Source organism: Nitrospirota bacterium (genome assembly GCA_016178585.1).
Taxonomy (GTDB): Bacteria; Nitrospirota; Nitrospiria; order JACQBW01; family JACQBW01; genus JACOTA01.
The window spans coordinates 1-41,098 of sequence record JACOTA010000025.1; the positions used below are offsets into that span (position 1 = coordinate 1).

Consider the following 41,098-nt stretch of genomic DNA (forward strand, 5'->3'; position numbering starts at 1 on the left):
AAAAGGGATGAAATGGAGGAATGAAGAAACTGGCATCGGCAATCCTCCTCCTGAGTGGGATCCCGTCAAGCAATTGGAAGGGATTGGAGTCTACCTTAAAAAACCGCCCAACAGTTGACGGATTAGAAAGCTGGTCTTTCAGATTACCTATCCCACACTAGACCCGTAATAGGAATCTTCCTTTGGAAAGGGCAAAGGAATCGTCTATGCGTAATGTTTTTATTGTTCTTATTATGGTTGTTCTTTCGGCGGTTGCCGGTTGGGCATATGAGGACAAGGTGGCAAACTTCTTCAGGAATTGCTTCCTGAGGCGTACAAAGAAGTTTTTGGAAATGAAAAAGTCAACGCAGGTCCCGCTATTAAAGAAAATGATAGGTGAGTTGATGAATATATTTGACTATATAAATTTTAAATTGAGTTTGACGTTTTTTACAGTTTTTGTGGCATACGGGTTATTTACAGGTTTAAAAGTTGCAGAAGCTACTAAGAATGATTTGGCAGATTTTTCAGAGCCAGATTTTGGTTTTTCGATAACTCCTCCTCATGGATGGGTTATTGATAAAGATGGGTCCGAAACGCTTACTTCTCAGACTCATCAAAACAATAAAAATAATTACGGTGTTGTTTTTATTTCTGATAAACGAAATATTGAGCCAATGCACCTTAATTTAATGCTTATGTTTGATAAGTCCAACGTGCAAGTTCCTGATTTGGAAGGTCTTACAAAAGACTTAAGCCAATTGGAGATGGAGTATGGTGGAGGTTCGAAGGATGATAGAAATGTCTATAAATCACAGACATTGTCGATTGGTCGGTGGAAAGGAATCCAGACCGTAATGTGTACTTCTTATCCAAGCGGACCCACATGCAACCTGGTACAACACGTGACAAGACTGTATTCATCTCAGGGGATGATTACAATTTTATTTAATATCAGTAAAGAAGAGTACCCGTCCTATGAAAAAGAAGTGGATCAGGTTTTGACTAGTATTAAGGAGATTCCCATGGTTAGCAAACCACTTTTGCCAATATGTCAGAAAAATGCAATAAGAATTACGGAAGTGAACTGGGAAAAAAGAATGGATTACCTTTCTTCCATAGAGATTTTGATAAAGGCTAATTTAACTAATTTAAACGACACGATTTGCATGGTGAAAGTCGTTTTTCAAATGATTGATAAAAATGGAGAAATTATAGTTAAGACCCAGTCCTTGGGTTATAAAGAACTAAAGAAAAAAGAGAGCAAATCAGTTTCGGATACTGAAGATGTTAAAAAAGCATTGTTAGAAAGAGTCGTTGAAATTCGAGCTCTCGTTAGTCAAATTCAATAAATCGTTTTTATTTAAGTCGGTTTTTAAAATATGAGGTTTTATGTTGAAAAGATTCGTTTCATTTAATACGTGATTGCAAGACTTTCACGCATGTAAGGACGATAGGTGAAGAGATGAATCTATTCGACCCTAAAAAGATTAATTTAAATGTGATGTTTTTTACAGTTTCCATTTTTATGGTGACTGGCTTATTTATGGGGTTAAAAACTGTGGACGCCACTCCCAAGTATAATTTGGAAACATTTTCAGAACCAGATTTTGGTTTTTCCGTTATCCCCCCAACCGGGTGGAGGATGGATGAAAACTGAAAATGAAATTGTTCAAGGCCCATCTGTTTTAGACCATTTTGGGAGTTTAGTAACCGGTGCCACAATAGGATTTGCCGGGGCCTCGGCATTTGTAAAAGAAGGAATACAAGCGGGGGGTAAAGGCAAGAGTTGGAGAAATTATTCAAGCAGAATCTCCTGTTCCTATTGGTTCAAACAGTCTCGCCAAGGGCACAAAAGATCTAGCAAGTAAGTTTGAAACATGGGGAAATCCAGCGACCCTTGAGATTCATTTCAAGGATCACGCGGCTGATTTTGGTGCCAAAAGCGAAGCGGAATATGCTCAAAAAGCATCAGATTTCTTTAAACAAGGTCAAAAACAAGGCTTGCCAACCAAGATAGATCCTGAAACCGGGGTCATTCGAATGTATGATTCGGAGACTAATTCGTTTGGTGCCTTTAACCCCGATGGAACAACGAGGACGTTTTTTAAACCTCCCAGTCAAGCTATTTTGACCGACAACCAGGGGTTGAACCCTTTAATTTTCAGGGAAATAGTCCATGATTTACACATGTCCGGTCTGTGGATTTCCAAGTCTTGATGAACTTCCTCGAAGTGAATCAGGCGGGGGTTCTTACGAGATATGCCCTTCTTGTGGTTTTGAGTTCGGGTATACCGACGATGATCAAGGCTATTCATATGAGCAATGGCGGAAAGTATGGATAAAAAAAGGGATGAAATGGAGGAATGAAGAAACTGGCATCGGCAATCCTCCTCCTGAGTGGGATCCCGTCAAGCAATTGGAAGGGATTGGAGTCTAAAGAGTGGGGAAAGATATGACAAAGTAATAGTTCTTCAGTCAGCATGTATAACGGGCATTAAAGGAATGAAAGATATACCATTCACAGAAGAGGATATCAGCCAAATCATTGTAACTCATGATAAATGGAAATTTAACGAAGAAAATACCTAAGAACTTTCGATGGGATAAACTTGGAAATCCAGCACGTTGGTGGGCATAATAATTCATTTTTATTTTAAAAGTAATTCCAAAGATGAGGAATCATGACGGGGAAAGAAGGTATGTATAGGATTATGGAAAGTCTTTTATATTTTATTAACAGGCAATCTATAAAAAGAAAATTATCCAAATTATTCTTCCTCCTTGGATTCTTGGCTATATCATTATTTAGCATAATGGATAGTTATGCTGATGATGATTTTTTCACGAATATTCAATCTTCTTCATCCATATTTCCCGATGGAATTGATAATCGCGGGAAGACGAGTATTGCGGGAATATTTACCGGAACCTTAGAACACAATATTCCTATTGAAACTCCTCCAGGGAGAAACGGGATGGCACCAAACTTAAATCTGACCTATCGTAGCAACAATGGCGATGGATGGGTTGGATTCGGTTGGGAACTGGAAGTCGGCTCAATAGAGCGTAATACCAGGTTAGGGCTTGATTATGCTTCAACCTCTACCGATTTTGTGTTACGGATGCCAGGAATGAGTGGAGAAATTGTGCCGGTTTCTAATGGGGAGTATCATGCGTTGATTGAGGACGGTCAGTTTTACAGAATAAGACCCCTTACTCAAGAATGGAGCGGTTTCCGAATATCTGGCCTATTACCCGTATGGAGAGATAAGAGCGAAGCCCATTGCTTCCATAGACGTTCATCATAAATTTACCGGGCAGGAATATGATGATGAAACGGGGTTATATTTTTATGGCGCGAGGTATTACGATCCGATTTTGGCTAGGTTTATTAGCCCGGATACGATTGATCCACGTCTAGAAAACCCTCAAACACTCAACCGCTACAGTCATGCATTAGATAATCCGGTTAAATTTGTTGATCCGAACGGTCATTTTGCATTTATTCCTTTCCTTGTCGCAGGTGCGGCTGCATTTGCCTGGGATGCCTTTCACACCCCGGATATCGCTAATGGCCCTAAAACTGAAAATGAAATTGTTCAAAGCCCATCTGTTTTAGACCATTTTGGGAGTTTAGTAACCGGTGCCACAATAGGATTTGCCGGGGCCTCGGCATTTGTAAAAGAAGGAATACAAGCGGGGGTAAAGGCAACAGTTGGAGAAATTATTCAAGCAGAATCTCCTGTTCCTATTGGTTCAAACAGTCTCGCCAAGGGCACAAAATAGCTAGCAAGTAAGTTTGAAACATGGGGAAATCCAGCGACCCTTGAGATTCATTTCAAGGATCACGCGGCTGATTTTGGTGCCAAAAGCGAAGCGGAATATGCTCAAAAAGCATCAGATTTCTTTAAACAAGGTCAAATACAAGGCTTGCCAACCAAGATAGATCCTAAAACCGGGGTCATTCGAATGTATGATTCGGAGACTAATTCGTTTGCCTTTAACCCCGATGGAACCACGGCGACGTTTTTTAAACCTCCCAGTCCAAGCTATTTTGATCGACAACCAGGGGTTGAACCCTTTAATTTTCAGGGAAAGAGTCCATGATTTACACATGTCCGGTCTGTGGATTTCCAAATCTTAATGAACTTCCTCGAAGTGAATCAGGCGGGGGTTCTTACGAGATATGCCCTTCTTGTGATTTTGAGTTCGGGTATACAGACGATGCTCAAGGTTATTCATATGAGCAATGGCGGAAAGTATGGATAAAAAAAGGGATGAAATGGAGGAATGAAGAAACTGGAATTAGTCATCCCCCTCCTGAGTGGGATCCCGTCAAGCAATTGGAAGGGATTGGAGTCTACCTTAAAAAGCCGCCCAACAGTTGACGGATTAGAAAGCTGGTCTTTCAGATTACCTATCCCACACTAGACCAGTAATAGGAATCTTCCTTTGGAAAGGGCAAAGGAATCGTCTATGCGTAATGTTTTTATTGTTCTTATTATGGTTGTTCTTTCGGCGGTTTCCGGTTGGGCATACGAGGACAAGGTGGCAAACTTCTTCAGGAATTGCTTCCTGAGGCGTACAAAGAAGTGTTTGGACACGAAAAAGTAAACGCGGGTTCCGCCAATAAACCTAAAGACGATAGGTGAATTAATGAATCTATTCGACCCTAAAAAGATTAATTTGAACGTGATGTTTTTTCCAGTTTTCATTTTTATGGTGACTGGCTTATTTATGAGGTTAAAAACTGTGGACGCCACTCCCAAGTATGATTTGGAAACCTTTTCAGAACCAGACTTTGGTTTTTCGATTACCCCTCCGGGTGGATGGAGGATGGATGAAGCGGGCTCCGATGAACTTACAAAGGAGTCCCATCAGAAAAATAAAGATAACCGTGTAGTGGTTTTTGTTCCTGAGAAACTGAATGTTGATCCAACTTTGCTGAGTCTATTCATAGAATTTGATAAGTCTTTTACTGAAATTCCAAATTCAGAAGACCTTACAAAGAAACTAAAAACATTAGAGCAACAGGTTAAAGGCGGATCAAAAGCAAAGGTCCATCAATCAAGAACTGTGTCGATTAGCGATTGGAAAGGGATCCAAACCGTAGTCTGTACCCCTTTTGGTTCAGGATCTGATTGTAATTTGGTCCTTCATGTAACCCAGTTGTATTCTCCGCAGGGGTTGATCACGATTCAGTTTAGTATCATTAAAGAAAAGTATTCCCTTTATGAGAAGGAAATTGACCGGGTTTTGGCAAGTATTAAAAAGATACCGATTGTCAGTCAACCCTCATCACCAAAATGCCAAAAAGATTTAATAAAGATAAATGAAGTTAAATGGGAAAAAGGGTTTGATTATGGCGAATCAATACAAATATTGTGGTATGTCTCCGTGACAAATTTAAATAACGCAACCTGTCTAGTGGAAGTCGAGTTTCAAATGATTGATAAAAATGGAGAAGTTGTGCTTAAAGACCGGATTCCTGTATTTGAGGAGTTAAGTAAAATGGAAAGTAAATCCATTTTTGGCCCTAAAATTGAAAAAAATAAAGTGATAGACCAAGTCGTTGAGACTAGGGCTTTTATAAGTCAAATTCAATAAATTGTTTTTATTCAAATTGGCTTTTAAATTATGAGGATTTATGTTGAAACAATTCGGTTCATTTAAGATTAATTCAAACTCATTCATAAGAAAAAAAGCTCTGTTATTTACCTTTTTTTGTTTCTTTATTCCCTCTTTCCTTTTCATAACCAATAGTCATGCTGAACTGACCGATAATGCAATTCAACTGACTTTGTCCATCCCTCCCGGGGATTATATCCAAAGAGGAGACACCAGTACGCAAGATCAATTTACAGGCACATTGTCATATAACCTGCCAATAGAGGTTCCTCCGGGCCGAAAAGGGATGGCTCCTGACTTAAACCTGACCTATCGCAGTGGAAATGGAAATGGCTGGATAGGTTTGGGCTGGGAACTGGAAGTGGGATCGATTGAGCGCAAGACCAGATTAGGGCTTGACTATGCTTCAGCAGACTTTGTTTTACGGTTACCGGGTTATAACGTCGAACTTGTGCCTATTTCCAATGGAGAGTATCGGGCCCAGATCGAAGGGAAGTTTTATAGAATAACCCCTCTAACTCAAGGATGGGAAGTTCAAGATAAAAACGGAGTGATATATCTTTTTGGAGAAAGCTCAGCTTCGCGCCAGGATAATCCCTCTAATTCAGCGCAGATTTTCAAATGGTGTCTGGATAAGGTAATCGATACGAACGGAAACTTTATGAATTTTGTCTACAACAAAGATATAACCAATGGCCAAATTTACTTAGACCGAATTGAATATTCTGGAAATGGCTCTAGTCTTCCTACCAACTATATCAAATTTAATTCTTAAGGGTAATCCATGCGTAAATTAACGGTTTTGTTTTTTAAGATATGCTTTTGTTTTGGTGTTTTCTATCTGGTTTTTCCTCCGATGGGATGGGGTGCCCCTCCCGTGGCGGATGAAACCCTCGCATTAGGAACCGCCTTGAATACGTTTCAGGGGGGGGACTTTGATAACGCGATCATTCAATTAACCGATTTTATTGGTAAATTTCCGGATTCTTTGAAAAGAGATCAAGCCTGCTTTTTTCTGGGAGAAGCTCATTTTAAACGGAGTCATCTTTTGGAGGCAAAAGAGTCTTATCAACAAATTGTAGACCATTTCCAGGGCTCATCTTATTATCCGCAGGCTTTTTCCCAGGTGGCCTATATTTCTTTTGATTTGGGTCAGTGGGACCAGGCTCAATCCCTGTTTAAAGAACTTTCCGAAGAGACCACGGACCCACAGAAACAAAATGAAATTTATGACAAACTTTACGAGATCAGCGTCAGGAAAGAGGAATGGGTTAAGGGCATCGGGATCCTTCTTGAAAAATTAAGAATTCTTGCGAACTCTGCCGAACAACAAGGGGTGCGTAATAAGATTCTTAGCGTGATTCAGGAAAAATTGGGAAAAAAAGATCTCGAAATCCTTATTGACCAGTATCCCAGGGGTTTTCCGGGAGATGATGCTTACTTACAGCTCATTTCGATCTATGACGCTGAGAAGGATACCTTTCATTTAGAGAGAACGATTAAACACTTCCTCGAAATATTTCCAAAACGTGAAAACATTGACCTGCTGAAGCAGAAACTCAACGCCATATCTGAAAAAGCAAAAAAACATAAGACGATTATCGGAGTTTTGGTTCCTTCTTTGAAAAAAGCGGAAGAAATCACCGATCAGGTGATCAATGGCGTCAATCTGGCATTATGGGAATACCAAAAAACAACCAATGACGATTCTATTGGTTTGGTTTTTAAGGAGTTAGGAAATCAACCCGGTAAAAACGCGGCTGATATCGAAGCCTGGATTAAAGAGTACTCCCCTAAAGCGGCCATTGGCCCCCTTTTGAGCAAAGAATTCGAAAGTCTGTCGGGCCTTGCGGATACCTTCTCCCTTCCATTTATTACGCCAACGGCGACCCATTCAGGGATTACGATGCGGTCGAAATTTTTGTTTAGAAACGCTCTAACAAACGCCGTTCAGGCAAAAGAAATTGCTGATTATGCCATTACCCAGGGCGGGCTAAAAAGGTTTGTTATTTTTTATCCTAACAATTCGTATGGAGAAGAGTTATCCAGGGTGTTTTCGGCGGAGGCGACCCGTTTGGGAGGAGAGATCATCGCCGTGGAGACTTATTCGCCGGACACTTCCGATTTTTCTTTGCAGATTAAACACCTTATTAAAACGGATCTGTCAAAATACGGGATTGAGGGGGATAAAACAGACGGGAAAGAATTTAAAAACCAAATCAAACGGGAATATACCCCTGGTTTTGACGCAGTTTTTTTGCCGGGAGAAGGGACTAAAGCAGGACTCATTCCTTCTCAAATGGCCTTCTTCGATGTGACGGGAGTAACTTTTTTAGGCGCCAACGGGTGGAATTCTTCTGATTTCCTCAAGGCGGGCGGGAAATACCTTGAGGGAGGGATTTTTGTGGACGGTTTCTTTAACGAATCTCCTTCACCTGTTGTTTCCCGGTTTGTCCAGAAATATCAAAAATATTTTCAGAGCGAACCGACCATTTTTTCGGCTCAGAGTTACGACGCAATGGAACTGATTCTTCAAGCGTTGAAAAATGGCGCGACGACGGGCAATCAGGTCAGAAATTCGCTCCTGGGAATCACCGGCTTTGAGGGCGTTTCCGGAATAAACCGTTTCAGTCCGGATGGAGAGGGCGAAAAAAAGCCCTTTATTCTACAGATTAAAAATGGTAGGTTACAACAAATAAACTAAACCCAAGAACAGCGATAGGATTTGTAACTCTTTGTTTTGCCTGTCATCGCGAGCGCCCGCAGGGTGCGTGGCGATCTCGGTTCACGATGGCGAGATTGCTTCGCTTCGCTCGCAATGACAACTTTCTATCGCTGTTCTTGGGCTAAAGTGAAGCAACGTGACACAGGCCCCTGAATAAAATGACGAAAAAATCCTTATTTAATAAAATTTTGATCGCGAACCGGGGAGAAATCGCCCTGAGGATCATTCGGGCCTGCAAAGAGCTGAAAATTTCTACCGTCGCGATTCATTCCGAGGTTGACGCGACGACCCTCTATGTCAAAAAGGCGGACGAAGCCTGTTTGGTGGGCCCCGGCCCGATTGCCGGTTACCTTAATATCTATAAAATTATTGAATTGGCCAAACAAAAGGGAGCCGATGCGATTCATCCGGGTTATGGTTTTCTGGCTGAAAATCCCGATTTTGCCCGGGCCTGTGAAGAAAATGGCATCACATTTATAGGACCCGGCGCTGAAACCATCCGAAAGATGGGAAATAAAATTCAGGCCCGGCAAACCATGAAAAAGGCGGGAATTCCAATTGTTCCGGGAATTCTTGAATCTCTGGATTCGGCGGAAGATGCCGTTAAGGCGGCGAGTCAAATCGGATTCCCGGTCATTCTAAAAGCTTCCAACGGCGGGGGGGGGAGAGGTCTTCGAGTCTGTTTCAACGAAGAAGATTTAAAAAAACATTATCCCATCATCCAGATGGAATCTCAGACAGCTTTCGGAAGCGCGGAAGTCTATCTGGAAAAATATTTTGAGGCGCCCCATCATATTGAATTCCAGATCCTGGCCGATTGTTTTGGAAACGTTATTCACCTCGGAGAGCGGGATTGTTCGATTCAAAGGCGTCATCAAAAATTGATTGAAATCGCTCCCTCCCTTCTCCTGACCGAAGCGTTACGGAAAAAAATGGGTAAAACCGCCGTTGCGGCCGCAAAAGCGTCAAATTATGTAACTGCCGGAACCGTGGAGTTTTTGGTCGACGCTCACTCGAATTTTTACTTCCTGGAAATGAATACGAGGATTCAGGTGGAACATACCGTGACCGAAGAAGTGACCGGCGTCGATATTGTCAAGGAGATGATAAAACTGGCGGCCGGGGAGCCAATATCCTGCCAACAGAAAGATATCAAATTTCAAGGATATGCGATGGAATGCCGGATCAATGCTGAAGATCCTTTAAAAAACTTTATGGCGACACCGGGAAAAATTACGGCCTATTATTCTCCTGGAGGGTTCGGGGTTCGCATTGATGGCAACGTCTACAGTGGGTATACGGTTCCTCCTTATTATGACTCTTTGCTGGCCAAGTTGACCGTCAAAGGGTGGACCTGGGAAGAAACGGTTGACCGGATGTACCGGTGCCTCGATGAATATGTCATCCGGGGGGTCAAAACGACCATTCCCCTTTATAAAAAAATCATGCGCGATGAAATGTTTAGGAATAAATCGTTCGATACCAACTACATTCAAAATAATTTTGACCGGCTGGTGTATGGCAAAGAAGAAGACCGGAGAGATCTTGTTTTGGCTATTTCCGCCGCAATTGTGGCCCATTCCAGAATGAATGTCCATGTCATCAATTCATAAAACATGATGAACAAGGGAACCCCGTTGAATCCGAAAACGCCTAAAAAACCGATAAAAATTACAGACACGACGCTTCGGGACGCGCATCAGTCCCTGATCGCAACCCGGTTGAGAACTGAAGACATGCTCCCCATTGCTCCCAAAATAGACCAGGTCGGCTACTGGTCGGTTGAAATGTGGGGGGGAGCCACGTTTGACGCGGCTCTTCGTTATTTAAATGAAGACCCCTGGGAAAGAATTCGGAAATTAAAAATCGTCATGCCGAAAACGCCTTTCCAGATGTTATTGAGAGGCCAGAATATCGTCGGATATCGTAATTATGCCGACGATGTTGTTGAAAAATTTGTCGAGACGGCCATCGGAAACGGCATTCAAATCCTTCGTATTTTTGACGCTTTAAATGATTTCAGGAATATCAAAACGGCCATTAAAGCGGTGACGAAATATGGTGGAAAAGTAGAAGGAACATTGTGTTATACGGTTAGCCCGGTGCATCAAATCGACACGTTTGTGGATCTGGCGAAAAGGCTGGAAGATATGGGGTCTGACACGATTTGCATAAAGGATATGGCAGGAATCTTATCGCCCTATATCGCCTCCCATCTGGTTGAAAAAATTAAAAAATCAACGTCAGTGCCGCTTCATCTGCATAGCCATGATACCAGCGGGATGGCCGTTGCCACAAATATTAAAGCCATTGAAGGCGGGATTGATATTATCGATGGCGCGATTTCTTCCCTGGCGAACGGAACTTCTCAGCCGCCAACGGAAGTTTTCGTGAATATTTTAAAGGGAAGCCCGTATGATCCGGGTTTGGATTTAAACCTTTTGGCGGAAATCGCGGAGTACTTCAGGGAGATCCGGAAAAAATATAAGATTTATGAGTCTGAATTTACAGGGGTGGATCCCAATGTTTTGATTTACCAGATTCCCGGGGGAATGACCTCAAATCTGGCTTCCCAACTCAACGAACAGAAAGCTCTCGGGAGAATGAAAGAGGTCCTCGATGAAGTTCCGAAGGTCAGAAAAGATCTTGGATATCCTCCTCTGGTCACACCGGCCAGCCAGATCGTCGGGACGCAGGCCACCTTGAACGTCTTGACCGGGGAGCGTTATAAGGTGATCACGACCGAAACACGGAATTTTCTCAAGGGGTTGTATGGGAAACCCCCGGCCCCCATGAATGAAGAGGTGAGAAAGAGGGCCGTTTCGGACGAAGAGATCATTGAAGGAAGGCCGGCGGATTATCTTGAACCCGAGCTCGAAAAAAATCAGCAAGAACTAAAGGGTAAAATAAAAAATATCGAAGACTTGATCAGCTATACCTTATTCCCGAAAATAGCCCTCGAATTTTTTTCTTTGAGAGAAAAAGGCCAGATCAATAAACCGATTAACGAGCCGGTTAAAAATGATCAGGCCGCGCCTCCTGTTCCGGTACTCGCTCCGAGTGAGTTCAATATTAAGGTTCATGGCGAAACGTACCATGTAAAAGTGGGCGGAATGGGGCATCAGGGAGAAGGAGGCAGACCCTATTTCATTTATCTCGATAATCAGCTTGAAGAGGTGATGGTTGAGTCTCTAGTCGAAATTGTTCCAAGCGAAGAAGGGCGAATCGATAAAAAAGTAGGCGGAAGATCGACCCGGCCGAGAGCCGCCCAGCAGGGTGATATCACCGCGGCCATGCCGGGAACGGTGATGAAAATTAATATCCAGGTGGGGGATAAAGTCCGCGCAGGGGATACCGTTTTGATCGTTGAGGCCATGAAAATGGAAAATGAAGTCCACACCCCGATTGCAGGAGAGGTAAAGGCAATCTATGTCACCGAAGGCGATAAGATTAATCCGGATGAGGTTCTCGTCATGGTTCGGGCTGGTTAATGGAGGCATTTTATCCGATTTTCGCCCAGATTGCGGTTTCGGCAATACCGATTTTATTTGCCATTACCCTGCATGAAACGGCCCATGGGTGGGTGGCTAATAAGTTAGGAGACCCCACAGCCCGGCTTCAGGGCAGACTGACGTTAAATCCGGTTCCTCATATTGATCCGATGATGACCGTCATTTTTCCGATCATGACCCTCATTCTTTCACGGGGGGCGTTTATTTTCGGAGGCGCCAAACCGGTGCCTGTTAATTTTGGAAATTTAAGAAATCCGAAAAGAGACATGATTTTGGTTGCCGCGGCAGGCCCCGGCATAAACCTGGGGATTGCTTTGATCGCGGGGCTGCTTTTTCGTTTTCTGACCGGAATTTATCCGGGCATCTTTGCCTATATTCACTCCTCAAATCATTTTTCCACCTGGTCGCAACTGGATATGGCGATTACGGTTCCGCTTGGTTTAATGCTCCTTGCAGCGGTCAAATGGAATGTGCTTCTGGCGGTTTTTAATATGATTCCGATCCCCCCGTTGGATGGAGGACGGGTCATGGTGGGCCTTCTCCCGGTTAGGTTTTCAAATCTGCTGAGCCAACTGGAACCGTTCGGAATTTTTATTGTTATTTTATTGATTTTTATCGATCCCCTGGGACTGACATCCCATCTGATTTTCAGAACCATGCATTTGATTTCGTGGTTTTTTGTAGGGGTCGACCCTTTCATGGTATAAGAGAGACTATGAACAAAAAAAGAGTATTAAGCGGAATGCAGCCGAGCGGAAGACTTCACCTTGGTAATTTGCTGGGCGCCCTTGAAAATTGGAAAAAACTTCAAAATGAGTATGCCTGTTATTTTTTTGTCGCGGATTGGCATGCTTTATCGACCAATTACCAGGATACCCGCTCCATTCGGAAATATACGAAAGAAATGGTCATCGACTGGATTTCCGCGGGTATCGATCCGGAGAAAGCAACCCTGTTTGTCCAGTCCCGGGTGAAAGATCATGCGGTTTTGCACCTTCTTCTTTCGATGATCACACCCCTTTCATGGCTTGAGCGTGTTCCAACTTATAAAGAACAGCAATCCCAACTATCTCATAAAGACCTGTCGACTTACGGTTTTTTAGGCTATCCTGTTTTGCAAGCGGCTGACATCCTGATCTACCGGGCTGATTTTGTGCCGGTGGGAATCGATCAGCTTCCGCATCTGGAACTTACCCGGGAAATTGCCAGAAGGTTTAACGCGTTGTACAAGACTGATTTTTTCCCTGATCCGATGCATTTGTTGACGAAATTTCCGAAACTGACAGGCCTCGACGGAAGAAAAATGAGCAAGAGTTATGATAACGCGATTTTTCTTTCTGACTCGGAAAAGGAGGTCTGGGAAAAAATCCGAACGATGATGACTGACCCGGCGCGAAAAAGGAGGACCGACAGGGGAAACCCTGACGTTTGCCCTGTTTTTGACCTTCACAAAATTCTTACGGATAAAGAAAAATTGCCGGAACTCGACCAGGGATGCCGAACGGCGGGCATCGGGTGTATCGACTGCAAACAGGTTCTCAACGGGTCGCTCAAGCCTGTTCTTAACCCGATTCGGGAAAATCGGGAAAAGTTGATGGAACACCCCGAAAAGATTGACGAAATAATTGTCAACGGATCGAAAGCTGCCTCGATAGAAGCGGAAAAGACGTTGGAAAAAGTTAGAGAAAGTATGCAGATTTGAAATGCCTCATAATACATCATATAGACCCGATTTTTCCTCAAAATACCATAGGTAGATAGTTTGTCTTGATTATTTAAAAAATTCTTGATATAAAAGCATAAGGTTTTCTAAACGGCCCCCTGAGTATCATAATACTCGAAAGGATATTGTTTTTGGATTTTAAAGACGAAAAAGAAGAATCCGGTTATTCAATTAAGCTCGATATGTTTGAGGGCCCGCTGGATCTTCTCCTTCATTTGATTAAAAAACACCAGATCGATATTTATGATATCCCGATTGCCTTAATTACCCGCCAATACCTTGAATATCTTGAAATCATGGAAACGTTGAACTTAAGCATTGCGGGAGAGTTTTTAGTCATGGCGGCGACTTTAATTCATATCAAATCTAAAACGCTCCTCCCGCCCGACGAAAAAATCAATGAAACGGAGGAAGAAGATCCCAGAGAGGAACTCCTTTCGAGGCTTCTTGAATATAAAAAATTCAAAGAAGCCTCCGCTCAACTTGAGGAACGGGAATCTCTTTGGGTGGAAATTTTCCGGAGAAAAATCCCTGAAGGCGTAGAACCGGTGAACGAAGAGTTTTGTTTTACCGACCTGAACCTGTTCGATCTGGTTGACGCACTGCAGAAAGTTATTGAACGGTTACCTGAAAAGGACGTTTTCGAGGTCACACAGGAAGTCCTTTCTGTTACCGACAAAATTCATTACTTGCTCGAATTCCTTGAAAACCGGGAAAGTGCCACTTTTTCAGAGCTTTTTGAAAAGGATTCGACACGGAATATGGTTGTCGTGACTTTTTTAGCTTTGTTGGAGATCTGCCGCTTAAGGTTGGTTCAGATCCAGCAGGTGGAGGAGTTTGGCGTAATTCGATTCCGAAAACTGAACGTTTCTCATGAAATAAATGAAGCAACTGGCTCTGCCAGTGCGTAACGCGGGGTTCGGGGGCATGAAAAACATAGCTTCGCTGCGGAATCGCTCGCGAGCAAGCTTTGTGGCACAGGCCCCTGAATCAGATAGAGGAGATGCCTAATGGAAATGAATGAACTCGTTCAAATTATTGAGTCTCTCCTGTTTGTTTCGTCCGAACCTCTTTCGATGGATAAAATTAAAGAGGTAACGGGTGGAGAAAAAAAGGAAATTCGCGAGGCCCTCGAAAACCTGAAGGGCCATTTTATGTCGGAAGACCATGGAATTAAAGTCGTGGAAATTGCCGGCGGGATTCAAATGGTAACCCGTCCCGAAAACGCTCCCTGGGTCAAAAAACTGTTGACCATTAAAACCACCGGAAAATTGTCCAAACCCGGGCTCGAGACGCTTGCCATCATCGCTTATAAACAACCGATTATTCGGCCCGAAATTGAATCGATTCGGGGAGTGGATTGCGGAGGCGTGATTAAAACCCTTCTTGAAAGACGGATGATTAAAATCGTGGGAAGAAAAGAGATGCCGGGAAAACCGATGTTATACGGGACGACCAAAGAGTTTCTCGAGTACTTTGGGCTAAACGCGATTTCCGAATTACCCACATTAAAAGAATTTAAAGACGATTCTTTACCGCTCTCTGAGCCGAGGTTTATTCAGGAAGAAATTCCCCAGGAACCGCAAGAAATCGCTTCAACCCCCTCCCCTGGCCTTGGTCCCGGTTCTTTCGGATAAAATCGGGGGGTGGGCAAGCGTCAAACTTCCTTGACATATTTTTTGTTTTTCGATAAGATAAAAGCAGGATTTAGCCGGTATACTTAAATTGATACTTTAACCTGGAGACGTTAAAAACGTCTCTTTATATTTTTTGAGGATGTTGATGTGTGAAGCGAATGCTTATATGGTCAAAGAGGGAAATGAGGAGCTTTTTCTTGAAAGCGTAAATGTTTTGGAGCCAAAAGATGGCGGAAAAATCTACCTGGAAAATGTTTTAGGGGAACAAAAAATATTTTCAGGAAGAATTAAAGAAATTCGTTTGGTTGAACATAAGATCATTCTTGAAAAAAATAATTAGGTTGAAAATCTGAATTATTGTAGAGCATGAATGCTTTACGAAGAAAGACCATGGAGGTCGATTGACTTTGTTTGTATTTACAAAGCCCCTTCATGGTTTTTTTTTAGGCGCCAGGATCTTCGTTTGGGGTGACCGCTGAGGTTGCCCGGGGAAGGCTCAAAGGCCTGCCTGTTACAAAGAAAGGGAAATTTCATGCGGTTGACAGCATTTCTTCTTTTTCTATTTATTTTGACTTTTAAGGTTCTTCCTTCTGACGCCGCGAACGAAAAACTCCTTGTCGTTTCAACTGTCGCGCCAATCACAAACCTGATCCAAAACATCGCCGGATCGTCCATCGAACTTCACGGGATTGTTCCGGAGGGGACCGATTCCCATACGTTTGAGCCCGCGCCGTCGGATATTAAATGGATTGCCGCCGGAGATCTTTTTATTTTAAATGGGCTAAATTTGGAAACCCCGACGGAAAAACTGATTTCATCCCAAAAGAAAAAGGGGGCGCCTGTGGTAAAACTGGGTGAACGGGTGATTTCACAAAAAGATTGGATTTATGACTTTAGTTTTCCCAAAGAAAAGGGAGACCCGAATCCCCATCTCTGGTTAAATGTGGCTTATGCGATGAAATACAGCGAAGTCATACGGGATGAGCTTATTAAGATTGATCCTGCCCATCGGACGATTTATCTCGAAAATACCGAGGCTTTTTTAAAGAAACTTAAACAATTAGATCAAGTTATTTTAGAAACGGTTCAGACGATTCCCCCCCCCAATCGAAGATTGGTGACCTACCATGATTCCTGGCCATATTTTGCCTCGCGTTATGGATTTACAGTTGTAGGTGCCGTTCAGCCTTCGAGCTTTTCGGAACCCTCGGCCCGGGACGTTGCGTCTTTAATCGATCAACTCAGGTTATTGCGTATTCCTGCGATTTTTGGTTCGGAGGTTTTTCCAAGCAAGGTTTTAAATCAGATTGCCCGGGAAGCGGGAGTTAAATACGTAAGCACTTTACGGGATGATGATCTTCCCGGAGAACTTTCAAGTCCTGAACATACCTATATCGGGATGATGGTGGAAAATCTAAAAAATATTGCGGTGCCTTTAGGAGGCAAGCCCGATTTGCTTAAGAAAGTCGATCCCTCTAACATTCAATTCCAGGAAAAATAACCGGTGGACGCGTTTATTGAGCTTAAAGAGGCGGTCGGAGGGTATGATAAAACTCAGGTTTTCTTCCCCGTTAATCTTAAACTTTCCCAGGGTGAGTTTGTCGGCATTGTCGGACCGACAGGCTCAGGGAAAACGACTTTATTAAAAATCATTCTTGGACTCATTCCGCCGCTGTCCGGGGAGGTTAAAATTTCAGGAACATCTGTTTATGGAAACAAGACCGTTCGAATCGGTTATGTTCCCCAGGTGGAAACGGTCGATTGGGATTTTCCGGTGACAGTGGAAGAAGTTGTTTTGATGGGACGCTGCAGGCACATGAACTTTCTCCCCTGGCCCAGTAAAAAGGACCGGCAGGATGCCCGAACCCTTCTGGATCGTTTGGGGCTGGGAGATCTTTCAACGCGCCATATCCGGGCGCTTTCCGGAGGACAACAGCAGAGAGTTTTTTTAGCGAGGGCTCTGGTCAGCAATCCTTCTTTATTGATTTTGGACGAGCCGACAGCCGGCGTGGATATTAAAACCCAGCATAATGTTCTCCATCTGTTAGGAGAATTAAACCACGAGGGGATGACGATTTTATTGACAACCCATGACCTGAATGCGGTAGCGGCTCACCTTCCCTCTGTCATCTGCTTTAATAAAGGGGTTGTCGCCCATGGAGATCCTGAAATTGTTTTCACGCCGGCTGTTTTAAAGAAAACCTACCAGGCGGATATGAACGTCATCCGGCATGGTGACTTCGTTTTGATGGCGCACAGCACCCCTCTTTCTATCCGAAACCCGAAAAAGCGAACTTAAATGGAAATTTTATTAGCTCCTTTGCATTATGAATTTTTCCGGACCGGCCTGATCGCGGCTCCTTTAATCGGAGCCTTGTGCGGGTTACTGGGGGTCTATATTGTATTACGCGGAATGAGTTATATCGGTCATGGTCTGTCCCATGCCGCTTTTGGGGGTGCTGTTATTGGTTATGTTTTGAATTTAAATTTTTATGTCGGCGCCGGCCTTTGGGGTTTTCTTGCCGCTATTTTAATTAATCAGGTCGTTCGAAGAAATAAAATAGGGGCGGATGCCGCGATCGGGGTCATTACGACGGCCAGTTTTGCAATTGGCGTTGCTTTAATCAGCCGGGTCCGCCATTTCACAAAGAACTTTGAGGCCGCCCTTTTTGGAAACATTCTCGGCGTGACCTGGGGGGACGTCTGGATTATTCTTTCAGTATTTATTCTTGCTTCAGGTGTTATTTTTATACTCTATAAACAGTTGTTATTTACCACCTTTGATGAAGAAACTGCGCGTGTTTATGGTGTTTCGACCGCCTGGGTGGACACTTTTTTTTCACTAATTCTCGCCGCGTCCATTATTGCTTCCATGCAAACCCTGGGGGTAACGCTCATTGCCGCGGCAATTGTTATTCCCGCGATTACGGCCCGGCAATTAACGGATAGTTTTCATAAAATGCTCCTTTTGTCAATGATCATCGGCGCGCTGACTTCTGTTTTTGGAATGTACGCCAGCTATTATCTTGATGTGGCGTCCGGAGCTTCGATCGTTCTTTTCGCGGCGGCCACCTTTTCGGCGGTGTTAGTCTTTAAAAGTTTGAAAAATACAGGAAAAGCTCCGCAAATGCTGGTTCAGGAAAGGATCTCCGAAGATTTTCCTCATGAACATCCCCATCGACATGAAGGCGTCCTCCACCTTCATGAGCATCAGGGGACGGAAGATACCCGGCACGACCACCACAGCGCGGAACATGGAGACGTCAAAGGGGAGGAACATCCTCATCCTCATCCCCATTCCCACGGACAGGGCAGGCATCAACACGACCACACCCATCCCCATCAAGAACACAAGTAAATATAAGATTAGTCGTTAGGTTTTTGGATTTTTTCCAGCAGATTTAAGTCCAATCCTTTTGCCTCGAAATACTCCCTTTCCAGTTCTTCAACGTAATAACGGTCAAGACCGCTTTCCTTTAAAAACTTTTCACGGGAGTTGCTTTCGTTTAAGGAGAGGACAATCGGAAGAATTTCAAAAATGTAAGTTGCTTCTTTCCGGATATCGGCAATAATTTTGTCAAAAAGGAGTGGCGTCATTTCCGCTTTAATGAGGCCCTTGTTTAAAAGCTCTTTTGAAAGGTCGATTCTGATGTTTTCCAGTTCGTTTTTTGATTTTATTTCGATGTAAAATGTTTTCATCATCTTTTTTAAATGAAAATGAGCCGTCTTGTACAACAACGCATCCTGGTTAATTTCATCGATCTGCTTTACGATATCATTCAGGCCTAAATTTCCGTTTTCCACTTCTTTGATGCCGTTGAATACCAGGTAGATTTTCTTTTTCCCGTAGCTGGTCAGGTACTTATCCTGTAAAATCGAATCAATAAAGATTTCCTTGAAAATTTTGGGATCCAGAGAATCAAACACTTTTTTATTTCCGTAAATGGTCCGGAGCATTTTTTCGGTGACGGGGTTTCCCTCCATGAAAACAAGTTGATTTAAAAAGTTATAGGTCGAATCATACCGGTCAAAAAAAGTAATGATATAACCAAACCGCTCCATGATATTAGGATTGTTTCCGTTTTGAGCATGTTCATCGCAAAGACGTCCCATATCGAGAAGGAGGCCGTCAAAACTATAGTCTCTTTTTTCGAGAGATTGTTGTTTTGCCTTGATCAGGAGGATTAAATCTTCATTGGAAATTAAAGTTTTAACATTTTGATCCTTCAGGAACAATCCTTCAAGAATTTCCCGGGTTGTCGCCAGATAGGAGGGTTCGCGGGATGTTTCAATTGATTTTCCTTTCAGGAACAACTCATCCAGTGCAATAAACAATTCAAGCGGAATGTTGTTTCTGACACTTAAGGTGCGGAGACGATTCAATTTTGCGAGTTTGCTTTGAGAAAGATCGAGAGAGGAAGAAAGATCGACGAGGATATCTTTATATTCATCGATAAGTCTTTTATTATCCGGGTGCTTGTAAATCACGTCTATTTTGGTCCGTTCTTGCTGATATTTTTCAATCTGGTTGATTTTTGCCAGTTCATCGAGCGTTGCCTGGTCGTGAACCGTCAGAAGCTTTTTCTCCGCGTAAAGGTCTTTGTAGAACTGGTAATACTCCTGGTTTTTCCGGTGAATAAACTTAATCAGGTAAATGGTTGAATCGGGGGCGTTCAAATAGGAGAAAAATTCGCTAATCAGGGCCAGATCATTTTGTTCAATGACATGCGGGGTTCTTTTGATCATTTTACCCAGCACCTTTAAAAGATGTTCCTGCTGATCTTTTGGGGTCGACGGGTGGTTCATCTGGATAAAAAAGTAATAATTGCAAATGGCGTTCCCGTTACGGAACATTTCTACCAACCGTTCACTGCCGCCCGTCCTATCTGAAAACACTAAAGAATCGGTTTCTTTTCGGTAGTGTGTGCCATTAAGGACCAGGCGGTTGACCACTTCCTTCCGGATCATGTCCTTTAAAGGGAGATTAACTCCGAACATATATTCACAAAAACTTCCGCCGTTCCCTTTATAATTTAGCCGTTGTTGATCGATCAAAAGTTCGTTAGAAGGAGAAAATAAACGGAGGCCTGAAAACGCATTCCCTTTTTGCTGTTCAAAAAAGTAAAGGTTTTTTATCTCTTTTCCGGCAATCGTGGCATAATACTCAATATCGGAATCCACCTGCCCGTGCAATCTGATATCCTGAATCATATGTAATAGTATATCCTAAAATTAAAAAAATGTAGTAATATTACCCAAGAACAGCGATAGACTTCGCACCCACTTATTAATCATGTCATTGCGAGCACCGAAGGGTGCGTGGCAATCTTATCGTAAAGTCTTGAGATTGCTTCACTTTGTTCGCAATGACAGCTTTCTAACTCTGTTCTTGGCCGATCTGGTTGGGAAGAGCTGTCTCTTTCGGAGCAGCATTGGAACGGAGCCTCCAACCCTTGATCCGTCTCTCGCGACGGATGGCACATCCATTTTAATCATCGAAAATCTTATGGAAGGGTTGACGCAGTTTAACCGGGACCTCATTCCCCGGCCTGCTATTGCCCGTCGATGGGAGATCTCGCCGGATGGAAAACGAGTCCGGTTTTATTTAAGAACGGATGTTTTATGGTCTGATGGAAAGCCTCTAACGGCTGATGATTTTGAATATGCGTGGAAAAGGCTTTTAAACCCCTCGACCGCTTCCGAATATGCCTATTTCCTTTACGATGTTGAAAACGCCGAAGCGTACAATCAGGGAAAACTTAAAAATGCCCGGCTTGTAGGCGTTCGGGCAATTGAGCCCTTTATTCTGGAAGTCCGCTTAAAAAAGCCAGTGCCCTATTTTACAAGTATTTCCACTTTTTCTGTGACCTACCCCTTGAGGAAAGATTTAATTGAAAAATACGGAAACCATTGGACAGATCCTGGAAAGATGGTCGTGAACGGGCCTTATCGTCTAAAAGAGTGGCGGCACGAATACAAATTAAAACTCGAGGCGAATTCATCCTATTATGGGGAGGGACCCTTCTGCGAAAAGATAGAGGTCTTTATCATTAACAATACAACGACCGCGCTTACTTTATATGAAACGGGGAGTTTGGACATGGTTCCCCTGCCTCCGGAAGCCATTGATTATTATAAAAAAAATCCCGAATATGTTACCCAGCCTTTATTAAGAGGGTATTACTACGGTTTTAACGCCTCGATTCCGCCGTTTAACGATGTTCGGGTGAGAAAGGCTTTTTTCATGGCCATTGATCGGGAGGAACTGCCCCGCATTTTAAAGGGGGGTGAGCGCCCGGCTTACTCCTGGATCCCTCCAGGAATGTTTGGATATGAAGAGGCCGCGGGGCTCCGGTTTAAACCAGAAACCGCGGAAAAATTGCTGGCGGAGGCAGGATATCCGGGAGGAAAAAACTTTCCGAAAGTGACCCTTGCTTTTAATACCGACATGGTCAACGCGCTAATTGCGGAAAACATTCAGGCCCAGTTAAAGAGGAATCTCCGGGTGGCGATTCATCTGGAGAATATGGAGTGGAAAGTTTACCTCACAAAAATTCAGGCGGACACGCCTCAGGTGTTCAGGCTCGGCTGGGGAGCGGATTATCCCGATCCTGATAACTTTATGAATTTGTTTGTGACGGGAGGGGGGAATAATCATACGCATTGGGGAAGCCCGGTCTATGATCAGCTGATTCTAAAAGCCTCTTCAGAACGGGATCCCGAAATCAGACGCGCGCTCTATCATGAGGCCCAGAAGATTCTCACCGAAGAAGAGGTTCCGATCATACCGCTTTTTGTGAGTGTTCAAAATTTTTTAGTGAAGCCTTATATCAAGGGTCTCGAAACCAATCCAATGGAATTGTTGGCGTTTAAAAAAATTAAGGTCAGCAGGTAATAGATGCGCTTCCATCAGGCTTTGCCTGTGGGAGCGACGGGGTTCGGGGGCATTGAGAAGGCATTTCTCGAAGGCCCCTGAATAAAATGACATGATTCAGTTTATTCTTAAACGCCTTTTATCCTCCCTGGTTGTTTTATTCATTGTTTCGACTTTGACTTTTTTTATCCTTTATATTGTTCCCGGCGGTCCGTTTGATCAGGAAAAAAAACTGCCTCCTGAAATTCAGGCGAATGTCGAGGCCAAATACCGGCTAAATTTACCGGTGTGGCAACAGTATTATTTTTATTTAAAAGGTTTGGCCCATGGAGACCTGGGCCCGTCTTATAAATATCCGGGAAGATCGATCAACGAAATTATTGCGGAGGCCTTCCCCGTGTCTGTGAAACTGGGTTTGGTTTCGTTCGGTGTCGCAGTGGGATTTGGGCTTTTTTTTGGAATGCTTGCCGCTGTTTATAAAGACCGGTGGATCGACAGATTATGTATGTTGAGTGCGTCGGGAGGGCTGTCAATTCCGACTTTTGTCTTGGGGTCCTTTCTAATCTTCGGTTTTTCAATTCAATTGCGTTGGTTTCCGCCCGCCTTGTGGGAAGGGTGGTCGTATATGTTTCTACCGTCTCTCACGCTGGGCCTTGGCGCCGCCTCTTATATTGCCCGCCTGGTACGGTCAAGCATCCTCGATGTTTCGTCGAAGGAATTTGTAAGAACCGCCAGAGCAAAAGGGCTTTCTGAAGAAGTCATTATGGTGAAACATATCCTTCGAAATGCCATCTCTCCCGTCGTGACGGTCTCCGGCCCTTTACTTGCCGGTTTGGTGACGGGCTCCTTTATTGTCGAGTACCTTTTTTCCATTCCGGGCATGGGAAGGTATTTTATTACGGCGGCGACCAATCGTGATTATCCCTTAATTATGGGGGTTACCCTGGTTTATGCCGTCATCCTCGTTGCCGCGAATATCGGGGTCGATGTGATGTATTCCATCATCGACCCGCGGATTAGAAGTAAATGATGCGCCCATCAGGCTTTGCCTGTGGGGGCGATGGGGTTCGGGGGCCATCGGAGCATCCGCTGAAAGCGGGGCGCACGGGCCCCTGAATAAAATGATGAAAAATAAAAATTTAGGGGTGTCTCTTTTATTTCTGGGAGCTTTGCTCATGTTAACGATCATCGGTCCGTGGGTCTCACCGTTTACCTACGATCAGCAGGACCCCCGCGCGCTTCTCCAAAGCCCTTCGGCGGCTCACTGGATGGGAACCGATAAATTAGGACGGGATCTGTTCACGCGGTTGATGGTTGGCGGACGCCTTTCTTTAGCGATCGGGGTAACTTCCGCTCTGGTTGCCGTAATCATAGGAACCCTTTATGGCGGGATATCAGGTTATCACGGGAAGACCCTGGATCACCTCATGATGCGCTTTGTCGACGTTGTCTTCGCGCTTCCGGATCTTCTGCTCATCATTCTGATGATGGTTATTTTAGGCAGGGGTTTCCTTGCGATTTTCCTTTCTCTCACTTTTGTCAGCTGGGTGACGGTCGCCAGGCTGATTCGAGGCGAGGTGATGAGGCTAAAAGAACAGGATTTTGTAGACGCGGCCATTGCGCTGGGGGCCAAACAAAATCGTGTTCTCCTTTTTCATATTTTTCCCGGCACACTGGGCCCATTGATTGTGACGTTAAGCTATCGGATACCCGCGGCTATCCTGGCGGAATCCACGCTGAGTTTTATCGGTTTGGGACTGGCGCCTCCGTCTGCCAGCTGGGGAATTCTGGCAAATGAGGGGTGGAGCAGCATGAAATTCTACCCTCATTTGATTCTCTACCCCTCAATCGCCATTTTTCTCACCATTCTCTCCTTAAATACCCTTGGGGATTATTTAAGGGACTATCTTGACCCCAATCGCCCGTAACCTTTTCCTTCAGCCTGTGTTTAAAAAAGGGAGCTGGAAAAGTTTTGGATAAAAAACCTGAAATTTGCGGCGGAGATAGGGTTGACAATCCTTTCTTTTGCCTGTCGTCGCGAGCACCCGCAGGGCGCGTGGCGATCTCGGTGCAGGATGGCGAGATGGCTTCGCCTTTGGCGGGCAATGTCACATTTTATCGCTGTTTTCCCAAGAACAGCGATAGGATTTGTAACTCCTTGTTTTGCCTGTCATCGCGAGCGCCCGCAGGGTGCGTGGCGATCTCGGTTCACGATGGCGAGATTGCTTCGCTTCGCTCGCAATGACAACTTTCTATCGCTGTTCTTGGGGATCAAAAAAAACGATTTCAACAAGTTTTTCTTCATTTTCTAAAGTAAATAAATTTTAATTTGAATTTTAACGAGGAGAGTAATTCAATGAACTTAGCAAAAACCATTTTAGGTGGAATCCTGGTTGTCGGATTAATGGCTCCGTTGGCAATGGGCGCGGAAAAAGATATCACGAAGCCCCGTGTTCCAGCCGGAGATATTGAAAAAGCCAAAGCAATGAAATCTCCGGTTGATTTAACGTCGGCGGCCGTCATCGCAAAAGGAAAAGAGATTTTTAACACGAAAGGCATATGCTTTACCTGCCATGGTCCTGAAGGAAAAGGCGATGGCATCGCCGCAGCCGGAATGGAACCTTCACCCCGGAATTTCACCAACCCTCAGTTTCATAAACTCAGATCTCCCGGTGAAATGATGTGGGTATTGAAAAACGGAAGCCCCAATACACCGATGATCGCTGTTATCCCTGCCCAGATTAATGAAGAAGAGGGCTGGGAAGCGATTGCTTACGAAAGAAGCCTTGGCGGTAAATAGTTTCTGGATTTAATAGGATTTTTTAGAGAAGCCCTGTAAAGGGCTTCTTTTTTTTAGTGCGCCCGGCAGGGCGCACCTACCTGGGAATAAAATGGAAAAACCGATCGGTCGAAAACGTGTGTATGAGGGGAAGATTTTGAACATTGAGTTGGATCAGGTGACGCTTCCAAACGGGCATCAAACTGAGTTGGAAATGATTCACCATCCGGGCGCGGCCGCGGTTGTCCCTCTCCTCGCGGATGGAAATATCGTTTTAATCTATCAATATCGATATGCGGCAGGCGGTTTTATCTATGAAATCCCGGCAGGAAAGCTCAATCCTGGTGAAAACCCCCTGGTCTGTGCAAAACGGGAACTCGAAGAAGAGACCGGATATACGGCGGAAAAATATCATCCGCTTGTCTCTTTTTTAACCACCCCCGGTTTTTGTGATGAGATCATCCACATCTATCTTGCCCAATCCCTTACCCCGGGCGCCCAAAACCTGGAGCCGAGCGAAGTATTAGAGGTTCGTCAAGTCAGCCTGAAAAAGGCGCTGCAGATGATCGAAGAGGGGTTGATTAAAGATGGAAAAACGATCATCGGCCTCCAATCGGCACACCTTCATCTCAACCGTTAAAAATTATTTTGGGGTGCGGTTGACCGTCAGACTTACAATCTTCCATTCTTCACCTTTCTTCTTTAAAATCCACTGATCTCCCCTGGACAGTTCGACCTCTTGAAGCCCCTCTTTTGTCTGGATAACGGCAGAAAGATCATTGACGATCGTCGCAATATTTTCCTCGATTCGGATGAAAATATTATGGTGAACAAGGTTTAAGTATTTGCGCTGGCGGTATTCTTCAATATACCGTTTTTGAATGGCGTCAAAACCATTCCAAACCCTGTCATCACTTTGATCGTTGGGGGTGAAGTTTTCATCACGTATGATGCCTTCATGAGACCAGAGGGACAAAGCGTAGGGCACATTGCTGTTGAGCGCCGCCTCTTCTTCCATCAAAATTTGCGTCTTTATCTGGATGATTGCCGGAGTATAAATTAAACCATACCCGGGTTCTTTGAGGAAGGCCTGTTTTGCGCGATAAATCAATTCTTTTTCGGGGACGTTATTGACGGCGGTGGCAAGTAGCAGAATAAACCCGATCGATAAAACGGCAATCATGAACTGGCCTGACCGGTCAGTGACCATATTCCCGAATCGCAATCCGGTTGATTTTGAGGTCAAAGCGGCATAGGGGAGGTGGTACCCCGATTCGCTTTGATAACTCCAGACGCTGGTGAAAACAGCAGAGCCATAAATGAAAGCCTGCCAGAGGAGGAGGCCCATAATCAGCAGGCCGCTTGGTCCAAAAAGGAGTTTTTCCATTAATCCCACACTTGCGATAACGCAGAGTGAGGCGAGAAAAAACTCCTGCGAGCTGATTTGAAGGCTTCTTAAAAGAAGGGCATTCCCCCGTTTTTTGGGAGTGCGCAAAAAAGTTCCCTCTTTCCGGGTTAACCCCATCAGGCAGGCCATTGAAACCACCCAGGTCATTCCGAGTAAAATCATCATCGCGGCGGCTGATTGCCGGAAAGTAATGTCGAGCCGGACCCTTAAGGCCCAGAGAAACCGGATCACTCCAAATAAAATAAAAACAAAAGGGGTATAAAGGGTCGCTCCCACCACCGGCTGTAAAAAAATGGTTTGAAAAAAAATCAAAGTCCCCGCGCTGATCAATAAGATCATTGAAAAACAAAGCGTGATGGGATCATTGAGCCATTGCAGGCCTCCCACCAGATAATCGTATTTCTGGCCCGGCGTGAGTCCGGTTTGTCGACCGGTTTTTAAATCTTTAAACCGCGGGAGCAATAATTTCCAGTGTCTCCTCAGAATCTGCATCCCTCCAAACGCCCATCTGAATCTCTGTTTTTTCAACCCTTCAATATTCAGGGGCATGATCCCATGTCCATAAGACTGATCGATATAGATAGACTCATACCCTTCATTTAAAATGCGGAGCGAAATTTCGGCATCTTCGGTAATGCACCATTCATCCCATCCCCCCATCTCTTTTAAAACGGAGGCCCGGATCAACCCCATGGTTCCGGCGAAAATAATGGAGTTCCTTTCGTTCCGGGCCGCCATCGATATTTTAAAAAAGTATTGGTAAGCGTCATAACAGGCCTTTGCGTATAAATCTTTTACATCAAACCCCCGGTAATCCTGGGGCGTTTGAACAAAGGCCATTTTCGGGTTTTTAAAAAATCCGGCAAGGTCTTTTAAATAATGGGATTTAACCACATAATCCGAATCCACGATGCCGACCAGTTCGGTGTCCGGCGCCATTTGTGTCAGCGCGTAATTCAATGCGCCCGACTTATACCCGGGCCAGTTATCCAGATGAAAAAACTTAAACCCGAGTTTCCGGCAATGGGCTTCGACCGGTTTCCATATCGCAGGGTCACGGGTGTTGTTATCAATGACGAGGACTTCATAATTGGGGTAATCGAGATTTGCCAGCGCATTGAGGCTTTCAATGACCATCTCGGGGGGTTCATTATAAGCGGGGAGATGGAGAGAAACTTTAGGAAAATAATCGGTTGCCGGAACAGGCACGACAGTCCGGGGCCACCTGATCCGGCAGAGGACGTCCAGAATTTCAAAGGAATGGGTGAACATGAGAAGGATAGCCAGTATTTCCAGAGCCAGCAATACCGTTGAAAATATCAAGCTCCATATTCCGAGGTGGGTAAAATAGGTCGATTCCGCGGCGTAGGCCAGAAAAGTTATTCCGCTCAATAAAGTAAAGGTCATCGAGAGCTGTCCGAAAGCATTCCATCTTTTTTCGGTTATGACAATGACCAGAATTCCCGTGATAGCGGCAGGGAGCCATTCCCATGACAGGTTCCTCTCCGGAAAAAGATAATGGATGAGGGCCCAGTGGCTTAACCCGGTGACGGCAGACAAGAGGATCAGGGAAAGAAGCCAGTGTTCTTTTTTGAGACGATGGCCCAGAAAAACCAGAAGAAGGGTGCTGGCCAGCAACCCGGTGATATTAAAATAAAGTAAAGAAATCAACATATTTTTTAATTATACCAGATCATTTCAATATTGCTTTTAATCCCAAGAACAGCGATAGAAAGTTGTCATTGCGAGCGAAGCGAAGCAATCTCGCCATCGTGAACCGAGATCGCCACGCACCCTGCGGGCGCTCGCGATGACAGGCAAAACAAGGAGTTACAAATCCTATCGCTGTTCTTGAGACGTCTTACGACGGGATCAATGATAAATAAAGAGCAGGTTTGCTAAACTGCTTGATCGGGATTTTCCGGTCAGGCAGTTTTTTTTGGGGAAATATGTGAAAATATATATCTCCATCAGGACAAATTTTTCTGATCAATAAATCCTAAAAAGAGGGATCGTCCGTCAGGATGGTTTATTTTAAAAGTGTATTAAAATACTCTAATAGTTTCAAATAGTTATAAATGGATACCCCGATACTTTAAACCTTATTTTATTGCTTCTATGGCATAAATAGTGCATTAATCTCCGTTGGTTTTGTTTGCCAGGCCGTCAAACGACATAAAAATCATCGGTTTTAATGAAAAAAAGCAAAATAAAAACTCTACTGCATGGACAGTGGAGATGGGGGGCACGAAGCCTTCTCATTTTTTGGCTTAGTTTAACCGGCGTCTCTCTCTCCGCCCATGCCTCCCTGATCGGGAGCGGTGTCCAGATCGATAACCTGACTGGAGCTGATGATAACGCTTCGATCAGTTTTGATGGCGCCAATTATCTGGCCGTCTGGCAAACTTCTACCGGCGCCTCCTTTTCCAGCGATATTTACGCCGGAGTCTTCACTCCCGGCGGAACAACGGTCATTCCTCCATTTCCTGTCAATGCGGGTACGAATGACCAAAACTACCCTGCAGTTTCAAGCTATGCTTCAAACCAGTTTTTAATCGTCTATCAAACGTTTAACGGAACCGATTTTGATATTTCCGGGGCCTTTGTCTCCTACAGTACCACCTCAACGCCCAATACGACCGTCGGCACTCCATTTCTGATTGCCGGGGGAGCGGGGAACCAGCAATACCCTTCCGTGGCCTATGACGGCTCTACCGGCTTTTATGTGACCTATGTCGATATTGGGACGGCGGTCAAAGCGGTCTCCGTTTCAAAATCGGGCGTGGCGGGAGCCCCGGTTACGTTAGGCACGGTGACTTCATCCACTCCTCCTTCTGTTCTTCCGCAAATCAGCTTTAGCAACTCAACGATAGCCCAATATCTGGTCGCCTGGGAAGATTTTGGGGCAGACCCGTCGGGAAACATTTACGCCAATACGATTACCACTACCGGGACGGCCGGGGCTGGGTTAGGGATGGCCGTGACCGCGTCAACGCCTGAACGGCATCCTTCCGTTGCCTTTGACGGAACCAATTTTCTGGTGGTCTATGACAAAGGGAGTCCGGGAAGCAGAGATGTTTTCGGTCAACTGGTGACTCCTGCTCTTGCCCTGTCCGGAGCCTCTTTCCCTGTTTCATCCGCTGTCAACGATCAATTGACCCCAAAACTGACGTTCAGCGCGGGGGCCAATCTTTATTTCGCATCCTGGCAGGATTACCGCAACAGCACGACCAACGCAGATATCTACGGAGCGAGAATTTCAAAAGCGGGAGCCGTCAATGAAACGGGCGGTCTTGCCATCATGACCAACACCACCTTTCAAAAACAAAACCCTGTGACAGGGAATGACGGATCGAATTTTTTTACCGTCTGGACTGATTTTAGAAACCCTCCGACGGGCAGTGATATCTGGGGACAAAATGCGGACGGCCCTCCACCGGCCATAAGCACGGTCGCGCCGACCACTAATTTAACGGCCGGAACTTTAATGACCGTTTCCGGAAACTATTTTGGAGATCTTCCCGCCGGGTCAAGATCCACGTCAACCGATTATCTCTCCATCAGCGGAGTCAAAGTTCCCGATTCCAACGTTTCCCAGTGGGCTAATACCTCGGTTTTCTTTACGCTCCCCGTAAACAGCACTTCAGGACCTCTCCAGGTCGTCTCCGGAACCCTGGGAAGCAATACGGTGAGTCTTGCTGTCCAGGATTTCACCCTTGCCTCGACTCCCGCGTCTCAAACGGCCGGGGTGGGAAGCAACGCCAGCTTTACCCTGACCTTAACCAGTGTCAATAGTTTTGCTTCTCCCATAACGCTCAGTGTCACCGGTTTGCCCTCGGGGGCAGGGGGGGCCTTTAGCGCCAATCCGGTGACTCCGACAACATCGGGGGCCTCTTCAATCCTGACCGTATCGGTTTCGCTCTCCGCGGCGCCGGGGACTTACGCCCTGCAGGTCACAGGAATCGGAGGAGGGGAGACCCATGCCATTCCGGTAACCCTGAACATCGCTTCTCTCCCGGTGGTGCAGACTTCTCCAACAACGGGAATCACCCAAACCGGCGCCACGTTAAATGGAACCGTGAACCCCAATGGACAGGCCACAACAGCCTGGTTTGATTACGGGATTACCACGGCATATGGAAGTTCCACCCCGGCTTTTTCCCTGACTTCGGGTTCGCCCCAGACCTCTTTATCCACGACAATCTCAGGGCTGACTTTGGGAACAACCTATCATTTTCGCCTGACCGCGAAAAACAGTCTGGGAACCGTTTATGGAGGGGATTATTCATTCATCACTCTGGCTAATCCACCTGTGGTCGTAACCGGAATCCCTTCAAACAGAACAACGACAAGTGTGACCCTGAATGGAACCGCAAATCCCAATGGAGTCCCCGGCAGCGCCTGGTTTGAGTATGGCCTTACCCTGACTTATGGGAATGCAACGAACATTATTCCCATTTCAGGGAATTTTGATAACTTTGTGTCAGTTAACCTTATGGGTCTCTCTTCCTATTCGATATACCATTTCAGGATTGTCGCTTCCAACAATGGCGGAACTTCGCAAGGTTTGGATCAGACCTTTAACACGTATACGATTCCTTTTTACGGCCAGCCCGATATTGAGCTCTTAACAAGTCCTGTCACGATGTTCAACGGAGTCAACTCTTCCGATTTTGCCGGAACCGCCGTTGCCAACGGAGGGGATATCAGTGGGGATGGCATTAAAGATTTAATCATCTGTGCCGATCATGTCACGGCGCCGGCGAATTCTGCCTATCCCTCCGGGAGAACCAACGCGGGGGCCTGCTATATTTTCTTCGGAAGGCTGGCCGGTTGGCCTTCTCCGACAACATTAGATCAGGCAGACCTGACAATTTATGGAGCCAATGCGAATGATTTGATGGGTCATTCCGTTTCAATATCTGGAGATCTGAATGGAGATGGTTTTGCCGATATTGTGATTGGGGCGCCGAGCGCAAGCCCTGTTTTAAAAACGACAACACGAATTCAGGCGGGCCAGGTTTATGTGATTAATGGAAGGGCTAATTTTTATAAAGATTATCCGGCCGGGATTATTGACCTCTATTCCGAGGCCCCGAATGTGACCATCAGCGGGGCCAATCCGTATGATAACATCGGAGATGCGGTAACCACGGCAGGGGATATCAATGGAGATTTCTTCCCCGATCTGGTGATCAGCGCGCCCAAGATTGGCTCAACAGGTGTCAATCAGAGCGGGCAGATTTACATCATTTTCGGCAAAGGGACTCTCCCCGGTTTAATTGATTTAAGCACGACTACCGGAGGAGCTGATGTGATTATTGGCGGGTTTCAGACCAGCGGATTATCGAGCGCGATATCGATCAGCGGAGATGTGAACGGCGATGGAATGAACGATCTGATCGCAGGAGTCCAGGGGTATACTCCGTTCAGCAAAACAGGATCGGCACGGGTTCAGGCCGGGGGAGCGTTTCTCTTTTATGGCCGAAAAATTTGGCCTTCCGCCGCGACCCCGATGAACATCCAGAATGCTGATCTGACCTTTAACGGAATCAATACAGGCGATCAGGCCGGGTCCTCGGTCACTCTTGGAGATCTGAATAAGGATGGGAAAGCGGATATCATCATCGGCGCCAGGATGGCCAGTCCTTACGCCAAAGCCAACTCGGGTTCGACTTATATCGTATTGGGTCAGGCCGCCTACACCAATCCGGTAATCGAACTTAACAGCGCCAACGCGACCATTAACGGCGCAGGGAGCAACGATCAATCCGGAAGAGTATTAAGCAGCAGTGATCTGAACGGCGACGGCTATATCGATCTTTTGATAGGAGCTCCAAGCGCCAGCCCTGGCGGCCGGACCAATGCCGGGTCTGTCTATGTTATCCTTGGGAAGGCGGTATTCCCTTCGGTGATCAACCTGGCGACGACTTTTGATACGGTGATAAATGGCGCCTATTCCGGAGATTTTTCAGGCGTGGCGATTGACGCGAGCGGAGATATCAACGGGGATCTGTTAACCGATATCGTCATTGGCGCCAATAACGCCAGTCCGGCGTTAAAGGCCTATCCTTTTGTGAATAAATTCGCCGGTCAGGCCTATCTGATTTTTGGAAATAATCAATATGATGTGACGCCTCCTTCTGTTCCAGCAGGATTATCGGTGGCATTGACGTCGGACAGCCAGATTGGGTTAACCTGGACCGCCTCAACTGACAATGTCGCGGTGGCGGGATATGAGATATACCGGAATGGAGCAAAAGTCGCTACGGTAGGCGGCGTTATTTTTACGGATAGCGGTTTACAGCCTGATACGAAATATACCTATCAGGTTCTCGCGTTTGATCTGGCTGGAAACAAATCAGCGCTCTCTTCGCCCCTTATGGCATCGACGCTTGCTGATACGGTGCCGCCGACCTCTCCGACGAATCTGACGGCGGTTTCGGTGAGCCCTTCTCAAATTAACTTGTCCTGGTCTCCGGGGAGTGATGACATTGGCGTCGCGGGGTATCAGGTCTGGAGGTCTATCAACGGAACGACCTACATTCAAATTGCCAATGTCTCCGGAACCACATTTTTCAGCACCGGTTTAAGCCCGTCTACGATTAATTACTATTATATCAAGACGTATGACGCCGCGGGGAATGTCTCTTTGCCGTCCAATGTGGCAAGCGCTGTCACTCTGGCAGATACGATCCCTCCGACTACTCCCACCGGGCTCCATGCGGTAACGATATCCGCCAGCGAAATTGACTTATGGTGGTATCCTTCAGCGGATGACGTTGGCGTGGCTGGCTATCAGATATGGAGATCAACAGACAATGTTACTTTTACGCAGATATCAGCCGTAACATCGACCATCTTCGCTGATTTGGGTCTGACGACCGTTCAGAAATATTTTTATTATGTCAAAGCCTATGATATCAGCGGTAATATTTCGACCGCTTCGAATACCGCTTATGCCGTCAATGACATTACTCCTCCTACGGCTCCAGCGACGGTAACCGGGTCGGTGATCAGCCCGGGAGAGATCAATCTTTCCTGGGCCGCGGCGACGGATAATACCGGCTCTATTTTCCAGTATTACATTTATAGTTCAACGAATAATGTGACCTTTACACTGGCGGGGGTCGTAGGGGGTAATATACTGACCTTTTCTCATACGGGCCTTTTGGCGAATACCTCATATTACTATGAAGTGAAAGCGACCGATCTCGCTGAAAATGTTTCACCTGCTTCTCCGACCGCCGGTCCGTATACCACTTTTACGGATATCGCGCCGCCCACTAATCCGGCTGGCCTGACCGGGGTGGATGGTGTCACTTCGGTTAGTTTAACCTGGACCGCATCCACCGATAATTCGGGAACCGTTGCGAGTTATCAGATATGGAGGGCGGTCGGAGCCAGTACCTGCGCCAATCCCCCGGTAGCGCCATTTGCTCAGGCGGGGAGTTCAACGGTAAATAGTTATGTTGACAACGCTCTTTCTCCAGCCACAACTTATAGTTACTGTGTTCTTGCCGTCGATCTTTCAAATAACAGGTCGGGGCCGTCTAACAGCCTGACAACGGCAACGCTGGCGGATACCGTAGCTCCCTCCATCCCGTCCAACCTCAAGGCGACCGCTGTCAGTGAAACACAGGTTAACCTCTCTTGGGCCCCTTCCATAGACAATGTGGCGGTCACAGGCTATCAGATCACCCGGACTCCCGGACCAGTCGTGCTAACCTCATTGACAACCAGTTATTCAGATTCAGGACTCTTTCCCTGGACAGCCTATACCTATACGATCAAAGCGTATGATAGTTCCGGTAATTTTTCTTTGCCTTCAGCTTCGGTATTGGCGACCACTCTGGATATGACCAAACCGGTCTGGCCAACGACCACCGGATTTCTGGCGACAACCGTTTCAGGGGCAAATGGAGCAAGCCAGATCGGCTTAAGCTGGCCTCAGGCTGCAGATAACGCGGTTGTCGCGGGGTATACGATCTGGCAGTCGACCAATAATATCAGTTTTGCCCAGGTCGGTTCTCAACTGGGGGCCGCGAATACCTCTTTCTTAAACACAGGTCTCCAGCCGAATATAACCTATTATTTTTATATTATTGCGTTTGACGGGGCGGGAAACAATTCCCTCCCTTCACCGGCCTTCAGCGCGACAACCACTCCCGATACGGCCACTCCTACGATTCCAACCACCCTGGTCGTCACGTCAATCAGCGACTCAAAACTGGGACTCTCCTGGACCGCTTCAACGGACAATGTCTCTGTGGCCGGATACCAGATTTTTAGAACCACCTTGTCAACCTGTGTGATCGGAACCTCCTGCTGGATCAATATCGGTACGACCCCGGTAAATTCCTGGATCGATAGCTTTAATCTCGTTGCCTCCACCCCTTACTACTATTATCTGGTGGCCTATGATCCCTCGGGAAACCTTTCCGGCCCAAGTGTGATCGCAAGCGGAACGACCCTGGCCGATACGACGCCGCCCACAGTCCCAAGAGGGATTGTGGCGATCGTGGCTTCCAATCAAACCCAGGTCAATCTGATCTGGATTCCATCAATAGACAACTCCGGGACCGTCGCCTCCTATAGTGTGTATCGGAATGGAATACCGGCAGGCACGGCGCTTTCCAATAGTTTTTCTGATATCGGATTACAGGCAAATCAAACCTATATCTATACCCTCTCCGCCAAAGATTCCAGCGGGATTGTCTCCGCATTGTCCGCTCCGGTCACAGCGGTGACGGATGTTTATCCACCGACAATCCCCTGTTCGGACCTGGCCGCGCCCTGTTCCCCGGTGGGGGCCCCTTTTGCTATCGCGGTTACGGTGTCTGAAATAGATGTCAGCTGGGCCGCGTCTAAAGATTTGGATCTTTCCAGCGGAGGCGGGGCGGGGAGCGGGATCGCCGGATACAAAGTCTACCGGAGTGACCTGATTAATCCCATCGGGATCACCACCGCCAGTTCAACTATTTTCGCTGATAAAGGGCTGGTTCCGAAGACCACTTATAATTACCGGGTGAGCGCGTTTGACCGGGCGGGAAATGAGTCGGCTCAATCCGCTGTCATCGTGATCTCCACTCCTCCCGATACCACGCCTCCATCCGTTCCGGCAGGTCTGATTGCGGCATTGGCCGCTCCGTACCAGATCAGTCTGAACTGGGTTCCGTCAAGCGATAACGACCGGGTGGCCGGGTATAAGATTTACCGTAACGGCGCTCTTTATATGTTTACGACCGCGACCAGTTTTGCCGACGCGGGGTTGAGTCCGGGTACGACCTTTACCTATACGATTTCGGCTTATGACCGGTCCGGGAATGAATCCGCGCAATCCAGCTCCGTTTCGGCGACCACCGGGCCTTGAAATGAATATGCAGGAAATGGGATTTTCCAGAATAGTTTTAATCTGTTTTTTGTGGGTCGAGGCTTGTGGAGGCGGAGGGGGGGAGAGCTCCTCTCCTGCGGTTTCAAAATTAGTGATTTCTTCCAGGCCTTTAGCGGTTCAGAAAGGAACCTCGGTTCAATTGACAGCGATTGCCACAGATTCATCAGGAAATCCCGTTTCTCAACCCGGGTTGACCTGGAGCGTTGACGGAGGGTTTGGAACAATTACTTCCGGAGGGCTCTACTCCGCCCCTGCGAATATTCCCGCTCAAAATCCGGTGACGGTTCGTGCGACGTCGGTCGCGGACTCAACAAAAAATGATGCGGTTTCTTTTTATATCTTAACCGGGGTGCCCATTGCTTTTCCTTTTCAACCCACCGATACTCTGTTTCCCCAGCAGGGGAGCCCGGCCTCCTTTCATATTGCGGTGTTTAATCAAAACACCTACGTGGTGTGGGCCATGACCTCTGGAATTTATGGAACTCATTTGTGGTATTCAAAAAAAGGAGATTTGAACGGTAATTTTTCAACGCCACATGACATTTTAGGGGACTTATTGAATTATACGATTACAAACTACACTGTGAAAAATCCTGTTATTGCGCTCGACAATAAGGTTGACGCTTCCGGTATCGACCCGGGTGTTTATATTGCCTGGGATGATAATTCTAACGGGGCATATCAAGTGAATCTAGTGAAAGGTCCAAACTCAAGCTCGACAGGTTGCACTCATCCCCCCACCTGTTTTACCCCTGTTGCTTTAACGGGACCTGGTAACGCAATTTCTCTTCAAGTGGATCCCTCACCCTCGGATCAAGAGAACCCTTCGTTAGCCATCAGTCCACTGGGAAAGCTTGAATTTGCCTGGACGCAGGTCTATTCAAGTTCATCAGCAACGAGCAACCTGATCACGTATAAGGAGCTAAACGGAGATGGATCTGTGCCAAAACCTCCCAGTCAGGTTTCACCTTCACAGACTCAAACAAGTCAAATAACCCCTCAGATTGCTGTAGATCATTCAGGGAACGTTTCGGTTTCATGGTTGGATTTTAATAGTGGAACTTCCCCTCCAAACATTCTTTATTCGAGAATGGCCGTAGGGCAGTCCTTTGGTTCGGCCCTACCGGTTGAGACCGAATCCCTTGCCCCGTCAGACACTTTTTCAATGGCGCTTGATGATAAGGGTCAACCGCACCTTGCCTGGTCAAAAACGTCTTCAGGTACTCCAACTGTGGTTTATTATTCTACCACTTCCGATTTTTCAAAATTCACGATTCCTGTTAACCTCACGCCAGGTGGATATCATCCAGTAGTAAAAGTTGACCTTCTCAATTACCTTTACTTTACCTGGGAGGATGGAATATCATCCCTCTATTTTAAAAAAATAGCCCCCTTGCCAAATTCCGGAGCATTAACTAATTCTCCACTGACCAAGACAGGGGTTAATCCGGCAATGAATATTGATGATGAAGGGAGGGTTTATCTTCTCTACTCGACCACGGGTTCAATTAACCTCTCAACCTATTTTATGAGAGGGGACTAAGGAACTGGTTTTCCATTTTATTACTATAAAAAAGAGAAAAAGGGATTAAGGGAAAATATTTTCCACCTTCTAACTTTAAACGAGATAAAAACCATACAAAATATTTAGTAAATCATTATATTTCAATTGGTTAAGTTTAGAAAAAAAGCAATATTTTTACGTTTAGATGGCATGTATCTTGCTTTTTATAGAACAGATTTTTCCTTTATAACGATTCCAGGAAGGAATATTTGTTCTGAACGAATCAGAACTTTTGTAGGGAGAAAATGTACGATACATATCGATTGAAGCATTCTGCGCTGACGCTGGATAGGAGCGCCAATGACCAGTTCTTTTTTACCACGCTTATCTTTTCAGTTTTCCTCTATTTTTTCTCTTTCTATTTTATTTATCAGACCGTCGAAATTTTAAAGCATATCCGCTCCGGCTCAACCAGCCAAACGATTTCCGCGTCTTCCCGAACTGAGCCGCTCTCTCCAGTCACATCGGGACAAACGATTTTCCCCAAAGCGCAAACGGTTCCGCTTGGGCCTCAAACGATACCGCAATCAACGGTTCAATCTAAACCTTCAACAGTGATGAACCCCTCCAATGCTCTCCCCTTTGATCTCTCCAAAGCGATCGATAAGGCGATTCATCAGGTCAAGCCGGGAGAGTCGATCACGATCGACATTGCCCCTTTCAGTCATATCGTAAATGATAAAAATTACGAGGCCAATTTTGGAGAGTCGAAAATTGTTTTTCGCCAGAAAGCCGATTCTTCTGTCAAAACAGACCTGGAGCTGGAATTAGTCCGGATCCAATCAGGGGGCCAGATTCTCTATTCGTCCGAAAGAGAAAAAGTAAAACCTGAAGTGAAAGAAAATCATGTTTCTTATCGAAAAGCTCAGAATATTCAGGAGATTTATGAATCGAGTTCTAAAGGTCTGGAACAGAGCTGGGTATTTCAGAAGCCCCTTTCCCTTGAAGAAGGAAAAGATCTGGTGCTATTGGAAAGAGTATCCACTCTCTTGGTTCCACGATACGGCCTTGGGGGTGTCATCGATTTTCATGATACCAAAGGAAATTATATTACGACCTATGGAAAAGGAACTCTCAAAGACGCGTCCGGAAAAATGGCTGAGGTCTTCCCCCAAATTGTTCCCGGATCAACCGAAGGAACCTATGACTTATCGTTGACCCTCCCTGCCGGGTGGATGGCCGATGCCTCTTATCCGGTAACGCTCGATCCTCTCATCGGAAATAAACTGATTGTTGCCGCCCTGGCGACTGGAGATCCTCCCCGCGCTTCTATTGCCTTTGATGGAACGAATTATATGGTTGTCTGGATGGCTGGAGCTCCTACAAATACAAGCGGGGGAGCTGGAGCATCAGATCTTTATGGCGCAGTCGTCAGTCCGAATGGAACGATTGTTGTTCCAGCGGCCAGGCTTACTGCCATTGCTGCCAGCGCTGCAAATGATCAGATGTATCCTTCGGTTGCCTATAACCTGGGGCTTAATAAATTCTTGATCGTTTACCAGAATTACATCAGCACGACTGCGACGAATGATATCTACGGCATACTCGTTTCGTATACTACGGCTTTTACCATTAACGCAGGGCCGACAGCTATCCAGGCGTCAAATAACAACGAACAGTTTCCTGATGTTGCTACGGACGGAACCGCAGGAACCAATAATTTTTATGTAGTCTATGCCCGAGGCGGCACAAGCGTCAGAGGCAATCCTGTATCGGTAACGAATACCGCAATTACGGGGGGGGGCCAGTTGACATTGGGAACGGTAACCAGTAACGCAACAGCCCCTTCCGTTCTTCCGAAGATCCGCTTTGCAACAGGGAAAAATATTTATTTGGCCGTTTGGGAGGATTTTTCCACTGCAGACACCAACGGAAATATTTACGGAAACACCATTACAACTCCAACGACAACTCCCACAGTGGGGACTTCCTTCGGAATCGCTGTCACTTCAACTCTGGCGGAACGATATCCTTCATTGGCGTTTGACGGGACAAACTTTTTAGTGGCCTATCAAAGGGGGGCGACAGGAGGAAGTGCGGATGTTTACGGGGAATTTGTCACCTCTCCAGCTTATAACACGATATCCGCCAGTTTTGCTATTTCTGCTGTGGCGGCATCAGACCAGACTAATCCGGCGATTGCCTTTAATACCACAACCGGCATTTATCTGGTGGACTGGCAGGACGCCAGAACGAGCGCGACCCTTCCCGATATTTATGGCGCCCGAGTCTCCACGACAGTCCCTCCAACGGCCTCAAATGTTTTGGATGGGACGACAGGTGTTCTCATTTCAAACCAGGGAACCTTGGCCAAATCGCTGCCTGCCATTGCCAGCGGGGGCCCCAATTTTTATACAGTCTGGAGAGATGGCACTACGACTTCAGGAAACATCAATGGCCAGTTGATCGGTCCACCGCAAATCAACTCGGTTACGCCATTTAGTTCAAACACCGTAGAGGCCCGTAATCCGGTCACGATTAATTCCACATTATATGGAACCTATGGAACGTTTGGACCCGATCCGGGATCGGCAGTCCGGAGTACAACCACAAACAATGTGGTTATTGGCGGCTTTCAGATAGGGAATGCCGATGTCACCTCCTGGAGTTTGACCTCCGGCGTAAATAGTTCGATTGGAATTGTGGCCCCCTATGCTACCGCTGTTTCAGGCGGCACCGGTGTCGGAACGGCTACGGTAACGAGCGCCGGATGGGCGAGTACGCCGAGTTCCAATTTAACGATTCAGGACTATAGCCTTGGCGTTTCACCTCCTTCCGCAAGCGTGAATCAAGGTTCCAGTACGACCTATACGGTCACCTTGACCACGATTAACGCCTTTGCTTCCAGCGTGACGTTAAGCGTGCCGACCGGTTGTCCACCGAATGCCACCTGCACTTTTTCTCCCAATCCCATCTCAGGGAATGGCGCCACTTCGACCTTAACGGTGGCCACCGCCGCTTCGACCACCGCCAATCCCTATACTTTGACAATTCAGGGGACGGGTGGGACGAATAACCAGTTGACCCATACCACGCCAGCTTCGTTAACGGTCACTTCTGCCAATAAGCTGGTGATTACCAGTTTGGCCCAAACAGTTTCAGCCGGCGCTTCATCTACAGCAGTTACCATTCAGGCTCAGACTTCAGGCGGAGCGCTGATCAGTACCGCTACGGATCTTGTGAATCTCTCATCTTCTTCCGGGACCATGCTTTTCAGCGCATCTTCGGCTTTTACAACGACGATTAAAAGTATTTCATTAGCCAGCGGTCAGGCGACCATTTATTTCCAAGATACCAAAGCCGCTTCTCCCATCATCACGATTTCGAATGTTAACTATACTTCCGGAAGCCAGACCGAAACCATTACGGCCGCGGCGGCAAGTCAATTGGTGATGACCTCAACCGCTCAAACGGTGACGGCGGGCTCAGCCTCCGGCGCGGTGACGGTGCAGGCCCAGGATAGCTATAACAACCTGACGAGTTCGACCGCGACGGTGAATTTGAGCGCCAATTCGGGAACAATGACCTTCAGTACGACATCAGCCTTTACAACAACAACGGCGTCAATCTCCCTGACCGCGGGATCGGGGTCCTTTTATTTCAAAGACCCTGCGACGGGGACCCCAACGATTACAGCGGCCTCAACCGGGCTGACTTCAGCGACTCAAACAGAGACGATTGCCGTGGGAGCGGCAAGCCAATTGATGATCACGACCACCGCGCAGACGGTGACGGCGGGAGTCGCGTCGGGGGGAGTGACGGTTCAGGCGCAAGATTCCGCAGGAAACCTGACCAGTTCGACAGCAACCGTCAATTTGACTTCGACCTCCGGGACAATGACCTTCAGCACGACCTCGGCTTTTACAACCACG

Annotated in this window: 29 protein-coding genes; 27 read left to right on the top strand and 2 right to left on the bottom strand. The window is 46.2% G+C overall.

From position 1 onward, the window contains the following. Positions 1–206 precede the first annotated feature (206 nt). The 19 genes from HYR79_04440 to HYR79_04530 all read left to right on the top strand — a co-directional run bounded on the left by HYR79_04440 (position 207) and on the right by HYR79_04530 (position 18,565). The gene (locus tag HYR79_04440; protein ID MBI1820938.1) at positions 207–1,331 is read left to right on the top strand and encodes a hypothetical protein; all 1,125 of its coding nucleotides are present in this window, start codon (positions 207–209) and stop codon (positions 1,329–1,331) included. Between the two features lie 113 nt (positions 1,332–1,444). Further along, a complete protein-coding gene (locus HYR79_04445) occupies positions 1,445–1,639 on the top strand; it encodes a hypothetical protein (GenBank protein ID MBI1820939.1) in 195 nt (64 codons plus the stop codon). Beyond that, positions 1,629–1,850 carry a hypothetical protein gene (locus tag HYR79_04450; GenBank protein ID MBI1820940.1) on the top strand — a complete coding sequence of 74 codons (222 nt, stop codon included), beginning with the start codon at positions 1,629–1,631 and terminating at the stop codon, positions 1,848–1,850. Before HYR79_04445 ends, HYR79_04450 begins: the two co-directional genes overlap by 11 nt. A gap of 308 nt (positions 1,851–2,158) precedes the next feature. Further along, a complete protein-coding gene (locus HYR79_04455; protein ID MBI1820941.1) occupies positions 2,159–2,419 on the top strand; it encodes a hypothetical protein in 261 nt (86 codons plus the stop codon). Positions 2,420–2,663: 244 nt separating this feature from the next. Beyond that, entirely contained in the window at positions 2,664–3,290 is a 627-nt protein-coding gene (locus HYR79_04460; protein MBI1820942.1) for a hypothetical protein, read from the top strand. Further along, the gene (locus tag HYR79_04465) at positions 3,226–3,768 is read left to right on the top strand and encodes an RHS repeat-associated core domain-containing protein (GenBank protein ID MBI1820943.1); all 543 of its coding nucleotides are present in this window, start codon (positions 3,226–3,228) and stop codon (positions 3,766–3,768) included. Before HYR79_04460 ends, HYR79_04465 begins: the two co-directional genes overlap by 65 nt. A gap of 870 nt (positions 3,769–4,638) precedes the next feature. Next, the gene (locus tag HYR79_04470; GenBank protein MBI1820944.1) at positions 4,639–5,589 is read left to right on the top strand and encodes a hypothetical protein; all 951 of its coding nucleotides are present in this window, start codon (positions 4,639–4,641) and stop codon (positions 5,587–5,589) included. A gap of 40 nt (positions 5,590–5,629) precedes the next feature. Continuing rightward, positions 5,630–6,385 carry a hypothetical protein gene (locus HYR79_04475; protein MBI1820945.1) on the top strand — a complete coding sequence of 252 codons (756 nt, stop codon included), beginning with the start codon at positions 5,630–5,632 and terminating at the stop codon, positions 6,383–6,385. 9 nt (positions 6,386–6,394) lie between these two features. Next, on the top strand, positions 6,395–8,314 hold the full coding sequence (locus tag HYR79_04480) for a penicillin-binding protein activator (GenBank protein ID MBI1820946.1): 1,920 nt from the start codon (positions 6,395–6,397) through the stop codon (positions 8,312–8,314). A 179-nt stretch (positions 8,315–8,493) separates the two neighbouring features. Further along, positions 8,494–9,948, top strand: coding sequence for an acetyl-CoA carboxylase biotin carboxylase subunit (gene accC, locus HYR79_04485; protein ID MBI1820947.1), 1,455 nt, complete (start codon positions 8,494–8,496; stop codon positions 9,946–9,948). 6 nt (positions 9,949–9,954) lie between these two features. Continuing rightward, the gene (gene oadA, locus HYR79_04490; protein ID MBI1820948.1) at positions 9,955–11,826 is read left to right on the top strand and encodes a sodium-extruding oxaloacetate decarboxylase subunit alpha; all 1,872 of its coding nucleotides are present in this window, start codon (positions 9,955–9,957) and stop codon (positions 11,824–11,826) included. Continuing rightward, positions 11,826–12,554 (top strand): site-2 protease family protein, encoded by a 729-nt coding sequence (locus HYR79_04495; protein ID MBI1820949.1) that lies wholly within the window; start codon positions 11,826–11,828, stop codon positions 12,552–12,554. The genes oadA and HYR79_04495 overlap by 1 nt, the downstream gene beginning before the upstream one ends. 8 nt (positions 12,555–12,562) lie before the next feature. Beyond that, positions 12,563–13,549: a tryptophan--tRNA ligase gene (trpS, locus tag HYR79_04500; GenBank protein MBI1820950.1), complete on the top strand. Its 987-nt coding sequence runs from the start codon at positions 12,563–12,565 to the stop codon at positions 13,547–13,549. Between the two features lie 152 nt (positions 13,550–13,701). Continuing rightward, a complete protein-coding gene (locus tag HYR79_04505; GenBank protein MBI1820951.1) occupies positions 13,702–14,481 on the top strand; it encodes a segregation/condensation protein A in 780 nt (259 codons plus the stop codon). A gap of 99 nt (positions 14,482–14,580) precedes the next feature. After that, entirely contained in the window at positions 14,581–15,207 is a 627-nt protein-coding gene (gene scpB, locus HYR79_04510) for an SMC-Scp complex subunit ScpB (GenBank protein MBI1820952.1), read from the top strand. 145 nt (positions 15,208–15,352) lie between these two features. After that, positions 15,353–15,547: a CooT family nickel-binding protein gene (locus HYR79_04515; GenBank protein MBI1820953.1), complete on the top strand. Its 195-nt coding sequence runs from the start codon at positions 15,353–15,355 to the stop codon at positions 15,545–15,547. Between the two features lie 192 nt (positions 15,548–15,739). Further along, positions 15,740–16,708 (top strand): zinc ABC transporter substrate-binding protein, encoded by a 969-nt coding sequence (locus HYR79_04520; GenBank protein ID MBI1820954.1) that lies wholly within the window; start codon positions 15,740–15,742, stop codon positions 16,706–16,708. Positions 16,709–16,711: 3 nt separating this feature from the next. Then, a complete protein-coding gene (locus HYR79_04525; protein MBI1820955.1) occupies positions 16,712–17,506 on the top strand; it encodes a metal ABC transporter ATP-binding protein in 795 nt (264 codons plus the stop codon). Further along, positions 17,507–18,565 carry a metal ABC transporter permease gene (locus tag HYR79_04530; GenBank protein MBI1820956.1) on the top strand — a complete coding sequence of 353 codons (1,059 nt, stop codon included), beginning with the start codon at positions 17,507–17,509 and terminating at the stop codon, positions 18,563–18,565. It abuts the gene before it with no gap. Positions 18,566–18,573: 8 nt separating this feature from the next. Here HYR79_04530 and HYR79_04535 read toward each other — a convergent pair whose 3' ends face one another. Further along, entirely contained in the window at positions 18,574–20,418 is a 1,845-nt protein-coding gene (locus tag HYR79_04535) for a TIGR04442 family protein (GenBank protein ID MBI1820957.1), read from the bottom strand. Positions 20,419–20,596: 178 nt separating this feature from the next. On the opposite strand from HYR79_04535, the gene HYR79_04540 reads away from it, so the two are divergent. The 5 genes from HYR79_04540 to HYR79_04560 all read left to right on the top strand — a co-directional run bounded on the left by HYR79_04540 (position 20,597) and on the right by HYR79_04560 (position 25,500). Further along, the gene (locus tag HYR79_04540; protein MBI1820958.1) at positions 20,597–22,102 is read left to right on the top strand and encodes a peptide ABC transporter substrate-binding protein; all 1,506 of its coding nucleotides are present in this window, start codon (positions 20,597–20,599) and stop codon (positions 22,100–22,102) included. Positions 22,103–22,193: 91 nt separating this feature from the next. Then, the gene (locus HYR79_04545) at positions 22,194–23,111 is read left to right on the top strand and encodes an ABC transporter permease (protein ID MBI1820959.1); all 918 of its coding nucleotides are present in this window, start codon (positions 22,194–22,196) and stop codon (positions 23,109–23,111) included. Positions 23,112–23,205: 94 nt separating this feature from the next. After that, a complete protein-coding gene (locus tag HYR79_04550; GenBank protein MBI1820960.1) occupies positions 23,206–24,009 on the top strand; it encodes an ABC transporter permease in 804 nt (267 codons plus the stop codon). A 428-nt stretch (positions 24,010–24,437) separates the two neighbouring features. After that, complete coding sequence (locus HYR79_04555) at positions 24,438–24,881, top strand: cytochrome c (protein ID MBI1820961.1); 444 nt, start codon at positions 24,438–24,440, stop codon at positions 24,879–24,881. A 91-nt stretch (positions 24,882–24,972) separates the two neighbouring features. Beyond that, positions 24,973–25,500, top strand: coding sequence for an NUDIX hydrolase (locus tag HYR79_04560; protein ID MBI1820962.1), 528 nt, complete (start codon positions 24,973–24,975; stop codon positions 25,498–25,500). Positions 25,501–25,503: 3 nt separating this feature from the next. On the opposite strand, the gene HYR79_04565 is transcribed toward HYR79_04560, so the two are convergent. Continuing rightward, the gene (locus HYR79_04565; GenBank protein MBI1820963.1) at positions 25,504–27,942 is read right to left on the bottom strand and encodes a glycosyltransferase; all 2,439 of its coding nucleotides are present in this window, start codon (positions 27,940–27,942) and stop codon (positions 25,504–25,506) included. A gap of 520 nt (positions 27,943–28,462) precedes the next feature. Between HYR79_04565 and HYR79_04570 the strand changes: the two genes are divergently transcribed. The 3 genes from HYR79_04570 to HYR79_04580 all read left to right on the top strand — a co-directional run. After that, positions 28,463–35,641 (top strand): FG-GAP repeat protein, encoded by a 7,179-nt coding sequence (locus HYR79_04570; GenBank protein ID MBI1820964.1) that lies wholly within the window; start codon positions 28,463–28,465, stop codon positions 35,639–35,641. 1 nt (position 35,642) lies between these two features. Continuing rightward, on the top strand, positions 35,643–37,205 hold the full coding sequence (locus HYR79_04575) for a hypothetical protein (GenBank protein MBI1820965.1): 1,563 nt from the start codon (positions 35,643–35,645) through the stop codon (positions 37,203–37,205). Between the two features lie 266 nt (positions 37,206–37,471). After that, positions 37,472–41,098, top strand: a 3,627-nt coding sequence (locus tag HYR79_04580; protein MBI1820966.1) for a hypothetical protein, incomplete at its 3' end; no start/stop codon positions are given.

Bases quoted from the DNA above. Each gene is read 5' to 3' on its own strand.
- trpS (MBI1820950.1), top strand. From the start codon at position 12,563: ATGAACAAAAAAAGAGTATTAAGCGGAATGCAGCCGAGCGGAAGACTT.
- HYR79_04520 (MBI1820954.1), top strand. From the start codon at position 15,740: ATGCGGTTGACAGCATTTCTTCTTTTTCTATTTATTTTGACTTTTAAG.
- HYR79_04545 (MBI1820959.1), top strand. From the start codon at position 22,194: ATGATTCAGTTTATTCTTAAACGCCTTTTATCCTCCCTGGTTGTTTTA.
- HYR79_04575 (MBI1820965.1), top strand. From the start codon at position 35,643: ATGAATATGCAGGAAATGGGATTTTCCAGAATAGTTTTAATCTGTTTT.
- accC (MBI1820947.1), top strand. From the start codon at position 8,494: ATGACGAAAAAATCCTTATTTAATAAAATTTTGATCGCGAACCGGGGA.
- HYR79_04555 (MBI1820961.1), top strand. From the start codon at position 24,438: ATGAACTTAGCAAAAACCATTTTAGGTGGAATCCTGGTTGTCGGATTA.
- HYR79_04455 (MBI1820941.1), top strand. From the start codon at position 2,159: ATGATTTACACATGTCCGGTCTGTGGATTTCCAAGTCTTGATGAACTT.
- HYR79_04470 (MBI1820944.1), top strand. From the start codon at position 4,639: ATGAATCTATTCGACCCTAAAAAGATTAATTTGAACGTGATGTTTTTT.
- HYR79_04450 (MBI1820940.1), top strand. From the start codon at position 1,629: ATGAAAACTGAAAATGAAATTGTTCAAGGCCCATCTGTTTTAGACCAT.
- HYR79_04480 (MBI1820946.1), top strand. From the start codon at position 6,395: ATGCGTAAATTAACGGTTTTGTTTTTTAAGATATGCTTTTGTTTTGGT.
- HYR79_04495 (MBI1820949.1), top strand. From the start codon at position 11,826: ATGGAGGCATTTTATCCGATTTTCGCCCAGATTGCGGTTTCGGCAATA.
- HYR79_04550 (MBI1820960.1), top strand. From the start codon at position 23,206: ATGAAAAATAAAAATTTAGGGGTGTCTCTTTTATTTCTGGGAGCTTTG.
- HYR79_04475 (MBI1820945.1), top strand. From the start codon at position 5,630: ATGTTGAAACAATTCGGTTCATTTAAGATTAATTCAAACTCATTCATA.
- HYR79_04535 (MBI1820957.1), bottom strand. From the start codon at position 20,418: ATGATTCAGGATATCAGATTGCACGGGCAGGTGGATTCCGATATTGAG.
- HYR79_04570 (MBI1820964.1), top strand. From the start codon at position 28,463: ATGAAAAAAAGCAAAATAAAAACTCTACTGCATGGACAGTGGAGATGG.
- oadA (MBI1820948.1), top strand. From the start codon at position 9,955: ATGAACAAGGGAACCCCGTTGAATCCGAAAACGCCTAAAAAACCGATA.
- HYR79_04440 (MBI1820938.1), top strand. From the start codon at position 207: ATGCGTAATGTTTTTATTGTTCTTATTATGGTTGTTCTTTCGGCGGTT.
- HYR79_04460 (MBI1820942.1), top strand. From the start codon at position 2,664: ATGACGGGGAAAGAAGGTATGTATAGGATTATGGAAAGTCTTTTATAT.
- HYR79_04515 (MBI1820953.1), top strand. From the start codon at position 15,353: ATGTGTGAAGCGAATGCTTATATGGTCAAAGAGGGAAATGAGGAGCTT.
- HYR79_04530 (MBI1820956.1), top strand. From the start codon at position 17,507: ATGGAAATTTTATTAGCTCCTTTGCATTATGAATTTTTCCGGACCGGC.
- HYR79_04565 (MBI1820963.1), bottom strand. From the start codon at position 27,942: ATGTTGATTTCTTTACTTTATTTTAATATCACCGGGTTGCTGGCCAGC.
- HYR79_04560 (MBI1820962.1), top strand. From the start codon at position 24,973: ATGGAAAAACCGATCGGTCGAAAACGTGTGTATGAGGGGAAGATTTTG.
- HYR79_04445 (MBI1820939.1), top strand. From the start codon at position 1,445: ATGAATCTATTCGACCCTAAAAAGATTAATTTAAATGTGATGTTTTTT.
- scpB (MBI1820952.1), top strand. From the start codon at position 14,581: ATGGAAATGAATGAACTCGTTCAAATTATTGAGTCTCTCCTGTTTGTT.